General features: G+C 41.3%; 37 protein-coding genes and 1 tRNA gene (1 of these 38 running past the window's edge). 16 read left to right on the forward strand and 22 right to left on the reverse strand.

The window, feature by feature from the left end:
- From ACSZOX_RS15740 to ACSZOX_RS15750, 3 genes are all read left to right on the forward strand, one after another.
- Positions 1-74: transfer RNA gene (locus ACSZOX_RS15740), tRNA-Asp, on the forward strand.
- 228 nt (positions 75-302) lie between these two features.
- Positions 303-1,046, forward strand: coding sequence for a UDP-2,3-diacylglucosamine diphosphatase (locus tag ACSZOX_RS15745; RefSeq protein ID WP_437921027.1), 744 nt, complete (start codon positions 303-305; stop codon positions 1,044-1,046).
- The gene (locus tag ACSZOX_RS15750) at positions 1,034-1,600 is read left to right on the forward strand and encodes a Crp/Fnr family transcriptional regulator (RefSeq protein ID WP_437921028.1); all 567 of its coding nucleotides are present in this window, start codon (positions 1,034-1,036) and stop codon (positions 1,598-1,600) included. Before ACSZOX_RS15745 ends, ACSZOX_RS15750 begins: the two co-directional genes overlap by 13 nt.
- 947 nt (positions 1,601-2,547) lie before the next feature.
- Here the strand turns inward: ACSZOX_RS15750 and ACSZOX_RS15755 are convergent.
- Positions 2,548-3,375 carry a glycogen/starch synthase gene (locus tag ACSZOX_RS15755; protein WP_437921029.1) on the reverse strand — a complete coding sequence of 276 codons (828 nt, stop codon included), beginning with the start codon at positions 3,373-3,375 and terminating at the stop codon, positions 2,548-2,550.
- 144 nt (positions 3,376-3,519) lie between these two features.
- On the opposite strand from ACSZOX_RS15755, the gene panC reads away from it, so the two are divergent.
- The 7 genes from panC to ACSZOX_RS15790 all read left to right on the forward strand — a co-directional run bounded on the left by panC (position 3,520) and on the right by ACSZOX_RS15790 (position 9,935).
- A complete protein-coding gene (gene panC / locus ACSZOX_RS15760) occupies positions 3,520-4,365 on the forward strand; it encodes a pantoate--beta-alanine ligase (protein ID WP_437921030.1) in 846 nt (281 codons plus the stop codon).
- A 58-nt stretch (positions 4,366-4,423) separates the two neighbouring features.
- Entirely contained in the window at positions 4,424-4,774 is a 351-nt protein-coding gene (gene panD / locus ACSZOX_RS15765) for an aspartate 1-decarboxylase (protein ID WP_437921031.1), read from the forward strand.
- Positions 4,775-4,828: 54 nt separating this feature from the next.
- Positions 4,829-5,194: a hypothetical protein gene (locus tag ACSZOX_RS15770; protein ID WP_437921032.1), complete on the forward strand. Its 366-nt coding sequence runs from the start codon at positions 4,829-4,831 to the stop codon at positions 5,192-5,194.
- A 225-nt stretch (positions 5,195-5,419) separates the two neighbouring features.
- Positions 5,420-7,765 carry a TonB-dependent receptor gene (locus ACSZOX_RS15775; RefSeq protein ID WP_437921033.1) on the forward strand — a complete coding sequence of 782 codons (2,346 nt, stop codon included), beginning with the start codon at positions 5,420-5,422 and terminating at the stop codon, positions 7,763-7,765.
- Between the two features lie 90 nt (positions 7,766-7,855).
- Entirely contained in the window at positions 7,856-8,329 is a 474-nt protein-coding gene (locus ACSZOX_RS15780) for a thioredoxin family protein (RefSeq protein WP_437921034.1), read from the forward strand.
- Positions 8,330-8,528: 199 nt separating this feature from the next.
- Entirely contained in the window at positions 8,529-9,143 is a 615-nt protein-coding gene (locus ACSZOX_RS15785; protein ID WP_437921035.1) for an FKBP-type peptidyl-prolyl cis-trans isomerase, read from the forward strand.
- Positions 9,144-9,275: 132 nt separating this feature from the next.
- A complete protein-coding gene (locus ACSZOX_RS15790) occupies positions 9,276-9,935 on the forward strand; it encodes an FKBP-type peptidyl-prolyl cis-trans isomerase (RefSeq protein ID WP_437921036.1) in 660 nt (219 codons plus the stop codon).
- Between the two features lie 164 nt (positions 9,936-10,099).
- On the opposite strand, the gene ACSZOX_RS15795 is transcribed toward ACSZOX_RS15790, so the two are convergent.
- Entirely contained in the window at positions 10,100-11,134 is a 1,035-nt protein-coding gene (locus ACSZOX_RS15795) for a gliding motility lipoprotein GldB (protein WP_437921037.1), read from the reverse strand.
- A 63-nt stretch (positions 11,135-11,197) separates the two neighbouring features.
- Between ACSZOX_RS15795 and ACSZOX_RS15800 the strand changes: the two genes are divergently transcribed.
- Genes ACSZOX_RS15800 through ACSZOX_RS15810 form a run of 3 tightly spaced genes read left to right on the forward strand, consistent with a single transcriptional unit; the run spans position 11,198 to position 14,128 of the window.
- Positions 11,198-11,842 carry a porin family protein gene (locus tag ACSZOX_RS15800; RefSeq protein ID WP_437921038.1) on the forward strand — a complete coding sequence of 215 codons (645 nt, stop codon included), beginning with the start codon at positions 11,198-11,200 and terminating at the stop codon, positions 11,840-11,842.
- 18 nt (positions 11,843-11,860) lie between these two features.
- Positions 11,861-13,489: an NAD+ synthase gene (locus ACSZOX_RS15805; protein ID WP_437921039.1), complete on the forward strand. Its 1,629-nt coding sequence runs from the start codon at positions 11,861-11,863 to the stop codon at positions 13,487-13,489.
- Positions 13,490-13,543: 54 nt separating this feature from the next.
- Positions 13,544-14,128, forward strand: a complete 585-nt coding sequence (locus ACSZOX_RS15810; protein ID WP_437921040.1) for a DUF4136 domain-containing protein — start codon at positions 13,544-13,546, stop codon at positions 14,126-14,128.
- Between the two features lie 71 nt (positions 14,129-14,199).
- Here ACSZOX_RS15810 and ACSZOX_RS15815 read toward each other — a convergent pair whose 3' ends face one another.
- Genes ACSZOX_RS15815 through ACSZOX_RS15830 form a run of 4 tightly spaced genes read right to left on the reverse strand, consistent with a single transcriptional unit; the run spans position 14,200 to position 19,955 of the window.
- Positions 14,200-16,221: a DUF2264 domain-containing protein gene (locus ACSZOX_RS15815; protein WP_437921041.1), complete on the reverse strand. Its 2,022-nt coding sequence runs from the start codon at positions 16,219-16,221 to the stop codon at positions 14,200-14,202.
- An 11-nt stretch (positions 16,222-16,232) separates the two neighbouring features.
- Positions 16,233-17,552 (reverse strand): BNR repeat-containing protein, encoded by a 1,320-nt coding sequence (locus ACSZOX_RS15820; RefSeq protein WP_437921042.1) that lies wholly within the window; start codon positions 17,550-17,552, stop codon positions 16,233-16,235.
- A 24-nt stretch (positions 17,553-17,576) separates the two neighbouring features.
- On the reverse strand, positions 17,577-18,791 hold the full coding sequence (locus ACSZOX_RS15825; RefSeq protein WP_437921043.1) for a DUF2264 domain-containing protein: 1,215 nt from the start codon (positions 18,789-18,791) through the stop codon (positions 17,577-17,579).
- Positions 18,792-18,800: 9 nt separating this feature from the next.
- Complete coding sequence (locus ACSZOX_RS15830; RefSeq protein ID WP_437921044.1) at positions 18,801-19,955, reverse strand: glycoside hydrolase family 88/105 protein; 1,155 nt, start codon at positions 19,953-19,955, stop codon at positions 18,801-18,803.
- Positions 19,956-20,502: 547 nt separating this feature from the next.
- On the opposite strand from ACSZOX_RS15830, the gene ACSZOX_RS15835 reads away from it, so the two are divergent.
- Together ACSZOX_RS15835 and ACSZOX_RS15840 are read left to right on the forward strand one after the other, a co-directional pair.
- A complete protein-coding gene (locus ACSZOX_RS15835) occupies positions 20,503-22,869 on the forward strand; it encodes a beta-L-arabinofuranosidase domain-containing protein (RefSeq protein ID WP_437921045.1) in 2,367 nt (788 codons plus the stop codon).
- Positions 22,870-23,023: 154 nt separating this feature from the next.
- Complete coding sequence (locus ACSZOX_RS15840; RefSeq protein ID WP_437921046.1) at positions 23,024-27,085, forward strand: hybrid sensor histidine kinase/response regulator transcription factor; 4,062 nt, start codon at positions 23,024-23,026, stop codon at positions 27,083-27,085.
- A gap of 88 nt (positions 27,086-27,173) precedes the next feature.
- Here ACSZOX_RS15840 and ACSZOX_RS15845 read toward each other — a convergent pair whose 3' ends face one another.
- From ACSZOX_RS15845 to ACSZOX_RS15870, 6 genes are all read right to left on the reverse strand, one after another.
- A complete protein-coding gene (locus tag ACSZOX_RS15845) occupies positions 27,174-29,135 on the reverse strand; it encodes an alpha-L-arabinofuranosidase C-terminal domain-containing protein (RefSeq protein ID WP_437921047.1) in 1,962 nt (653 codons plus the stop codon).
- 12 nt (positions 29,136-29,147) lie between these two features.
- A complete protein-coding gene (locus ACSZOX_RS15850; RefSeq protein WP_437921048.1) occupies positions 29,148-30,296 on the reverse strand; it encodes an aldose epimerase family protein in 1,149 nt (382 codons plus the stop codon).
- A gap of 333 nt (positions 30,297-30,629) precedes the next feature.
- Complete coding sequence (locus ACSZOX_RS15855) at positions 30,630-32,330, reverse strand: sodium:solute symporter family transporter (RefSeq protein ID WP_437921049.1); 1,701 nt, start codon at positions 32,328-32,330, stop codon at positions 30,630-30,632.
- A 74-nt stretch (positions 32,331-32,404) separates the two neighbouring features.
- Positions 32,405-33,907, reverse strand: coding sequence for an L-arabinose isomerase (gene araA, locus ACSZOX_RS15860; protein WP_437921050.1), 1,503 nt, complete (start codon positions 33,905-33,907; stop codon positions 32,405-32,407).
- A gap of 109 nt (positions 33,908-34,016) precedes the next feature.
- Positions 34,017-34,712: an L-ribulose-5-phosphate 4-epimerase gene (locus ACSZOX_RS15865; RefSeq protein ID WP_437921051.1), complete on the reverse strand. Its 696-nt coding sequence runs from the start codon at positions 34,710-34,712 to the stop codon at positions 34,017-34,019.
- A 43-nt stretch (positions 34,713-34,755) separates the two neighbouring features.
- Positions 34,756-36,429, reverse strand: a complete 1,674-nt coding sequence (locus tag ACSZOX_RS15870; protein WP_437921052.1) for a ribulokinase — start codon at positions 36,427-36,429, stop codon at positions 34,756-34,758.
- A 363-nt stretch (positions 36,430-36,792) separates the two neighbouring features.
- Between ACSZOX_RS15870 and ACSZOX_RS15875 the strand changes: the two genes are divergently transcribed.
- A complete protein-coding gene (locus tag ACSZOX_RS15875) occupies positions 36,793-37,497 on the forward strand; it encodes an NUDIX hydrolase (protein WP_437921053.1) in 705 nt (234 codons plus the stop codon).
- A gap of 60 nt (positions 37,498-37,557) precedes the next feature.
- On the opposite strand, the gene ACSZOX_RS15880 is transcribed toward ACSZOX_RS15875, so the two are convergent.
- The 10 genes from ACSZOX_RS15880 to ACSZOX_RS15925 all read right to left on the reverse strand — a co-directional run.
- Entirely contained in the window at positions 37,558-39,267 is a 1,710-nt protein-coding gene (locus tag ACSZOX_RS15880; protein ID WP_437921054.1) for a RagB/SusD family nutrient uptake outer membrane protein, read from the reverse strand.
- A gap of 8 nt (positions 39,268-39,275) precedes the next feature.
- Positions 39,276-42,287: a SusC/RagA family TonB-linked outer membrane protein gene (locus tag ACSZOX_RS15885; RefSeq protein WP_437921055.1), complete on the reverse strand. Its 3,012-nt coding sequence runs from the start codon at positions 42,285-42,287 to the stop codon at positions 39,276-39,278.
- A gap of 671 nt (positions 42,288-42,958) precedes the next feature.
- Positions 42,959-44,107, reverse strand: coding sequence for a glycoside hydrolase family 88/105 protein (locus tag ACSZOX_RS15890; protein WP_437921056.1), 1,149 nt, complete (start codon positions 44,105-44,107; stop codon positions 42,959-42,961).
- A 58-nt stretch (positions 44,108-44,165) separates the two neighbouring features.
- Positions 44,166-45,686, reverse strand: a complete 1,521-nt coding sequence (locus ACSZOX_RS15895) for a sialate O-acetylesterase (protein ID WP_437921057.1) — start codon at positions 45,684-45,686, stop codon at positions 44,166-44,168.
- Positions 45,687-45,935: 249 nt separating this feature from the next.
- Positions 45,936-47,567 carry a RagB/SusD family nutrient uptake outer membrane protein gene (locus tag ACSZOX_RS15900; RefSeq protein WP_437921058.1) on the reverse strand — a complete coding sequence of 544 codons (1,632 nt, stop codon included), beginning with the start codon at positions 47,565-47,567 and terminating at the stop codon, positions 45,936-45,938.
- A gap of 10 nt (positions 47,568-47,577) precedes the next feature.
- A complete protein-coding gene (locus ACSZOX_RS15905) occupies positions 47,578-50,670 on the reverse strand; it encodes a SusC/RagA family TonB-linked outer membrane protein (protein ID WP_437921059.1) in 3,093 nt (1,030 codons plus the stop codon).
- A gap of 23 nt (positions 50,671-50,693) precedes the next feature.
- Complete coding sequence (locus ACSZOX_RS15910; protein ID WP_437921060.1) at positions 50,694-52,262, reverse strand: fasciclin domain-containing protein; 1,569 nt, start codon at positions 52,260-52,262, stop codon at positions 50,694-50,696.
- A 19-nt stretch (positions 52,263-52,281) separates the two neighbouring features.
- Complete coding sequence (locus tag ACSZOX_RS15915) at positions 52,282-53,898, reverse strand: fasciclin domain-containing protein (RefSeq protein ID WP_437921061.1); 1,617 nt, start codon at positions 53,896-53,898, stop codon at positions 52,282-52,284.
- 7 nt (positions 53,899-53,905) lie between these two features.
- Entirely contained in the window at positions 53,906-55,372 is a 1,467-nt protein-coding gene (locus ACSZOX_RS15920) for a RagB/SusD family nutrient uptake outer membrane protein (protein ID WP_437921062.1), read from the reverse strand.
- A gap of 10 nt (positions 55,373-55,382) precedes the next feature.
- Positions 55,383-57,671: the 3' portion of a SusC/RagA family TonB-linked outer membrane protein gene (locus ACSZOX_RS15925; protein ID WP_437921063.1), read on the reverse strand. 960 nt of this gene lie beyond the right edge of the window; only the last 2,289 of its 3,249 coding nucleotides appear in the window; the start codon falls outside the window, past its right edge; its stop codon occupies positions 55,383-55,385.

The following is a 57,671-nucleotide window of genomic DNA, read 5'->3' on the forward strand; positions in this document are numbered from 1 at the left end:
GGTCTGGTAGTTCAGCTGGTTAGAATACATGCCTGTCACGCATGGGGTCGCGGGTTCGAGTCCCGTCCAGACCGCTAAGCGGGAGATTTAAAAAATCTTCCGCTTTTTTTTTGCTATTTAATCGCATAAATACCTCTCTGTTCTGTAAACGCTGTGATAAAAATGTCAGCATTGTCGGGTTTCGATACATTCCCCTTATTTCTAAAACCAGTAGAGACTCCATACCAAGGCTTTCTCCAGTTCAGTCAGGCTTCTACAGGCTTGTATATACGTTAATATTTATCTAGCTTTGAACGTACAGCATGAGAGATAAAATATACTTTGCTTCAGATTTCCATTTAGGGGTATTTCCTAAAGCAACATCCAGAGAAAGAGAGCGGCGGATCATCAGTTGGTTAGATGAAATAAAAAAAGATGCAAAAGAACTGTATCTGGTTGGTGACGTCTTCGATTTTTGGTTTGAGTATAACACGGTAGTACCTCGGGGGTTTATTCGCTTCTTAGGAAAACTCGCTGAACTAGCCGATTTGGGCATTAAGCTGACCTTTTTTAAAGGTAATCACGATATGTGGATGTTCGGATACCTCAAAGAAGAACTCGGAGCAACAATCATCGACAATGAGCTCGTGCTTACCCTATCCGAGAAGCGTTTCTTTATTCACCATGGTGATGGACTAGGCCCAGGAGACCGCAAGTATAAGTTTCTGAAAAAATTTTTCCGCAGTGCGCTCTGCCAATGGCTATTTGCACGCCTACATCCCAATTTAGGCATCGGCATTGCCCAGCGCTGGTCTCAGCACAGCCGTGCGTCCAATAACGAAGAAGAACGTTTCTTGGGCGAAGACCGGGAATGGTTGATACACTACGCCAAGGAACAATTACAGCACACACATTACGACTATTTTATTTTTGGACACCGTCATGTCCCCTACGATATAACACTAGGGGAACATAGCCGTATTGTCAATTTAGGAGAGTGGATTAACCATTTCACCTATGCCGTATGGGATGGAGAGCAACTTGCACTGAAGACATGGACGCACTAGCTATTATCCAGCGCATTGCCGATGTTCCTCCCAGCGAACAACATGAATTGCTCCCCCTTTTTGAGGAGATTACCGTAAACAAAAATGAAAACATTATCGAAGGAGGTAAGAATTCCCGGTTTATCTACTTCATTAAAGAAGGAACCTGCCGCATTTTTTACCATAAAGAAGAACGCGAGATTATTCTAGATTTCGCCTTCCCCGGGGATGCCTTAATCGCACTGAATAGCTATGTCTATGGAAAATCAGGCTATGAAACCATCCAGACGCTCGAAAAAACAACGCTATTCCGAATAGAAACAGCAGCATTACAACACCTATTTACACGCTCCATCAGTATAGCAAATTGGGGCCGAAAGCTTGCTGAAATAGAGACGTTAAAGATTGAATACCGCCTAATGTCTAAACTATTCAACACGGCAAGTGAGAGCTACCAAGAATTGCTGAATCGGGCACCGGAATGGATCAATCAGATTAAATTAGGATACATCGCCTCCTATTTGGGAATCTCTCAGGTTACATTAAGCCGGATTCGAGCGAAGCTGCGAACGTAATCTTCTTCTTAAAAACGGACAAAATGACTCCTTTCCTATGCGTAGATTCTCCTTATGCTTAAAAATATCCAAACCTTCATCCAAAACCTAAAAATTAATCCACTTTATAAAAAATTTCAAATAAAACACATTTAAATCACCTAGAGAAATCAAACAAAATGCTATAAGAAACATTTCAGAAAAAGCTCCATTTTGTACTTATACATTGAGCCAGTGTATAAGTACATTAAAGCAGACGCAGTATACTTGTTGCCAACCAACTTATAGTTTATAACAAACTATATGTACTTGCAAGCAATGTACTTATACATTAAACCAATGTACCTATACAAAACACCAAACTATACAGCCATTACGAAAAACTACAAGTAGTTCAACGCTATGTATATATACATAGCGTCAGTGTACTTATACATTGAACCCATGTACTTATAGTTTATAACAAACTACAGGTAGTTTATGAAGAACTACAGGTAGTCTACAATAAACAGAATGTCGTTGCGTACAATGTATATATACATCGTAACAGTGTACATATACATTATCGTCTTCTACTCATACACTGGAGAAAAGTATGATGACAAAGAGACAGTCTCATCTTACAGAATCACCCCTTATGGTTAAGGCAAAAGAAATACAAAGCTGCACCTTCTTTTGTACAGCGTGACCAGAACAAAGTCAAGATACAATACGAGTAGGGCGGAGAAGATTGATACGTTGTCGATAAAGGAGAAAAACATGCTGCATTACATCATAAACCATACAATATACTTCGTTAACCTGTAAGAATACAGGAACGCCAAGTTATCATCCTGACACAAAAAGATCACGTAAAATATAAGGGTCTGCATTTGTCAGCATGACCAGGGAATGGCTGAAGTTGTATTGCTGATCTTTTGCAAAAAAAAGGCGCCTAACGGCGCCTCTATGTAATTTCTATTAAAACATTATGCGGACTCAGCCTCTACATCGACTGTCGAGAACTCGTCAAATACTTCCGAAAATCCTTCATAGTCATCATAACCATTCGGAGAGAAGCTACGAATACCCTTTTCTTCGACATAAGCCTTAAGCTCTGGATGTATGTCTTCGTCTGCGAAAACAGCAATGTCAGTAAAAGATAATGCTCCTTTATACGTATCTACATACGAACCAGTACCATACGGAGCAGCTTCTTCTGCACTCATATCATCCTGCGAAGCCATCTCACCATACTTAGCACCCAGAGAATCAAAATCCTCATTAGCATACAAAGAATACATCACTTTAGCATCCTTAAACGCCGGGTCGTCTTTGTACGCTGTTTTCAGGTAAGCAGGCACCATTGCAGCGAACCAACCGTGACAATGTACCACATCAGGCGACCACCCGAGTTTTTTTACCGTTTCTAATGCCCCTTTACAGAAGAATAACGACCGCTCGTTATTGTCTGCAAAGAATTCTCCTTTTTCGTCACGAAAGATCTTTTTCCGCTGAAAATACTCTTCATTGTCCAAAAAGTAAACCTGCATACGTGCAGCAGGCAATGAAGCCACTTTAATAATTAGCGGATTATCATTGTTATCCACCACGATGTTCATTCCCGACAACCTTATCACTTCATGAAGACGATTTCTGCGCTCATTGATGTTACCAAAACGCGGCATAAGGATACGGATCTCGAATCCTTTTTCTTGCATAGCTTGTGGTAACTGGCGAGTAATTTCAGAAATTTTACTTATTTCAAGGAAAGGCGACATCTCATGGGTTACAAACAATATTTTCGTTTTTGCCATCTCCAACTGTTTTTTATTTATCGAATAGTAAAATCGGTATACAAAGGTACAAAAATTTTATGGATTCTCCAATTAGTTCGTTTTCACATCTTTATATTTTCGATTTATTTATGCAATTTTGTCGCCTTATTCAATGTACTGAAGGTGAAAATAGTTCATACAAAACAAGCGCTAGAAAGCTCTCTAGAAGGCGTTCGAGCGAACGGAAGAAAAATAGCACTTGTTCCTACTATGGGAGCGTTGCATGCTGGACATTTATCGTTAATTCAAGAAGCACAGCAGATCGCAGATCTTGTTGTCTGTAGCATTTTTGTCAACCCTACTCAATTTAACGACCCGAAAGATCTTGAAAAATATCCTCGCCCGGTAGAAAATGATCTACAATTGCTCCAGCAAGCTGCTTGCGATGTTGTATTCATGCCCACTGTCGAAGAGATGTACCCCAAAAATGACAGCCCTTGGCATATCGATCTCGGAGATCTGGATCAAATATGGGAAGGAGAAAAACGTCCAGGTCATTTCCAAGGAGTTACACAGGTGGTCTACAAACTATTTAAATTGGTTTTACCGGATGTCGCTTGCTTTGGCCAGAAAGATTTTCAACAAGTCATGGTCATCCAACGCCTGATAGATCTGAAAGAATTGCCCGTAAAGATCCACATATGCCCGACTATCCGCAGTGAAGAAGGCCTAGCCTTAAGTTCAAGAAACGTAAGATTGTCGGCAGCAGGCAAACAAAAGGCCTTGGTTCTATTTCGCACATTGAGCTACCTAAAGAAGCACTTTACAACAAAATCCCCTCTTAGCTTAAAAGAAGAGGGCTTGCAGCTTTTACAGGACGAACAAGAAGTAGAGGTAGAATACCTTGCAATCTGTGAAAGCCGTACATTGGCAGAAGCTAAACAGATCGATCCTGACAAAAAATATGTCGCTTTACTCGTCGCCTGGATCGAAGGGGTGCGTCTTATCGATAATATGATTTTAAACTAAATGTCATTTTCTAGGTGCGTATTTCGCGTTTATCTAGGAAATAAGGTAATTTTGTAATATGTTAATTGAAGTAATGAAATCAAAGATTCACCGCGTGCGTGTGACTCAGGCTGAATTGAACTATGTGGGAAGTATCACAATTGATGAAGATTTGATGGATGCGGCGAATATAGTAGCCAACGAAAAAGTGCAGATTGTAAACAACAATAATGGTGCACGATTGGAAACATACGTTATCCCTGGCGAGCGTGGAACAGGTACCATCTGTTTAAATGGAGCTGCTGCAAGGTTGGTACAAGTCGGAGATATTGTCATTATTATCTCTTACGGAAGTATGACTCCCGATGAGGCCCGAGCACATAAGCCTACACTTGTCTTTCCCGATGATAATAATAAATTAATACAGTAAATTTAATATTAATCCTTATTTTTGTAGCACTGTTGCATTTACAGTGCTTTTTTTATGCATAAACTTACCGCTAAATACCGTTCTCTTCTCGCTTATCTACTAAGCGCATGGATGATTACAATCATCATCAGCGGTGTTGTTTTTATGCACAAGGAAGTAACCTCGACCGGTGAAATCATCACACACATTCACCCCTACGATTTTACAAAAAAAGGCGAACCGCACCACCATAAGTCTGATGCGGAGATACAATACCTCAATGTAGTTTTTGCAGGCGCCTTTTTAGCATCGGATCTATTTATCTTTGAAATGGTGCTACCACCATTTTCTTTTCCGATTCATTATGCAGAAATCGCAGCACATCCTATCTTCGAGGTCGTTACCCATTACAACCTACGCGGTCCCCCCTCTTTAGCTTAACTATCTTTTTATTCTTTTACCCGTACATTATTCGTTTAAGATTGCCAGACTTCAAAACTTGACAATCAATATATCATTTTGGTATAGATGTGTCGACTTTGCTCAGCAAGACATAAAGGCTATGCTCAAACGTACATATAATGGACCCCCGTTCTTTTTTTCGCATTCCATTTTGGCTCTTGCCGAATTGTGTATGCTGTTTATTTAAGCTTTACATTTATTTACATGTCAAAAACATACTTTAGGCTTATCATAGCCCTTATATATTTATTTCCTACACTATTATTTGCACAAATTCAATTCAAAGGGAAGGTATCGACTATTGCTGGCGAGCCTATAGGACAAGCCACCGTTGCAGTGGAAGGGACCGCGATAGGGACTTCTACCGGTGACGATGGTACATTTTCTATTCAAAAAATGCCACAAGGAAAATTTACATTGGTGGTTCGAGCAGTAGGTTACCAAACCAAAAAGCAGCAGCTAAATAACGAAGAACAGCACGTTCCCATTCAGATAGTCCTTAACGAAGACAACCTCAACTTAAATGAAGTTGTTGTGAGTGCGACCCGTTACGGACTTGATCGACGGGAGGCACCAGTGGTTGTGAACGTTTTAGGCCCAAAACTATTCAACGCCACCCAATCAGTCGCCATGTCCGAAACCTTAGCGTATCAACCCGGTGTACGTGTGGAAAACAACTGTCAAAATTGTGGATTCTCCCAAGTCCGCCTCAATGGCTTGGAGGGCGCTTACTCCCAGATACTAATCAACAGCCGCTCTGTATTTAGCGCTTTAAATAGCGTCTACGGCTTAGATCAGATTCCTACCAGTATGATCGATCGAATTGAAGTTGTGCGCAGTGGAGGTTCGGCACTCTTTGGCGCCAATGCTATTGCAGGAACCATCAACATTATTACAAAAGATCCCATTGAAAATGACTGGCAAATTAAGTCAACCAACTCGCTTACCGATGGTAAATCCTGGGACAACACCATAGATTTCAACACTTCATTTGTAGCTGACGATCTGATGAATGGCGTCACGTTCTACGGTATGCACCGCGACCGCCAACCCTGGGATGCTAATGATGATGGTTTCTCAGAAATCACCAAACTACGTAACACCACATTCGGTGCAAAAACATTTTTTAAGCCTTCCGAATTCAATAAAATAACAGTTGATTTAAGTGTACTTAATGAGTTTCGTCGCGGAGGTGATCGTCTAGATTTAGCGCCACACTTTACCGACATCACAGAGCAACTGCAAACCAGTTCTTTTATCGGAGGCATTACTTACGACCATTATTCTAAAGACTGGAAACAAAAGTTCTCCCTATATGCTTCTGCCCAAAAAAGCAAACGGGACAGCTATTATGGGGGGCTTGGTGGATCAAGAGAAACCCAAGATAGCGTGATTGCATCAAATTCATACGGCACCACAGATGATCTTGCCATGGTTGCGGGAGGGCAATACACCTACAATTTTGAGCGCGACGTATTTACAGCAGGCGTAGAATATAATGCAAATCGAACTGAAGATGATATTCCTGCCTATAAAAGACGTATTGATCAGAAAACACATGCGTTAGGAACTTACGCCCAATACGAATGGAAAGTATTGGATAATCTGAAGGCATTACTTGGAGCTAGATACGACTACACCTATGTCGATGGCAGCTACAGCCTACTTAACAACCAACGCAATTCGGATCAAAGCTTTGGAACATTGAGCCCCCGTTTGACAATCCTCTACGATATCAACAGCGAACTTCAATTTCGTGGTGGTTATGCCCGAGGCTTCCGTGCTCCGCAAGCATTCAACGAAGACATGCATGTCACTTCTATAGGAGGCCAACAGATGTTCGTCCTGATGGGGGATAACCTCAAAACCGAATACTCAAATGCCTACACAGGTTCATTCAACTATACAAGAAATTTTGGATCGACACAGACGAGCTTGCTTGCCGAAGGCTTTTATACCGATCTACGAAATCCTTTTACGACCGTGATGACTTCAGAAGAGGAAGACCTTATTCTACAAGAGATGCGAAATGGCTCCAATTCACGCGTTTACGGAAGTAATATCGAACTGAGTGTAGCACCATCCAGTATGTTGAGTATACAAGCTGGAGGAACTATTCAACGATCGACTTACAGCGAGCCACAAGTGATCTTTGAGGGCGAGACCTCGGCGGACGACATCAGTACAACCCGTTATGTGCGTACGCCCAATATGTACGGTTACCTCAACACCAATATCAAAGCAACCAAACAATTTGCGGTAGATTTGACGGGTGTCTATACCGGTGAGATGTTGGTGCCACATTATCAGGAAGACGGTACCATGCTTATTAAAAATGCACCAGATTTCATGGAACTAAATATACGTTTAGGATACACCTTTGCGGTGAAAAAGGATTTCAATGTTGAAATTTTTGGCGGGGTACAGAATATGTTCAATTCTTTTCAAAAAGATTTCGATAAGGGTGCCTTACGCGATTCAAACTATATTTATGGTCCCACAAAACCTCGAACCTTCACTTTCGGGGTAAAAATAGGCCATTTCCACTAACAAAAATTCGTGTTATGCTAAAAAAAATCTAGCATAACACGAATTTTTAATAATAGATCTTCCCTCTGTTGGAAAACACATCCTTCATCTATGAAAAAGTTATTCACCTTATCCATCCTGCTCTATCTAGCTTTTCATGCGGAAGCACAAAAAAAAGAAAGCATTCAATGGTTGAGCTTTGAACAGCTATCCGATTCCCTTGCTAGCAAACCGAAAGATGTCTTACTCTTCTTTCATACCGATTGGTGTGTATACTGTCGAAAGATGCAACAGGATGTTTTCACCAACAGCACCGTTATAGACAAGATCAACAGGGAATATTACGCCGTCCATTTTGATGCAGAATCTGTTGACACAGTATCGTTCGATGGACAACACCTGACCAATACCACAACCGTAAAGCGTAGGGGATCCTACCACTCTTTGGCAAAAATACTCGCTTCGCGCAATGGTAGCCTTAGTTTTCCAACAACCCTCATCCTGAATGCCGATTTCACGGTGCACCAACGGCATTTCCAATACCTTTCTCCGAAAACATTACTGAAAGCCTTAGAAAAGCAGTAGGTTTTATTTCGAACAGCATATCGATAGCCGCGATAACTTCTTCCTAAGCTTGTAAAAACCGCCCATGAAGCTATGCTCAAGGAAGGAAAGCCTGCGATTGGTTCCAGATCGGCCACGATAAAAAACTTTTATGTATGTTTGTTGTAGCAAACGATAGGAAATGATCGTTCTAACCTCTGATATGTGCTTAAAAAACGATATGAAAAAACTACTTAAATTTTTATTTGTATTTGCTATTGCTCTAGCAGGATTCGCTTCTTGCTCAAAAACAGATGATTTTGACTATGAAAAAGCGGTGGAAGAGGAACGAATTAAAGATTCCCTCAACAATGTCCGCATCAAAAAATTAATTGCGGAACAGGCTCCTGAACTGAAAGCTTTTGCCGACGAGCATTTAACAAATGGCATTTTGCATGACTCTACCGGGATCTGGTATGAAGTGATTGCCGCAGGAGATGATGCGTCTTACGATTATTCTGTATCCAATGGATATGTTGTCGCGCCAACACTTTCTGTGAAATACAAAGGAACACTATTGAATGGAAATATTTTTGATGAAAAGACCGAAGATGTAAAGTTATCTTTGGCCAATGTCATCAGATCTTGGCAACTTTTGATCTTGCCAAAAACATTGCGATTCAATGGCTATAACTACCAACTGGGAGGACTTACAACAAACGGATTTAAAAAAGGAGCCAAACTAAAACTGGTAACTCCATCTCCTTATGCCTACGACACTTCCGCATCTACCGATGGAAAAATTCCAGCGAACTCTCCGCTCTATTTTGAAATTGAAATTTCGGAGATCAAGTAGCCTGTTTAATTTTATAAACAGATTTTAAATAATTTTGTAGCGCTTCATTATAAAATAGCGTTATATGCTTAAAAAACGATTAACAGATATGGAATAGAAGTTCCATATAACCATTAAAAAAATAAGTTATTTATGAAAAAACTAATTCAACCATTATTTGCTCTTGCAATCACTGCGTTAACATTCACTTCTTGTATGGATAAAGACACCACGGATTATACCGCAGACTATATCGCACAAGAAAAGGCAATTGACTCGCTCTTGAACGTGCAAAAAACACAGATAAGTTCCTATGCACTTTCTAATTTTGAAAACCCTAAACTGGATACCGTAAAATTTACGTACAACTATTACGAAAAAACAACAACGCGAGGTATCTACTATGAAATCCTAGCAGAACCTACAGCAGAGAATGACGCGAAATACGAGTACTCATTAACGACTAATTCAGGTTATACACAGTTGGTTCCAGCGACAATAAAATTAAAGTATACCGCAAAACTCCTTAACGGTACCGAGGTACAGAATGACGCAGGCAGTAACTATATCGTTGGAGGAAGCAGCTCAAGTACACTTGCAAACAATACTTGGATATACTCATTTTTTCCATATTCGCTAAAATTAGATGGTAAAACCTTTACTGTCGGTGGGTTTACAGAGAAAGGATTAAAAACAGGAAGCAAGATTCGTGTGATTACACCATCATTATGGGCATATGGTTCACAAAGCTCCGATAAAATCCCTGCAAATTCGATATTGATTTATGAGTTTGAAGTACTTGATATCAAGTAAGAAAAAATAACAAAATACCATCTCCAGCTTCATATCGGAAGCTATAGAAAGGCGGTAAAAAAAGGATCAAGCAAAGAGGTATTTTGCTTGATCCTTTTTTATGTTGGTCATGTATGGTGCAGCGAACGTTACTTTTGCTCATATCCCCAGAAAGTCAGCCTGTCCTATCGCCCCTTAAACTTCGACTCCTCTAATATTTCTTGGGCGTTATTCATAGCCAAAAGTTGCTGCAGAGTCACTGTGGGATGGCGTTCCATATATCGCCTCAGCATTTGCCAACCTATATAGCTGCCCAATTTCGGTGCCGATTCATTGTTCTCACCCAATTCGGCCGTAAAAGGAGCTTCCGTAAAATATTTTTGAATACGTAAATAATCTGTGTTGTAAAGCAAATTCTCTTGAAGAAACCAAGACCAGATGTCTTCCTGATAAGCATTGGCCCATGCAAGCTGAGATGTCGTATAACCTATTTTTAACGAATCCGGGAATGCAGGAAGAATAGAGTCCAAAGCCAATAGCACCTTTCCTTGATAAAGCATATGCTGTAATGTATTGCGGTCTTGATCCCCCTGCGGAATGAGTTCCTGTCTCAACACACTCTCCACAACCCGAGGCACAATATTCTCGGGTGTAAATCGGCGCGACATATAACGTGGTATTGTCCGCACCAATGCAGGGTAAAACTCCGAATCGGCTCCTAAGAACATATCCAAACCAATCCCTACATATCCTTCTCCAAGAGGTACCTGAACCGAAAATCCAGAGAAAAAGGAAAAAAAACGCGGAACTTCATAGGTTGGAAAATAATACTTCACATATTGGAAAGCCTTTTCAAGCGCTCGCTCTTGCGCACTCAAGTCTGTAAATTTCATCTCCACGGCTTTAGATAATGCTTTGAAATCCTGCTGGTTTAAAATGATGGAAAGCAATTGCTGCATTTGAATGGAATCTTTCGGATCACCAACTTCCAACATGTATTGCATATAGTCACTGTAGAAGTTTCCGTAGGCCTTTTGCCATTCCTTGTTGCTTTGCCCGATCTCATTTGGCTGTAGCTGGGCTAACGCTTGATCGAATCGTTCAATCTTTATCGAAACCGGAATGGCGCTCACATCGGGGAGTTTCTTACTTCGCGAACAAGAACCGATCAAAAGCAAATAGGGAATTAACAACAGCACAGCTGTCTTTTTTATGTTCATGGTTATTTTTTTGTGCCTACGACAAAAGTAATTATTAATTTTACATATATAAATCCCGCAACGATGACGACAATCTTTAAGAAGTTTATATTTTTTGCTCTTACCTTCCTTTTTTTCACATCCGCAGCAAACGCTCAATATTATTCAGCGGAAAGAAACATGTCTTTAGGTTTTACGTTCAGCCCCACAGCAAGCTGGTTGTCTTATAGCGATAGCGATACCTATAAGCCGAGCAGCAAAGTCGGTTACCTCTATGGGCTTATCGCTGATTTGGGTTTTGCACGGAACTATTTTTTCTCTACTGGATTTCAGATTAACACACAATACGGCGGGGCTTTCGGTTCGGGAAGCAATACGGATGGACTAGTAGACAAGACTTATCGGCTTCAATATGCAGAGGTACCTCTCACCATCAAGTTAAAAACCAATGAAAATCGTACAGGTCGGTTTTATGGACAATTCGGGTTCACGGCCGGTGTAAAAGTGTCAGGAAAAGAACGCGTCAACACCCAAAGCAATTATACACCTATAGACGGCGAGGATCTATTTCGATTAGGCCTTCAAATGGGGCTTGGGGCAGAATGGAACCTCACACGTAGTCTTTCTGCAGTGGCGGGTCTATCCTACAACAATGGCTTTACAAGAACGATGAAAGACGGCGCTCCAAAACTGTCTTATGTGGCCTTAAACATAGGCTTATTATTTTAATACGATTAAAGATACACTATGAATATTGCATTAGCCCAGCTTAACTATCATATCGGAAACTTCGAGGAGAACAGCAAAAAGATCATTGACAGCATCGAAAAAGCAAAGGCTGCCGGTGCCGACCTTATCGTCTTTGCCGAACTAGCTATCGGTGGCTACCCCGCTAAAGATCTGTTACGAAACCAACGGTACCTAGCTTTATGTACCGATAGTATCGCCGAAATAGCGAAAGTATGTCAAGGTATAAGCTGTATTTTAGGTGCTCCTATACAGAATACGGATCCGGAAGGAAAACCTTTATACAATGCAGCGCTTCTCTTGGAAGATGGCCGCATTAAAGAGGTCTGTAAAAAGAGCCTATTACCGGATTACGATGTATTCGACGAATACCGATACTTCGAGCCGAATAGACAGGTTTCCTGTATCGATATACGGGGGGAGAAAGTAGCCTTAACAATTTGTGAAGATTTATGGGACGATGATGCGTCGAACTCCTATGTTGGCGATCTTATGGCTGAACTCCGCAAAGAATCCCCTACCTTAATCATCAATATCGCGGCATCCCCGTTTTCCTACATACATTTTGAAAATAGAATCAAGGTATTACAACGAAACGTAATCAAAGCAGGATGTCCTTTGGTATATGTCAACCAAGTTGGAGCCCATACGGACATCATCTTTGATGGACGATCTTTAGCTTTAGATCGCAACGGGAATCCATTGGCACAGTTAAAGGGCTTTGAAGAAGACTTCCAAATCGTGGACATCTATAACAGCACAGCTATAGCTGTAGAAAACAAAAAATCCGAGATCGCGCTTATCCACGATGCGCTCCTTTTAGGGCTCCGCGACTATTTCCGCAAATCGGGTTTTAAAAAGGCCGTAATCGGTTTATCCGGAGGTTTAGATTCTGCTGTTGTCGCTGCCCTCGCTTGTGAAGCCTTAGGTGCAGAGAATGTACTAGCGGTATTAATGCCATCGATCTATTCTAGTGACCACAGTATTCAAGACGCCTTAGATCTTGTCGCGAACACAGGCTGCCAGCATCAAATTGTTCCAATCAAAGAAATTGCGTTAGCATTCGACGATACATTGGCTGACACGTTCACAGGCAGAAATCCCGATCTCACGGAAGAAAATATACAGGCTCGTATCCGAGGAACCTTACTCATGGCCATCTCTAACAAGTTTGGAAATATTCTACTGAATACATCCAACAAGAGTGAAGCCGCAGTAGGCTACGGCACACTCTATGGCGATATGGCTGGTTCACTCAGTGTGATTGGTGATGTCTATAAAACACAAGCTTATGCACTCGCGAATTACATCAACAGGGAACGTGAAATCATCCCTGTAAATACTATCGTCAAAGCACCATCTGCAGAACTTCGTCCTGATCAAAAGGATGCAGACTCTCTGCCCCCTTACGACATACTGGATAGTGTACTCTTCCAACTCATTGAATTGGAAAAATCAGGTACCGAAGTGCTCCATGCTGGTTTCGACGAAACATTGGTGCAGCGCATCTCGAAAATGCTCCAAAATGCGGAATTCAAACGTTTTCAGGCTCCCCCAATTTTAAGGGTAAGTCAAAAAGCTTTCGGCAGTGGAAGAACAATGCCTTTAGTTGCAAAATATCCATTTTAAGATTAAACCTTTCGCACCACAAGCAAGTCTAAAATATACTAATACAAGTTTTTTATGAGAAAGTTAACATATATCTTCACTTTAGGCTTAATTGCTTTATTGGCGTCCTGTGCCTCTGTACAGTACAATACCACAAAAGTAGAAAGTCAGGACTTTCGGCAGTACCGTACTTACGGATGGTTACCCCCCGTCGATTCATTGTCAAAAAATTACTTCAACAATGACATCGCAAAAAGTAATATCTTAAGTTCTGCGAACCGCGAACTCGAAGCATTAGGGATGCAGTATTCCAAAGAAAATCCGGATGTGCTATTTCGTTACATTACCGTTGTAAACAACAAAAGTCGTCCTGTTTACTCCTCCATGTACGGCTGGGGTGGCTGGGGACCTATGGGTTTCTATAGACCTTGGGGCGGCTGGGGCTGGGGAATGGGCTGGGGCGGAGGATATAGCTATCCTGTAGGCAGCGAGAAGTTCCGTTACGCTCACCTCATTATCGAAGCAATAGACCGCAAAACGAATGCTGTAGTATGGCAAGCTCGCGGATCATCTGAAATCGATGCTCCTGAGAAATCAATCAATAAACTACCGAAAGTAGTAACAGGTATTTTCAAACAATATCCTGTAAAAGCAAAATAACTCTTGGTGAAAATAGGTCTGGAAAAAAATGCATAAGCTGTTATTTCCAGACCTTATTTTTTTAGCTTACGCTAGTTGAACCGGACAGTATCTCTCCGTCCATCATTCCAGATAACAACAATCTCCTTTCCTGCGTTTAGGCTTTCAACGCGTGAAATGGCAAACAATTCAGATTTCGGCCAACTCTCGCCCGATTTTTTCCATAACATCAACGTAACCAACGGCATATCTTTACGACTTCCTACTGTTGCCGAAACATTCAATACCGTACTATTTGTCGACACCGGATTTAACCCCACGCAACCTACAGCTTCGGGCGCTTGCCAACCTTGAATAGAAACCATAGCCAGCTGATACTCTCCGTTGTCAATAATCTTCGCGTACTGCACTCCTTTTTTCACGGCCGTTTCCCGAATCTTTTTCCCCGCAATTTCGGGCAGTGCATAATGTCCCAAATGAACAGGACGTGCGGTTTCACTCTGATCGAGGTCCACTCGTAATATTCCATTTTTTTGTGGTATGTCCGCCAAATTCATCTTTATCCTTTCATCCGAAGCCAACACGACATTTCGGTAATAGACGCCCGATTCAAATCGATCAAATGTATACCTGCGGAAAGATTCCCATCCTTTATCGGTTTGAACCGCATAGTTCATCGAAATTTCGCCATTTTTACCATCAGCTTGCCACGGAAAGGCGCTATTATAGGCTAACTTATTATAATTTTCTGTTCCCTGATAGTACCCCACATTTTTACTATCACACCAAGCCCGAATCTCGGACGCGCCAATAGCTTTATAATCTGTTATCAGAATATTGGAGCCTGCAGCAAACTTATTGTAGGGCTTCTCATCGTTAATATCTTTTTCCCAGGCACCGTTATTCTCCTTTTCTTTCCAAAAGGGATTGTCTGCAGGAATCAACAAACCTAAAAAGAATTTACCCAGCCAATAAGCACTTCCTCGGCAGCTGTATTCTTGTACAGCCGGCTCAAAAGCACCATAAAAACCCAAAGTAGGTACGCGCTCAGAGAGAAAATCAGGATGTTGCAAAAATTGCAGCAATGTACCTGAAGCAATCCGCCGCATCCATCCATAGTTCAGATGTTCATCGGCTAAAAGCCCGGTAAGCGGAAAAGGGACCGCCGCCCCCATCCTATAGGCTATACTTCTCCCCCACATAATCATCTCTCCATTTTCACTAAACATATACGGATAATGGGTGGTCATTTCCCGCAAGTGCGCTTTAAACTTTGCTGCGTAATCTGGATACAAGCTATCTCCATAAAACATCGTCCACAACGCACCGTACATTTGAAAAGCCCACATGCTGTAATAATCATAATAAGGGCTATCATTGTACCAGCCTTCACCTTTATAGTCGTCCAAACATTTCCCTAAGAGTTCGCGCAAATACGCCTCTTTCACCTCATAGCCCTGCTTCTTAAAGAAACTCATGATCATAACGTTAAAGAAACGCCAGTTCATAGCTATCGTAGGACCATTTCCATAACTCAGTAACGTAAAAGCCAACGAATCTTTCGCAGATTTAGGAAGAGGATCCCAAAGTACTTCAGGTGCTGCTGCCAATGAAACTGCAAGACCTCCGAATTCCACCAATTTTTGACTTGGACCTCCTTTCGCATCCAAGGGTTCTATATAACCTACTGCCGAGGGATTGACCAACTGACAAATGTGATAACGGTAGTAATCGGCGACCCCAATCCCATTGATCTGCAGGTCTGGATCCTCTTTCAATAAGGGTAACGCAATAAAAAGTGTCCTACACAATCCTTCTAACTTTTCCGTAGCCGTATGTACGCCATCTCGAGGATAACTGCGACCTGCTTGTTTCGGAAATTGCATAGGGCTCTCCCGTGTAGTAATATGACTAAAAGCACCTTCCAATAGATAGCGCGCGGCGTCTTTCCAATGCTCCCTTGTCACCCCTGTATATGGACTCAGCGTGTAGTCCGGCTTTTTCACATTAAAAACATCCTCGCCCCTTTCCTGAGCAAATAAATATGCTGCAGGAATCAACAGTAGCCACAAAAAAAGCGTAGCTAATGTATATTTATATAACTTCCTTTTCATGGAGATTCAAGTTAAAATTTAGCCTTCCAATCCACAACCTGTACAGCAGACGGCGTTGCGTCCAATACCCCCTCGCCATCTTTTTGATCTGTCTGTTGTAAAAACAGCGATAACTGCCGCTTTTTACGCCAAAGTTCCGTATCATAGGTAGGCTCCCATGCTCCTAATGACAGCGTGTCCACGTCTAAAATCTCAAAGGTCTCCTTGTCTAAACGATTGACTTTCAATAGCGATGCACGACTAGACCGCTCTTTATCCCGAAATAGCATGAGTAGAGAAACCTTATCTCCTTTTCCTTTCACCAAAAGCTGTGGTCTCGAAATAGGAATTTCCTTCGTTCCATGCCCACTAAGCGAAAAGGCTGTTTTCCTAAAATCAAACGATCGGCAATTCCATTTTTGCGCACCGTAGTAAATAAGCTTATACTGCGGAATATCCGTATCGGCATTACGCCAATACGTTGCAATGAAAGGATTACCATCCTCATCGGCTGACATCGCTGTTTGATTAATCAACTCGCTTTTTTCGGGAATACGGAATGCGTACTCGGCAGAAAAAGCAGTAATGGGTATCCGGTATTTCGAGCCATAAGTTGTTTCCCAGGTTAGGCCACCGTCTTTCGAACATGCGTAGGCCATATCATGGTTACTTGCCACATCGGGTGTCTCTCGCCAAACCCACGAAACATGTATAGTTCCGTGATTGTCGACATAGGCTTGCCAATAAGCATTTCGTTGCCCTTCACCATCGATTAGATTCGTATGGAGACGTTGCCACTTCGACGTCTTCGTATCGTAGCTGTTAATAACTAAATTACCCGATCCCGATCCCCCGTCGCGATAAAAGAAAAGAAGATTTCCATTCGGCATCTTAAAAAATTCCGGATAAGTAACATTTTTCTCTTCCGAACCTATCATTTCTTGCTCAGGCCCCAATTCGAGAGATGCAGGAGCGATTGATTTGGCATAGCGTAAACGCGTATTATGGTGATCCCATGCAACATGTAGATACCCTGCTCCATCAACCATAATGCTAATGACATTATGTGCATCCTTTGCATTTCCTTGATAGACAGTTCTCGTTGTTATCCATTTTTCACTGCCTAAACGACGTTTTCCCAAAACAAGGAAGCCGTCGCCATCGTAATAGGCAACAAACTGAAAGGAATCGTTGCTAACCAGCGAATTTTTTCTGAAGACCGCCGTATTTACGGTATTCTTCGCCCATCCGTGTCCCACCGTAACCATAGAAGCCCCTTTCAACTGCGCATGCAAGAGCGTTGGAAAAAGTAATAGGCTACCCACAAAAAACAACATTATTTTTTTCATCATTATACTCTTTATGACATTCATTTTCTATTCAGCAATACTGTAATCCTTCTTTCCATCCTCACCACTCCACAAACGTTTTGCAGTCCAAGGCTGCTCTTCTGCTGTCCAAAAGTCATCCTGCGCGGACAGTCCCAATGGCAAAAAAACAACACTAGTCAAGTATGGACTTCCTTGGTTATTGTAAAAATCGCCTAGGCCAGGCTGCTCACCATACAAACCTATAGTAAGCCATCCGTTCTCATAGGTACGGGGATGCTTGAGTGTTTTTTTCAATACTGCTGTGAGCGCCCCTCTGACCTGTCCCACGGATAGCTCGTCAGGAAGTCGTTTTTTCAACGACATATCTGCTAAATGATGAAATGCCGCAGCCCTGTAAATAATAGACCGACCAGAAGGAGGATAAGTACCATCTGCGTGAATCAACCGCTCCTGGATAATAGCATATCGTATGTTTCGTTTTTTTATCTTCGCAAACATCGCATCATAAGCCTTCGTCTTCTGCTCAATAACATCCATAATACCCGCTAAAAATGGATGAATTACAAAGCTATTGTAGTAATCATATGCATAGTGTTGACCATCCATATACATACCATCGCCCACATACCATTGTTCAAGTTGCTGTAATGCATAATCCACCCGCATCACGTCCCAATCGTAGCCAAAACGTGCGAGAAAGGCCTCATTCATCGCTGAAAAAAGTAACCAATTGGAGAAAACCGGTTTAAATTGCCGCGTTGTCCGTATCGAATTTACTAAATTTACTTTAGTCTTTTCGTCCAAATTATCCCAAAGCCAAGGACAGCGGATGAAAGCCACTGCAATAAAAGAGGCATCAACCAACTGCTGCCCGCCCAGATCAAATCGCATAAAGTCACGTGCATTACTATCTAACGCATGCTTCATTCCCTGCAATACCCATTCTCTATATTGCGTCCGCAAAGCCCGCTCTTTTTTGCTTCCGTCTTCCAATGCCAACCAAGGAGAGATACCGCATAATACCCTTCCCAATACCTCGACATATTGTACCTGAATACGATGTGCTTTATTATCTACATTTTTGGAGGTAACCTGCGGCATAAGAATACGTAAGCTATCGTGCGCCAAGCTTCGAATAACAGGCCGGGCCATTTTATCCATCTCCTGTAACCAAAAGTCTCGATCATTTTTTTCGTTGGCGTTGACGTTTCCTTTGGAAAACATAAAGAAACAAAGCAATGCAATTGATAATATTTTCATACGTCTTGTCTACTTATGCTGCTCTAAAAATCTATACATCTCTACACCAGCCAATAAAAAAGCCCCCACGCCGAAACTGGTTGTCGAATGGGTATCGACCACTTGTCCGGGTATCGCTTTCTCACCTATAGGTTGTACATACCCTACGCGACCATCAGGCTGTAATGCGATCTCGCTCAAATACTTCCATCCTAGTTGAGCTGCACGTTCATATTTCGGTCCTTTAATCAGCCCATTATTCATTCCCCAAAGCAAACCATAGGTAAAGAATGCCGTGCCACTTGTTTCTCTTCCCGGCGCATGTGCAGAGTCAAGTAAGCTTCTTGTCCAATATCCTTCAGCTTGCTGACAACGTACGATAGCTTTCGCCATTTCTTGAAAACGCTTTGTATAGGCTTTATAGTGTATATGATCTTTGGGCAGATCCTGAATGATTTTCGCTAAACCTGCAAATACCCAACCGTCGCCCCGCGCCCAAAAATCCTTTTTCCCATTGGCACTTTTGTGTTTTGGAAAAATATATTTTGCATCCCGGTAGTAAAGCGCCTCTTTCGAATCGTACATAATGCTATCAGCGTACATCAAATAACTATGCAACTTATCCAGGTATTGCGTATTACCTGTGAGATTATACATCTTCGTCATCACCGGCATAACCATGTATAATCCGTCGGCCCACCACCAATAATCATTTTGAGGCGTGCTCATCTGGTATTCCATGACTTCCTTTGCTCGTGCAATCTTATATTCCTTTGGATCGAGCTCATAGAGATCGATATAGGTTTGGAAACAGATTTGCCAATCGCCAAATAAGACATAATCGTCGGTCTCCCCATACGAATATTTCCAACGTGATTTATCATTCGACTTCGCGCCTTTCCAGTCATTGTAAACGGCCCAAGCTTCTGAATATCGCACATAATCTGGATTTTTGGTTAGTTTATACAATTCCATATTTCCGGTATGGTAAGCTGCTTGGTCCCAGAAAGCCCAGACTTCTGGTTTATGTTCGCGTTGCCAATAGCTATTGGCTGACGTGACATCGGACAACACTTTTTCTTTGGTCAGCGATTGTCCGAAAACAGAACTCGCACATAATAAAAAGCAGACAACTAGGTTTACGTACATCTTCATTTGGTTATTTAAATAGATCATTAATTTCATTCGGTTATTTATTTGTAATTGATGCGTTTTTTATCATCCTATCGAATACTCAAGAAATTCGGCCCATATTATTTCTCATTTTGATGGCATTTTAGGCTTCTTTGTAAGCAATTCGTATGTCGGCTAAACTGACAATTCATACCATGAGGCAAAACAATTGTGAAGACGAAATGACATGCTTCTCCTCCACAACATCATAAAATATTTACCTGGTCTATCTCACTGGTTATTGCTAAACCTTATCTCACAAAAATAGAGAATGAAAGTAAATCAGATGTTTAAATACAGATTATTTTGGGTATAAAATTGATTCAAAAAAGTCCAAAACATGCTTCAAATCGCTTACTGAACAGATAGATCTTTAAACACAGGAAACAAACACATTACCCACCAAGTTTACTTTCAGGCTACGCTCCTCTCACCATTGTGTACTAAATTCGTAAAAAAACTGTGAAGTATTACGAATAAATGTAAAAAAAACATTTATTTACAATATTGATTTTTTATCTTTAAATCTCGACTCACAATTACATAACAATAAGAACCTATGTATCTAAAGAAAAAGATAAGTTTGATTTTATTTGCTGTCCTTGCATATACCAATGGCAATGCGCAAACAACCAAACAGCTGGAATATTTTCCGCTACAAGACGTACACCTTCTTCCTAGCCCATTCAAACACGCAGAAGAAAAAGACCTTAATTATCTCTTAGAAATGGATGCAGATAGGCTTTTAGCCCCATTTCTCCGCGAAGCAGGCCTCCCGACGAAAAAACCTAGTTATACAAATTGGGAGAATACTGGCCTCGATGGACATATCGGCGGGCACTATCTCTCGGCTTTGTCGCTCATGCTGGCGTCGACCGGAGATAAACGCATACAAGAAAGGCTGGAGTACATGTTAGCGAACCTCAAGAGCTGTCAAGATACAAACGCAGATGGTTATATTGGAGGCGTACCTGGTGGAAAAGAGATTTGGAAAGAAATCAAAAACGGACAAATTAAAGCTGGAAGTTTTAGTTTAAACGATAAATGGGTTCCGCTGTACAACATTCACAAAACGTATGCTGGTTTACGAGATGCTTACTTATATACGGGCAACAAAACAGCTAAAGCGATGTTGATCAAAATGACAGACTGGGCTGTCACATTGGTCGCACAATTATCGGAGACACAAATCCAAGATATGCTCCGTAGCGAGCACGGAGGCCTCAATGAGACCTTTGCTGATGTCGCCGAAATCACGCAAAACCCGGTTTATCTGGAGCTGGCAAAAAAATTCAGCCAACGCAGCATCCTGACGCCTCTTTTGCATCATGAAGATAAGCTTACAGGTATGCATGCCAACACGCAAATTCCAAAAGTATTAGGTTTTAAACGTGTAGCCGACATTGCCAAAGATAATGGGTGGGCAGATGCTGCGAGTTATTTCTGGGATAATGTCGTAGAAAAAAGATCCATCGCCTTTGGAGGAAATAGTGTGAGCGAGCATTTCAATCCTATAAATGATTTTTCGAAAATGGTACATAGCGTTGAAGGTCCAGAGACCTGCAATACCTATAATATGTTACGTCTAACAAAAATGCTCTATCAAACTGATCCTCAATCCAAATACTTAGATTTTTACGAGCGCGGCCTTTACAACCATATTTTATCGACACAACATCCGGAAACGGGTGGTTTCGTTTATTTCACACAGATAAGACCCGGTCATTACCGTGTGTATTCTCAACCACACACCAGCATGTGGTGCTGTGTTGGTTCTGGCATGGAAAACCACGCTAAATATGGTGAAATGATTTATGCACACAGGGATCAGGATTTATTCGTGAATCTATTTATCCCTTCGGTATTAAACTGGAAAGAAAAACAGACTCAGATTACACAAGTCAATCATTTCCCAGAAGAAGCTTGGACCACCATACATGTAGATCCGAAGAAAAAAACAGATTTTACGTTACATATCCGTAAACCGTCTTGGTTGGTCGGCGAGGCTGTCGTTACCATTAACGGCAAGCCTCACAACACACTAAGCACCCAGGAATCCACTTTATCCATAAGTAGAACATGGAAAAAAGGCGATGTCGTGCGGGTAGAATTACCTATGGGAATTCATACCGAACAAATCCCGGATCAGAGCAACTACTATAGCATTTTATATGGACCTATTGTCTTGGGAGCGCGGACCGAAAGTAAAGATCTGCCAGGATTACGTGCTGATGACAGCCGCATGGGACACGTAGCCCAAGGACAGCAAATCCCATTACGCAATCTTCCTATTTTGACCAGCAATCCGGAAAATATTCCCACATTGGTTACCAACAAACAAAATAAGCCTTTACACTTTACCTTATCCGGCTTATATCTAGGGCGAGAGAAGATGCAAATGGAACTGGAGCCTTTCTATCAAATACACGATGCCCGTTATATTATGTATTGGCCACAGGCGACAGAAGCAGAACTTCATCAGATTCAAGAAAAAATGGATAAGGAAGAACGTGAAAGCTTAGCACTTGCATCGTTGACGATAGACAAGGTTGTATGTGGCGAGCAACAGCCTGAATCGGATCATTTTATCAAAGAAGAAAATAGCCATGCAGGTGCTTTTGACGATGTACGTTGGCGCGAAGCAAAAGGCTGGTTCAGTTACTTGCTGAGAAGAGGAGGTGATCAAGACGCAGAAATTTACATCAAATATCTAGCGCAAGATCATGATCGGAGTACAACAGTTTACATAAACGATCAGATCGTCGGAAACATTCCAGAAGATACAAGCTCTACGGACCCGATACAGATCCTGAAATTTAAACTTCCCGCAAACACCAGCAAAAAAGAAACTGTTCAGATTAAAATATCCGGAGAAAATCAGCTCTCCACGCATAAATTACTTGAGATCCGCATACTAAAAAAATAAAGAAGCTCTCCTTCGCCCTCCAGTCCTCTTGCCTCGATGTTGAACATCGAGGCAAGAGGACTGTTGTATCATTTTTATAATCCATGTAGCGCCGGATACTAACTTTTAAAATTGCTTTTTTGTATCTTTAAAAAAGATATTAGTTAAAACAATTGTGAGTCGCGCTTTTCCATATTACTTTGTCAGCTGTATATATTTCTTTTACTTCCAGTTCGCTTCTTCCCAACAATTAGGCATCACCCCTATTAAGATTGAACAACAACTTCCTTCACTTACGGTCAACCGGATTTTTCAGGATCGAGAAGGTTTTATATGGTTTGGTACTGCACAAGGAATCAGCCGATTTGATGCTTTTAATGTACTCACATTCAAGCTAAAAAATCGAGAGAATAAAATCGTTACTGATCAAAATATTACGGCTATTGAAGAAGCGTCCCAGAACTTATTGGTAGGTACCGACAATGGCCTGTATGTCTTCAATAAAAAAACGTACAGTGCGCAGCCTTTTCCCGACAGCCTACTTGACGGGAAGCGAATCACATCGATCTTTATTGATAAGCAATCTGCCATCTGGATTGGGACAAGTAACGCAATATATGTTTATCGTTCGGACTTCAGCCGAATGAAACAGTATATACACAATCCAAAGGATGCACGGACATTACCAAAAGGAACCATCAATACTATTTTTGAAGATAGCAAGGGTAATATGTGGGTAAGTGTATGGTGCGCCGGTCTCTTCAAACTGGATAAAGCAAAGAATAAATTCTCTTCTTATCCCTCGTTAGGTTCTCGCAATAATCCATTCAAAATCCTAGAGGATGATCATGGTCAACTTTGGATTGCGACCTGGGGAGACGGACTTTATCTCTTTAATCCTGGAGACTCTAAGCAGATGTACCGAGAAGTCGCCATCAAAAATAAAAGAAGAGGGGAAGGCAAAGAAGAGCTATTTTACAATTTACTACAAGACCACAAAAAGAAATATATTTGGGTACTATCCTTTTCCGGGATTTCCACCTTTTCCTATGATCAGCAAAATAACATTCGGGAGCTAGACTTCTCTCCGCTCTTTGACAATACATCGAACATTTTTAACGATATCTATGAGGACCGATCGGGCTCTATCTGGTTATCTATCGGAGGAAAGGGCATTTCAACTATCAATTTCGACAAACCCGCTATCCGGAATTATACCCTAGAGGAAATCAAAAAACGATACAGTATATTACCTAATTTAAACATGTTGTACCGTGATCGTGAGGGCTATCTTTGGTTTAATTTGGAACGTATAGGGCTCGGAAAGTACAATCCAAGGGATAATAAGATCGTTACCTATAGTAACACAAGCTATAAATCGCTCATGGCTATCCGCGCTGTGAATTGCATATTGGAAGTTGGGAACCAGCTTTGGGTTGGCTCTTCCTATGAACCAACTATCAATATCTTTGAAAAAGCAAAAGAAGAAATCATACTTCGTAAACAGATAAATTTAGTCGCCGCAAATCCAGACGCTACTCCACCGTTATTTTTCTATGCCGATCGGGAAAAAAATCTTTGGATAGCAACTTCGCGAGGCTTGACGCTACTAGAGCCGTCTAATAATAAACTGACCTCCATTACTGAGATAACAGATTATGTTGTTGCAATCACAGAAGATAACCGAGGTAATATTTGGATAGCAACAAGAGGAAAAGGAATATACCAAATTCTTCCTACCAATCTCAAGAAAGTAGCCCAACGCATAGGAAAAGATACCCCAGGACTACAGACGGATCAAATCGAAGCATTAGATGCCGACCAACAGGGAAAACTTTGGATTGGGACAAAAGATAGTCGTCTATTATCGTACGATGTGTATCAACAGAAAGCGGAAGAATTCGCAAACATGCAACTCTTTTCCAAGAATCAACTGCTGGATATTGTATGTTTGAATCATACGGTATGGCTATCAAGCTCCCGAAATATTTATAAAATACAACCAAACGACCATAGCATCTACGAATATACTATGGAAGATGGTTTTCAGGTCAACATGTTTTCAAAACGGGCCTACACCACTGATAAACAAGATGGCTCCATTTTCTTTGCAGGTTATAACGGTATTGTGAAATTTGAGGAATCCACTTTTTTCCCAAAACACAACGCTTCCGTTTTGGTCTCCGATATCAAGGTAAATAACCAATCCGTTATTCTTCATTCGGAAAAGCAGAAATACGATATCGAGGCACATCGATTGAATCTGGAACCTGAAGATCAAAATTTAGAAATTGACTTTACGTCATTAGAATTTGCCCATGCGAATAAAATAAGGTATGCTTACAAACTCGAAGGTGTAGACAAAGATTGGGTATATGCTCCACGAGAGCGGCTTTTTGCAACTTATAATAACCTCGGAAAAGGGAGATACCGTTTTTTAGTGAAAGCTACAGCATTGAACAATAAATGGAGCTCGACTGTCACAGAAATCATCATCCGTAAAAAACCGGCTTTTTACGAAAGTAACCTCGCTTATCTCGTTTATTTTATTATCGTAGGTACACTAATTTATTACGGCATAGCATTCGCAATGTATAGATTAAAGCTTCGTAGTGATTTGCGGATTGCCCAAATAGAAAAAGATAAGGCCAACGAGCTGATACAAACCAAGCTCAGTTATTTTACAAATATTTCACACGATCTGCTTACACCATTAACAATCATATCTTGTTTAGTTGACGACATTCAGATAACGACTAAGAAGAACCTCTCTCAATTTGAGAAAATGCGTTTTAACTTAACGCGATTAAAACGTCTTTTACAACAGATTCTTGATTTCCGGAGAATCGAAAACCAGCAGATGGAACTTCGTGTAAGTAAAAATCCAATACATCCTTTTATTGAAGAAATATGCCATTCGTATTTTAATCCGCTTGCTAAGCGAAAAAGCATCACATTTGATATCGAACTGAATGAAATGATAGAAGAAGTTTATTTCGATGTTGATAAGCTCGACAAGATCATCTTTAATCTTCTTTCAAATGCTTTTAAGTATACGCCGCATGGAGGCCACATCGTATTATCGTATCTAACCACTAAAATAGAGCAGCATGACCACCTTGTTTTACAGATCAAAGACAACGGAATAGGCATTGCCCAAGAAGAAATAGAGAAAATATTTATTCCTTTCTACAATAACAAACGAACAAAACAAACAGAAAGCAATGGGATTGGCTTAGCGTTAACAAAAGAACTCGTTGAATTGCACCACGGCAATATCCGCGTACAAAGTAGCATGGGAAAAGGAACTTGTTTTACGGTCACGATTCCTATTGACCAGGCTTCTTATTCGATCAAAGAGCAACAAGAATTCAATCATGACTTGGTAGAGCCTGCCTACGAAACGACAAGCGACCTCCCTATCGTCGATTCAACATTGGCGGATACACCAACACATAACCTCCATCTGTTACTCGTGGAAGACAATACAGATTTAAGGCAAACCATCCAAAATATTCTATCAAAGAATTACCACGTATACACCGCCATACATGGAAGAGAAGCCCTGTCCATACTTGCTCAACAGGACATCGACATCATCATCAGCGATCTGATGATGCCAGAAATGGATGGACTTACCCTTTGTCGTACCATTAAATCGAATGCCGACTTTAGCCATATCCCCGTTATTTTACTCACCGCAAAAAGTAGCATCGAGGATCGGGTTGCTTGTTATCAGGCTGGTGCAGATAGTTACGTGAGTAAGCCTTTTGAGTTAAAGGTCTTGGAAGCAAGGATACATAGTTTTATCATAAACAAACGAACCAAACAGCTCCATTTCAAAGCAAATCCAGAAATTAATATTTCCACGCTAGAATACACCCCTTTGGACGAGCAGTTTCTACATAAGATGTTGCACATTATTGAAGAACATTTGTCGGATGATCAATTTGATGTCATTGCTCTGGGCGATAAACTGGGTTTATCAAAATCTACATTGTATAGAAAAACAAAGGTATTATTGGATTTATCGCCAAGCGAATTTATCAAGAATATACGTTTGAAGCATGCTTGTCAACTGATGGATAAGGACAAATCTATCTCGGTAAGCGAAGTAGCGTTTGCGACGGGTTTTGCTGATCCGAGATATTTCTCCACTTGCTTTAAAGCAGCATTTCAATTAACGCCATCAGAATATCAGCGAAAAGGTATTACTGAATCGACCGAAGGTCAGTAACATGAGCCTGTAACCTGTAAAACTGCTTCAAAAAAATAGAGGCCTTGTAAACAAAGCCTCTATAAAAACCTTCTTTCAAAGGCCATTTTTATTTCACGGGTAGTTTGATCACAGTAAAAGAATAAGGAGCAAATGTATCCTTAACCGACTTACCTTTATAATTTACCTTTTCGTCCCTCGGTTTAATCTGCAACGGTTCTTCAATGCTGTTCGCTATATTCAAATCGGCATTTGCCAACGTGATTTTTGTAGCTGCACCACTGATTTTCCGCTTGGAATCGATTTTGAAATCTGCTACAACAGCTGTGCTGTTGTAGTTGATAAATTTAATGATAAGCTCTTTATTCGTTTCATCGTACACAGACGAAGCATACAGACTATCTTGTCCAGTTGCATTCTGTCCGTTTCGTTTAAGTGGTATAATCGTGGTTCCCTTGTTTAACGAATACAGCTTTTGTACCTGATAGCTAGGTGTACCATAGACGTTCAGATTGTCTACCCAGATCAAATCTGGAGACCACTGCCAACCGTCCACATGCCCAAACAAAGGTGCGTAAGAAGCCATACGAACAACATCCGCATTACGTTCCAACCCTGTTAAAAACGCCGCCTCAGAAAGGGCTGCCTCCCAAGTACTACGACCTGGTCCATTCGGACGTGTGGTATGTGAAGCATATTCTCCGGCAAAGATTTTGGATCCATTGCGCTCGTAATTATCATAGCGCGCCGCCCCCGACAAAAACCAAGAAGGTGGCCGATAATAATGTTCATCAATAATATCGATCTTCATATCCCGCAAGCGCTCGTCAAGAAAGGAGAAACGTTCACCTTCGGGATCAGTTCCCGAGCTAGCGATAATTTCGATTTCCGGGTGTTTATCTTTAAGAACTTTCTTAAATGCGGCCAATCTTTCAATATATTGTGGCCCCCAATTCTCGTTTCCTACACCTAACATCTTCAGATTAAAAGGTGCAGGATGTCCCATCTCCGCTCTCAATTTACCCCAAGCAGTATGCACATCTCCGTTTGCAAACTCGATCAAGTCTAAAGCATCTTGGATGTACGTATCCAGCTCGTCAAGTGGCACAACTTCTCCTGTATTAAACTGACAAGCCATTCCGCAATTCAAGATCGGCACGGGTTCAGCTCCTATATCCTCCGAAAGCAGGAAGTATTCATAGAACCCTAAACCAAAAGTCTGAAAGTAATCGGGGGTTAAACGATGTTTAAATTCTGTATTCCAACGATTGATAATCAGTTCGCGTTCTTCAATTGGACCAACTGTTTTTTTCCATTGGAAACGATTGGCAAGATCTCTTCCCTCGACAATACAGCCCCCGGGAAAACGAATGAAGCCAGGCTTCATATCCGCCAATATTTGTACCATGTCTTTCCGTAATCCTTTTGGACGATTTTTCCATGTTTCTGTCGGAAATAGCGATAGCATATCCAATTCTGCTTCGCCGGCTCCTTCAAACCAAACATTTAATTTAGCCTTTGCAGATGTTTGGGAAGAAGTGAACTTCACCGCCGCATTCTGCCAACCAGCACCATTGCCTAAGGCTAAGGTTGACTCCCCAAGCACCTTATTCTCTTCATCCAACAATTCTATACGCAAACGCAGTCCTGGTTTCAGCTGTTTATATAAAAGTGAAAATTCATAGCTTTCTCCCTTTCGGACGCCCATTCCACGAAATCCTTCATTTTGTAATCCCAACTTTACATCCGTCGGTTTAAATACCTTGAGCGCACGTGGATTTCCTTTGCGCTTAGCATCATTCACAATCAAGAAAGTACCTTCTACAGATTGTTCAAGTTTATTCCAACCCATCCACGGATTATCGAATTCAAAAGAACGATTTTTCACCAATTCGGCATAAATACCGCCATCGGCTCCCATGTTAATATCTTCAAAAAATACACCCCACATATGTGATGATATATTACCGGAAGATTGGTCCAATTGTATATTGAATGTTGCTGAACTTTGGGCAACTACGTCGGCAGTTCCCATCGTCAGTAACAGCGCAGCTGCTAATATACTTCTCATACTCTTATACCTTTAGCGCTGAACAAATCTATACTCTGTTTTAGAGGTATATGTTTGACCAGGTTTCAAAACTGTAGATTGGAAAGTTGGATGATTAGGTGCATCTGGATAATGTTGTGTTTCTAAGCAGAACGCTGCACGAAAAGCATAAGTATTTCCCCCTTTTCCTTTTGGATCACCATCTTTCATAAAGTTGCCGCTGTAAAACTGCAAGCCTGGCTCTGTCGTGAAAATCTGCATCTCTATTCCCGTCACCGGAGCATAAACAGAAGCAACTTTTTGAAAACCTTCTTTTTTATTTAACTCGAAGTTATGATCATAACCTTTTCCAATTTTCAACTGCGCATCTTCAGCTTCAATACGCTCACCTATCACATGTGGCTGACGGAAGTCAAAAGGTGTCCCCGCAACCTTCAAACTTTTTCCAGTCGGGATAAGCGTTGCATCTACTTCTGTTATTGCATCTGCATCTACCTGCAACTCATGATCAAGGATTGTTGAAGCACCTTCACCATTCAGGTTGAAGTAAGCATGATTTGTCAGGTTCAACACGGTCTCTTTATCTGTAGTGGCGCTATAATCGATCGCTAAGCCCCCTTGACTATTCAAGGTATACGTAACGTTCATCGTTACTGTCCCAGGATAACCTGCTTCTTTATCCGGAGATGTGTAGGCTAAAGTAATGGAACTATCGGAGCTACTTGTCACATCCCAAACTTTATTATATACACCATTTGTGCCGCCATGAAGAGAATTTTTTCCGTCATTTTTTTCCAATGAATAGGTTTCTCCGTTTAGCGAAAATGATGCATTACCGATACGATTTCCATAACGACCGACAATGGCTCCATAGAAGTTGCTTGCATTCTGTTTGAATTCGTCTGCGGTTTCGTAGCCTAAGATAATATCTTTCGAACTACCGTCTTTACCTTGTACATTCAACGTTACTAGCCGTGCGCCATAATTGGCTAATGAGGCACTTAGTTTTCCGTTTTCAATTTTATACAATTTTACCTCTTTGCCATCAATAGTTGCATCAAAAGCGTTTTTCGCTGTATCAGCAACAGCACTTTCATTTGTTTGCTTATTTGCATTTTGCTGGCAAGCATAAGTCAACGAACTGGCAAGAAGAACTGCCGTAAAAAATTTCTTGTTCATCATATTTTTTGGAGTTTATAATTTTAGAAGCTGTTGTGTATTATTATTTAAAACTGCCATCCCGACTTTAGGAAGAATCTATGATACCTACTTCAACTTCCTCAGCTGGACAAAAAAAGACGGATATATGATCCTTTTATAACAGTAATCCTGAAGTGAAGAAAACCTAAATATAGATGCTTCTAATTCACGCAACATAACAAAAAAACGTGTGCATTATTATTTTAAGCTGTTATCTTAACCTAGAAGTACGACACTTCGAGTTCGTTAAACATAACATTAAAAACGGCTTTCAAACCTTAATAATGCACACGAATTTTTAGAACAAATTTCTATTTACCAAAACCTTACATAAATCGCCGTTACCAATAAAAGAGTAACAACAATAAGGACTAAAACTGAAGGTTCCACTTTGAACATTTTTTTATCCAATTCGAAAGCCTTTGGATTTTCTTTCGGGCCGAATAAACTAACAATGATCATCGCTAGCAACGTGAATGCGAAAGCCAAGCCCATACAAATCTGGAATGGAATTTCATATACGCCAGCCTTATTCAAATATGCGGTATAGATCCATGTTTCTGGACCAAATACTTTCGTTGCGAACTCATTAAAAAAGACAGACAATCCAAAACCTGTAATCAAACCAGTGATGGCAGCAGGTCCTGTTGTACGTTTCCAGAACATCCCCAAAAGGAACATCGCAAAAACCCCTGGACTAATGAAGCCTGTATATTTTTGGATAAAGGTAAAACCACCTGCGCCTCCGATTCCAAGTGTATCATCCCACGTGAATAAAACAGCGACAACAATAGAAGCTATGATCGTTAATTTACCGACCCATACCATCTTCGCTTCACTAGCATCTTTACTGATGTACTTCTTGTAGATATCCAAAGTGAAAATTGTAGCAATACTATTCGCCTTTCCAGCAAGACCTGCTACTATCGCCGCGGTAAGAGCTGCAAGCGCCAAACCTTTCATTCCATTTGGAAGATAACCTAAAATCGCAGAATAAGCATTATCAGCGTGGAATACCCCACCTGGAGCCATTTCATTTTGTAACGCACCGTTTTTGTACAAAACATAGGCAGCAATACCAGGAAGCATCACTATAATAGGCATGAAAAGCTTCAATAGACCGGCAAATAATATACCTGTACGCGCTGTTTTCAAGTCTGCACCCAAAGCACGTTGTGTGATATATTGGTTACAACCCCAATAATTTAAATTAACGATCCAAATACCGGCTAAATACATTCCAATACCCGGCAACATAAGGTACTTGTTGATTTCCTCTTGCGTTGCTCCTGGTCCTGGTTTTTCAACGATCATTTTGAAATGTTCTGGCGAATCCTCCATCAATTTGTTGAATCCTGCCAACACATCTTTACCTAATCCAAAATGCTCACTTACCAATGTCAATGCGACATAGGTCGTAGCCACACCACCGATAACCAATACAACAACCTGTATCACATCGGTAAAACCAATTACACGCATTCCACCTAAGGTGATAATCACAGAGAACACTGCCAAAGCAATGACAATCATGTGAAAGCTATCTGCTCCACCAGACATACTGGAAATAGCAATAGCGCCTAAGTAAAGAATAGATGTTAGATTAACGAATACATACAAGAACAACCAAAAAACAGCCATAATTAAACTGGTTGTCTCGTTGTAACGGTTGTTCAAGAACTGCGGCATGGTAAAGATCTTGTTCTTTAAGTAAACAGGAATAAACCATACGGCGACAATAATCAGTGCCACCGCTGCGATAAGCTCATAGGCCGCAACAGCAATACCGACCTCAAAGCCGTTACCGCTCATACCAATAAATTGCTCTGCAGAGATATTCGAGGCGATCAGAGAAGCTCCGATAGCCCACCAAGTTAAGGATCCCTCGGCAAGAAAATAATCTTTACTACTACCTTGTCCGTTCGTTTTCTTCCGATAAATCCAATAGCCGTAACCGGCTACTACGAAAAAGTAGATTACAAAAATAATGTAGTCTACCATTGCAAATTTTTCCATGTTTTTGTGTGCTGGTTTATAATAATGACGGCATGCTAAGTTTGTCTCACGACGGGTTTAGCATGCCTTACGGTTTATTTTTTTAACAAATAATAGAGTTCATTCCACTTCAGCTGATTTTCGAGTTGCGTTAATGTCGTTGTTTCGTCGATTGCGACATACTCTAAACCGGCAATTCTTGCAAAATCTTCTAGGTATTCAGGTGTTAAACTTAAACTATACGCTGTATGGTGTGCTCCTCCAGCCAAAATCCAAGCACTGCATCCTGTTTTCATATCTGGAAGTGGCTTCCATAAAACGCGCGCAACTGGTAATTTTGGCAATTTCTCTACCACAGGAACGCCCTCTACCTTATTTACGATAAGGCGGAAGCGTGTGCCCATATCAACCAATGACGCATTCAATGCAGGTCCGCTGATACCATTAAATACCAAACGTGCAGGGTCAGCTTTTCCACCGATTCCAAGCGGGTGTACCTCAATGCTTGGCTTATCTGCTGCTAATGCCGCATCAACCTCTAGCATGTGTGATCCCAAAACCATCGCATTATTTGGGTCGAAATTATAGGTATAATCTTCCATAAATGCGGTCGTTCCAGCTAAGCCCGCGCCCATCACTTTACAAGCACGAACCAAAGCCGGTGTTTTCCAGTCGCCTTCGCCAGCAAAACCATAACCGTCTGCCATCAAACGTTGCACAGCTAAGCCCGGCAACTGTACCATTCCATGTAAATCTTCAAAAGTATCGGTGAATCCTTTGTAATTTCCTGCTTCCAAGAATTTACGTAGCCCCAACTCAATACGTGCAGCTTCCACAAGGCTTTGGCGATGTTCGGCTCCCTCAAGTACATTATCTGCTAAGGTATAAGTAGCTTCATACTCTTTAATTAAGCGCTCAATTTCTTGATCAGTAACCGCGTTGATCACAGCAACTAAGTCACCGATAGCGTATGTATTTACAGAAAACCCAAATTGCGTCTCAGCAGAAACCTTGTCACCGTCCGTTACAGCAACATAGCGCATATTGTCACCAAAACGCACAAATTTAGCACCTTGCCAATCTTGCCAAGCAGCAGCAGCACGCGCCCAAACTTGGATACGTTCGATAACCTCTTCGTCTTTCCAGTGGCCAGTAACAACTTTTCTACCGATGTTTAGACGTGTAACAATATGTCCAAATTCTCTATCTCCATGTGCACTTTGGTTAAGGTTCATGAAGTCCATATCCATACTATCCCAAGGAATGTCACGGTTATATTGCGTGTGTAGGTGGAGCAATGGCTTTTGTAATGCTTTCAATCCTCTGATCCACATCTTAGCTGGAGAAAATGTGTGCATCCAAGTTACCACACCAACACAATTTGTTGCTGTATTTGCCGCTACAATAGTATTATAAATTTCTTCGCTATTTTTAACGATTGGCTTATAAACAACGTTCACAGGAATTTTCTCGTGAGCGGAAAGATATTGCGCTATTTCTTCCGCATGGACAGCAACTTCACGCAAAGTTTCTTCTCCATATAAATCCTGGCTGCCTGTAACAAACCAAATCTCTAAACTTCTTAAATCAATATTCATTTGTATATTTTATTGCTTTGATAATACGACGTAAAGGTCCATTAGGCATTTGAGGCGGAAATTTACGCACTTTTATATTTAATTCTTACTTTTTTATACTATTTTTTATTTATTCTTGCCCGTAATAAGCTTCACCTCCATGTTTGCGTTCATAATGTTTCTTTATCAACGCATCTTTTAGACGAGGAGCCTTTGGATTGATCTGTTCAGTCAATGTTGCCATCTGTGCAACAGTTTCGAGCACAGCACTATTATAAACAGACTTGATACCGGTCTTACCCCAGGCAAAAGGAGCATGGTTACCGACCAAAATCATCTCAACTTCTTTATAATCTAATTTCTGTTGTTCGAAATGATTGATAATCTGGAAACCCGTTTCATATTCATAATTGCCAAGAATCATTTCATCACTCATTGGTGGCGCACAAGGAATATCTGTTGTCAAGTGATCCGCATGAGTCGTTCCATAAATAGGAATATCGCGCTGACTTTGTGCCCAAGCGGTGCCATAGGTGGAGTGTGTATGGGTAATGCCACCTACACCTTCCCAATGCTTATAAAGAACAGCATGTGTTTTCGTATCAGAAGAAGGTCTTAATTTACCCTCCACAATATTTCCATCAAAATCGACGATCACCATACTCTCTGGCGTAAGTTCTTCGTAGGGAACACCACTAGGCTTAATCGCAAAAACACCTTTTGAGCGATCCGCTACGCTCACATTTCCAAATGTAAAAAGAACCAACCCTAGTTTGGGCAATTGCATGTTACAGTGATAAGCTTCTTCTTTTATTGCTGCGTACATAGTATACTAATATTAAAAGTCAAAATATAAATAAGATAGGCGATTATGCTTTGCTCGATTCGATAAAACCTCCAACCTCTTTATAACGGTTGTACCGTGTTGCATATATCTGCACCATTTCTGGTCGAGGTTCATATGTTTTTTCAAACCCCTGCCCCATAGCATGCATTGCATCCTCTACCTTCTCGTAAAGCCTAGCTGCTGTAGCGGCGAACATAGCAGCGCCGATAGCACATGTTTGTTCAGATTTATGTATACGGATAGGCATATTCATCACATCAGCCATCGTCTGCATAATGTACGGTGATTTCTTTGCGACCCCACCTAATCCAATAAGTCCTTTGACCGGAATTCCTTGTTCGACGAAACGATCGACAATACTTTTAGCTCCAAAACAAGTCGCTTCAACAATTGCTCTGAAAATACGCGGGGCGTCTGTTCCTAAATGCAAACCTAAAAGTGCGCCTTTCAACGTTTGATCTGCGTCTGGTGTACGACGTCCATTGAACCAATCGATAGCAAGCTCCGAGGATGCTGTCACAGGTAGCGCTTCAGCTTTTTTACTCAAGGCTGGGATTAACTGTCCATCGATCAAATCCGTTATTTTCGCAATATCATCTTCGGCAATCCCCTGCGCTTCAGCCAACAGATTCGCTACTGGCCACATGAGGATTTGCTTAAACCAAGCGTAAGCATCGCCAAAGGCCGATTGTCCAGCCTCCATACCGATCATACCGGGAATAATCGATCCGTCTACTTGTCCACAGATCCCACGAACAAGCGTTTCAGCAACCTCTTCTTTTGGCGCAACAAGCATATCGCAAGTCGATGTCCCCATTACTTTGCTGAGGTAATAAGGTTCTATTTGGCCCCCAACAGCCCCCATATGACAGTCAAATGCACCTACACCCACCACAACATCTGTAGAAAGCCCTAAACGCGTAGCCCATTCTTCCGACAAATTACCAGCAGCTTCTGCGGAAGTGTAAGCATCTGTAAATAAGCGATCTGTTAAACCATCCAACAAAGGATCAAGATCGCTAAAGAATGTATTTGGAGGTAAGCCTCCAAATTCGGCAGCCCACAAGGATTTATGTCCCGCAGCGCACACACTACGTCTTATCGCCGAAGCATCTGTTCCTCCTGTAAGCAAAAATGGAATATAATCACAGTGTTCAACCCAGGTATACAATGCCTGACGAACTTTCTCATCCGCACGAAGCACATGCAGTAACTTCGCCCAGAACCATTCTGAAGAGTAAATACCACCTACATATTGCAGATAATCTACGTCAAATTTCTTAGCGTGATCATTAATCTCCTGTGCCTCTTTAACAGAGGTATGGTCTTTCCAAAGAACAAACATCGCATTCGGATTGTCAGCAAATTCTTCCAAAAGAGACAAAGGTACTCCTGCTGCATTCACAGCCACCGGCGTAGATCCCGTTGTATCTACAGAAATAGCCTTTACCGCCTTTCCTATAGTTTGATCTCCCGCCTTTTGCAAGCAGTCTTTAATCGTGGTTTCCAATCCTTCGATATAATCCAAAGGATGTTGCCGGAATTGGCTCGACGCAGCATCACAAAATTCACCCTTTTTCCACCTTGGATAATAGAATACAGAAGAAGAAATTTCATTTCCATTTTCGGCATCCACCAGAACCGAACGAACGGAGTCACTTCCGTAATCTACTCCGATCACATAAGATTTATTCATTACTTAATACCTTTTATTTGGTTGCTAACACTGATTTATAATACGTTTTAAATGATAAGAATTGCACCTGTGTATCTTTAAGATACAAGGATGACAACTCATTATTAGTGTCAAATTAACATTTATTTTTTAATAAAAAGAAATTTTTGTTTATTTTTTCGACAAATCATCTTGCTTATCAGAAAATTGCAATTGAATAGGCGGATCACAATTGGGATAAGAAGAGAGAAAAAAGTTTTTATTTTTTTAACAGGACGGTGAATAATCAGAAATTTCGTATTTTCCGCCGTCTATTTAATCGAATAGGTTGGAAACATCGGAATATTTTGTCTTCCAACATTTTATAATGAAGAGGAATCAATTATGAATTTTTATAACAATGAGCCCGGCATATTGATTGCAGTCGATTGCATCATATTTGGATTTAATGGGGAATCATTAGAAATATTATTAATAAAAAGAGGCATAGAACCAGAGCGCAACAAATGGAGTCTTATGGGGGGATTTGTACAATCCGATGAAAGTCCCGAAGGAGCCGCATCCCGTGTACTCAACAAATTGACTGGCTTAGAAAATGTCTACATGGAAGACTGTGGCATTTTTGGAGATCCGGGACGGGAAAGTCATCGGCGCGTAATCAGTATCACTTATTTTGCTTTAATTGACACCCTACAATATCAACACATCATCAGTGATGAATATGAGGCAAAATGGTTTCCCTTAGATGAACATCCTACTTTAATTTTTGACCACGAGGAGATGATTACTGCCGCAAAAAGGAAATTACGATCAAAAGCAGCGCTTTATCCTATTCTATTCGAACTTCTACCGGAAAAATTCACCATTCCTCAGATTGCCTCATTATATGAATGCGTCTATAATATTGAGCTTGACAAGCGTAATTTCAGTCGCAAGTTACTTTCCTCCGGACTCATTATTAAACTAAAAGAAAAAGATAAAGAAAACTCCAAAAAAGGAGCTTTTTTCTATCGTTTAAACACAGAAATTTACAAAGAAAAAATCATGTCTTTCCTACGGTATTTACCAAGTTGGTCGATGGAGGGATAAGATAAATTTAGAAAAAAAGCCTATTTGGAAAACTCCAAATAGGCTTTTGTAAAAAAGGGGCTACTTCGAATAACCTGGATTTTGCTCAAGGCCATCCCCCACTTTATTATTTAGCTGAATTTCACTCAGCGGAATAGGTAACAAGGCATTATAGTCCTGAAAACCAGTTGTTACTTTATTCGACGGAGAAGCATCACCATTTAATGCAATCCGTTCTTTTAGGGTTCCTGTACGCACAAGCGTCATTCTTCTATTTTCCTCCGCAATCAACTCTCTTGCTCGTTCGTCGAGAATGAAATCGATTGTGATATCTGAAGCAGATACTGTTCCTAGATCCGCATCTCCATTGGTTGTTCTTGCGGTCTTAAAAGCCCTATCGCGTAAAACATTGATATCCTGAGCTGCTCCCGATGTATTTCCCTGGCGAAATCTAGCCTCAGCTCTTAGCAGATACGTTTCGCCAAGACGCATTACCGGCCAATCCTTTACAAGCGCATAACCAAAATCATCTAAAGGATCGTATCCTCCCCACTTGGTCGGATAAGGATACCAAACCTCCAAACTATCTGTTACGTAAGGAATAATTTTATCACCTGTTTTTATCGTTACGTTACGTACCCCAGCATCTTTTGCTACACGGTAACCGTTCGCATCAACCCCGATCTCCGCGCTAAAATTAGTCCGATTATAGTTGGTTGTTCGACGAATATTGTAATTGCTATTTCTGATATCACCTGCTAAATCTTTCCAAACCGTATATTTCATGAAATTACTTAGGCGAAGGCGACCATTTCCTCTTCCACCTAACGAATCCGCATTGACCATCCCATCATACTTATGATACGCGGGTTGCCATACACGTCGATGTTGAGGGTTATCGATTGTACCACCGGTCACTTCGCGGCTATATTCTACTTCAAAGGTCCAGATCGCTTCTGTGTTTCCTTCCGAGCGACGCATATTACCTTGCCTAAACATATCCCGGTAATAATCTCCTCCCTCCGTCAAATACTCACCATAGCGCGTATCAATCAACTTATACTCTCCTCCATCAATGATTTCACTCGCCACAACCTCTGCTTTCGCATAATACGATTGATCGCGCATTCCTATTCTCAAATAAGCTTCCGCAGCAAGCTGTCGAGCCATATCTTTATTAATACGGCTTTCTGCAGCAGCGGCATCAACAGCTGGCAAATTTGCTATAGCATAAGTCAAATCCTCGTCGATAACTGCATCAATAGCTGTCACGGCCGTTCTTTTATAATTGAACGTCGGTGTTGTCACCGGTTCAGTCAATAACGGAACGTCTCCCCACAGAGTAACCAAGGTATTATAGGCGTAAGCCCGAAAGAAGCGTGCTTCTGCTGCTGCAGCAGGGTTTGTTTCCCCGACAGCTTCTATGATACTGTTTGCATTGTTGATAAATTCATAGGCTTTTGTCCACAAATGGCTTACGCCCGCATTTTCTGAATTTAAGTCTGCATATTGGTAAAAGGGGTTTTCCACACCTTGCGTAGAACCTGCACTTGTAATGTCCATACCAATCTGCCAACAGGAAAGAAAACCTTGTTGACTGCTCATACCCCACAAAGTCGCATAGATATAATGCAGACCGATGAGTCTATTCTCTATTGTAGAAGCATCAGCGCTTCCTGACTCGTAACTGGAATAAGGATTCTCTTCTAAAAAATCTTTACTACAAGAGGTCATCCCTACCGAAAGACCTGATAGGATGAGTGCATAACGGATAAATTTATTCTTTTTCATCGCTTAAGTTAAAATGTAAGGTTAACACCAACAACATAGGTACGGGTCATTGGATAATTGAGTTCATCGTTATCCGATCCTCTGCTCGCATCACGAGCTTCGGGGTCCCACCCAAACCAGTTCGTCCAGGTGTATAAATTCCGACCACTTGCATAGACTGTCAGTCCGCCTATCCCTACTTTGCTAGCAAATGTTTTGGGAAGATTGTAACTCAGTGTCACATCTTTTAGCCGCGTATAGCTGGAATTCATCGGAAATCCGTACCCGTGACTATTGGAATGATTGCCGAGTGAACGCCATTCATTACTTTTGTTTTCCGGCGTCCAATAACCAAGCGCAGCTGGTGTACTTCTACGCCCCATTTCATCAGACGCTCCTCCAATCTGCACATTGTTTCGCAATGCTCCTTGGACGGTATTGATGAAGATATTAAGAGAGAAATCTTTATAGGTAAAGGTATTGGTAAGACCACCTGTCCACTTTGGAGCAGTTTGCCCTAAAATCGAACGGTCATCGTCATCTATTTTGCCATCCCCACTTAAATCGGCCAATTTCAAATCTCCCGCAAGAGCAGCATCGTCCCAACCAATATTTGCGCCAGAAGCAATCTCGTCTTCCTGCCAAATACCGACTTTCGTATAATCGTAGATAACACCAATAGGCTGTCCAAGAAACCAGCGGTTGCCCAGATCTTCCAGTCCATCACCATACACCTCTACGAACTTATTTTTGTTGCGCGAGAAAACAAGGGTTGTAGACCATGAAAAATCATTTTTAACAATATTCTTTGTATTCAATGTCACTTCAAAACCTGTGTTCGACACCTTCCCTAAATTCGTATACACTTGGTCATAGCCTGTCAAAGTCGGTAAGTTCTGTAACATTAACATGCCTGAGGTATTGGATTTATAAAATTCCACTGTACCGTTTACCCGATTGTTCCACAAACCAAAGTCGACCCCTGTATTAAATCCTCTCGTTTTTTCCCATTCCAAATCACTATTTCCTAATAATTTTTTGATGGTTAAAGCCGTATTTGAGGCTCCTTCCATAGTTAAACTGTTGGAATTCATTAGCGACAGGGTTTGGTAAATGCCTATGGCCTCGTTACCAGACACCCCATAAGACAAACGCCATTTCAAATTACTGATGATATGCTTGGTTTGCTCCATAAAAGATTCGTTATGGATATTCCAGGCTATTGCTGCAGAAGGAAAGGTTCCATATTTATTGTTCGCACCAAATACTGAAGCCCCATCTCTTCGCACCGTAACAGTTGCCATATAACGACTATCATAACCGTAATTCAACCTCCCCATCTGCGAAATGGAACGGTAAAGATCTGCTTCAGAGCTGACTTTCTGCGTTGTTGCAGACTCTAAATTACCCCATGTCAACTCATCGTTTGGAAAGATCTCTCCTGTAGCAATCGCTTGTTGCCAGTATTTACTTTTTGAAGCGTATAAACCGGTAAAATCAATATGATGTTTTCCAAAGTTCTTTGTATAAGTCAGGATATTCTCTAAGGTATAGGACTGCGATTCTTCGTTCGTTATCCTGCCTAAGCCTGAAAAATTATAAACAGACTCGCCTTCGTATTCATTCATACGCTTTGGCACATACGAAAAACCGCCGTTAAACTTATACTTTAATCCGGACAGTCCACTCCATATATTTCCGAAATCCACCTCAGCATAGCCGTTTAACGACATATTAAACTGTCTTCGCTCAGGGTTGGTTGTTGTCGCCAATAAAGGATTCGCCCAAAGCTGCTCCGAGTACATTGGATACTGTGTCAGCGAACCATCCTCATTGTACATTCTTGCATAGGGGCTCATTGCAGTGGCTTGCATGAAATTTGCTCTTCCACCATCTCTGTTATGCGCTACGATAAAAGCCGAAGTTCCTACAGAAAGGTACTTGGTCGCCTTAAAATCAGTATTTGTACGAAATGAATAGCGTTTATAATTGTAGCCGAGCACAATTCCCTTCTGATCAAGATAATCGCCGGAAACGAAATACCGGGCATTTTCACTTCCGCCAGAAATGCTAACGTTATGGTTTTGGATAGTCCCGGTTTGCATCACCGCATCCAACCAATCGGTCGTTACGCCATTCACATAGTTATCATATTCATATTCATTGCGTACAGGTCCGCCATTGTATAAGCTCGTGTTCGTAATCCGTGAGTATTCCGCATATCGATTCAGCAATTCCTCACCCGATACAGGGTCTAACATATGCGCTGCACCTTCCACTCCTCCATAACCACTATAGCGAATGGTTGGTGTACCCGATGTACCGCGTTTCGTTGTAATCAAAATAACACCGTTAGAGCCGTTCACTCCATAAATCGCTACCGCAGAAGGATCTTTCAAAATCTCTACCGATTCGATATCATTCGGGTTAATGTCATTGATAGAACCATCCGTTTTCGAAAGCGGAATACCGTCAACCACGACATAAGGCTCAGACGACGCATTTGGAGAATTTTGTCCGCGAACCAAGGAAGACGGTGAATCTCCAGGAATAGAAGAAGATTGAGTAATGTTGACGTTAGCCACGGCACCCTGAATTGCTTGCATCACGTTATTCACAGGCAACTTCGACAAACGGTCTTTCGGCACCGATGCCACCGATCCTGTAATATCGGAGCGTTTTTGCGATCCATATCCGACAACAACAAGCTCTTCTAAAAGATTATCCGCTGGATCCAAAGAAACACTCACTGTTGCGCCTGTTCCCACAACGACCTCTTTCTCGGCAAAGCCTATATAAGTAAAAACAAGCGTAGCTCCTTGTGTCGCTTTAATCGTAAAGGAGCCATCCGCAGCCGTCTGCGTCCTAACGGACGTTCCTTTCACGGATACAGAAACTCCACCGAGTGCCGTTTTCGTAGAAGCATCCTCCACTTGGCCTCGACGTTCTAGTTCTTGTGCCATACCATATCCCGTGTATAGTAGAGCAAATAAAAGCATAGCAATAGCTTTTAAATAAGGTTTAGTAATTTGTATTAACATCGTATTGTTGGTTTTTGTTGTTTGGTTAACATTTTACGCTTTTCACAATAATTGCTTATGCAATTTTGCTTTTAAAGCCATCATTCTTTAGCTTGTTAGGTTCTTATCATAATCGTACTTTATTTTTGTTTACAAATCGTCAACGCCGACCAATAGCCGTAATCAACCTGTTATCACTTAGCGATGGTAAATTCACACCAAGGCTTTTTTTACTGTTTGTATTGTATTGGGTTTATATCAAGTTCTTTCATGTGTATCGCTAGGCGACACATGTTAGCTGCACAAATATAGGCTTAGGCACCCCAACAGCATGTTGAATTTTGATTCAAAAACGTCTAAAATCGCTTCAAAAACCGCTTTAAAAGCAGTTTCTTAGTTTTTAAAGAAAAAATAGATGAAAATAGGTGAGGTTAAATATCTGCAGTTGCAACAGTAGAAAACAAAAATTCACGGGACTGCTCTAAATCATTTGAAGATCTAGCAATCGACTTAAATACACCTCGACCTCAAGCAGCGAGACATGAAAAATTCTTTCCATTTCGACGAACGTACAACAAAAAGTGCTGGGAGTTACCCCAGCACTTTATGAATGCCTAACTAAATCGTCAGTAGTCTAGCCCGACGTCGCTGTTCAATCAGTTTATTCTCCTGATATTAGCTCTGGTTCCCCATCACCGGTCTAGCTCTAAAAGTCCTAAAATAAAGGGACCAGTGGCCTTGCTGTCGTTCTCGCGGATGCGTTCGTTCACATAGTAATCAAAGCTCCCGTCCCGGTAGGGTTCACCGCCCAACCCTGCTACCGCATTGCATTGCATCAATGTTAAAGTTCCATCCGGTTCCTGCTTCAGCAGCTTATTTTCTATACCTTCCAATGTTTTTTCGGCAATGGAACGATAACTTTTCTTTATATAGCCTTTATTAGCAGCCTTAGCGTAAGCATACATAAACATGGCATTTACAGACGCTTCTTGATAATTCTTTCCAACCCTCGCTTTGTCAACAACCTGCCACCATAAACCATCTTCATCCTGATACTTCGGAAGACTATCTGCCAAACCTGCGATCAAGTGAACAATCTTATCCCTATTGGGATACTTTTCAGGAATATAGTCCAACACGTCAACAAGTGCCATGAACCACCAACCGATACTCCTGCCCCAAAAATTAGGCGATTGTCCAGTCACCTTATTCGCCCATTGCTGTTTTTTACTTTCATCCCATGCATGAAAATATAAACCTGTTTTAGCATCATAGGTATGTTTCGCTGCCACCAAAATCTGCTGGATCACGTCGTCAAAATAAGTCGTATCACCGACAAACTGCCCATAAGCAGCCACAAAAGGATCTGCCATGTAGATTCCATCCAACCATATTTGATGCGGATAAATCAATTTATGCCAGTAGACACCCTCCAACGTTCGCGGATGGTGTTTCAGTTGTGCCATCAAACGCTCTATGGCCAACTTATACTTTTCCTTTCCTGTTACGTTGAATAACGTAAAAAGAATCTTCCCCGGATTGATGTAATCGATGTTATAGGTCTCCATTTTATACAAATGAATTTCACCTTCATCATTGATAATAGTATCTGCCCAAGCCTCTACATAATCAAAGTATTGCTGATCACCTGTCTTCTCCCATATCTTCAACATGGCCAAACATCCCAAGCCCTGGGCATAGCCAAAATACAATCTTTTCCCATGATCAAGTTGCCAAGCTTCGGGAAAACGTTTTATTTCAGATTGAGCAAACTGCTTGTAGCGTTTATCCTGCTGTGCCCACACAGTACCTATGAAAGTCAACAGCAAGACGATTGCCATATTTATTTTAAGGGTTGTCTCCGTCCTTTTAAAGATCATCTTTTATTTTTTTGTTCGCTTATTGTTGATCGGTCCGAAAAGGACTCGCTGGTAAACCTGCACTATTGGCTAAATTCGCCCGAAAGAATTTCCCCCAACCATACCGAATATATACTGGATTTTGCACCTTATCGGTATGCAACATGACCAATTTTCGATCAATACTTGCCTTTGCAGGAAAAAAAACGCCATCTTTTCCGGCCAACTCAAATCCCACTAATGCTCCACCTTCAGCAGCCTGCAAACCATCCGCAACCTGGTCGAAATATAATGTTGCGTCCCCCTTGCCGAAAGTCGCTTTTTGAAAAACAGGTCCCGAGTACAGCACCTTCTTTCCATAAGATTTACCCAGAGCAAGATCGGCGAGCCTTTCACCGGGAACTTTTTTATTTCGCGGATGAATATCCGTTGAATCTCCCACATCTGTAATAACTACCATGCCTGTATGTTGAATCGTTTGGCTGGCTTTCAACTGCGCCTCTCTAATTTCTGGAGGTTGCTTATAATGTGGGGCTATCTGCACGAAATAGAAGGGAAAATCGCCTTGCTTCCATTCGTTTCTCCAACTTTTGATCATATTTTCAAAAACTTGTCGGTAGTCACCTGCCCGTACAGCATTTGACTCCCCTTGATACCATAGTACCCCTTTTATCGTGTAAGGAACCAACGGGTAAATCATACCATTCCATAGGGTTGACAATGTCTTGTTATTATTAGGATCCTGCGGTTTACTGGGCGCTTTCAACGTCGGATCTTTTAATTTCGCTTGTTCAAATTTTACCAGTTGCTGTTCGTAAGCCAACAAAGCAGTTGGGTATTCTTCTTTCGCTTGCTGCTGCGCTTGAAGTAGATCTTTATACAATGGATTTTCTTGCATCACCGCCATCTTTGTCCAAGATTCGGCATGCGTGCCTCCCCAAGTCGATTGGATAAGCCCTACAGGAAGACGCAAATTTTGATACAGTTTTCGTCCATAAAAAAAAGCGATAGCGGAAAAATCTGTTAGATTCGTCGGAGAGACAATCTTCCATTCCCCGCTACAATCCTCCAATTCCTTGTCAGCAGACAGACGTTGCGCCACATGAAAAAAACGAATTTCAGGATAGTTAGCATCTTTCATTTCCGATTCTTCATCCAAAATACCCGTTCGCCATCCTGTGGACTTCGCTACTGGAAAATCCATATTCGACTGTCCTGAACATAACCACACTTCACCTACCAATACATGCGCTACTGTTTTTGATTCCGCCGCTGTAGCAAATAAAATCTCCATTTCTGTACCGCTACCCTTCGGCGTACGGATCTGCACCATCCATCGCCCATCCTTATTCGTACGAGTGGCATAAGCCTTTTTACTCCAAGAAGGAGTCACTTCAATTTGTTCGTTGGGTAATGCCCATCCCCATAAAGTAATCTTCGCATCCGATTGTATAACCATATTATCAGAGATAATAGCAGGCAGACGTAGCGTAGCTTGAACCTCCATACCGAACAAGGTATGGAGTATACAAGCCAGAACACACAAAAACAATTTTTTCATAGACTTTATATCGAGGCTTCTTTGCCTTTTTGGCACAAGTTCTTTCGAACAAACACCTTTTTTTACTTTATAGTAACTTGAACATATCCAATACGACACGTATCTTCCAAAGACAGTTTATTATGACGAGAACGTTAGCAGGCTCTAATTTAGAAATTATAGGTAACCTAATCATCCTGCACTATACTGCCTCTAAAAATAAAAAGGTACGAAGGGATGTTCGTACCTTTTTGTTAGAAGACTTGCCTCTTATTGCAAATTATATTTTACATACCAATTGGCGCCTGTCATTAAGTATTGTTGCATTTGCGACCGTTGTCCTTCGGGATACTTCGCTGCTACAATATCCGCGAGGATAGCGGGATCATTCCATCGCTTGGCGATACGCATCATCGCAAAGTACGCTTTGGCCTCTCCGGCACTTTCCATAAGCGTCTCTTGAACAACCAGTTCATCCAAAGCTTTCATGTAAGCCCTCTTTTTATCTTCATCGGTTTTAGCCTCCTCCTTGGTTACACCTGATGGATAGACCGGATATAAATTAACCCGACGACGCACACCCCAGTTTCTAGAAAGGCTAGTATTCATTACCTGGTCATTGAATGGATATTGCAAATTGCCCGCATTTCTCGATAAATAAAGCTCTATACCGTCATTCAATAAGGCTTCCGCCTCGTTAAAACTTCCCAGGTTATTCAGCGCTTCAATCATAAAGAAATGTACGTCAGCATCCCGATAGATAACGATATGCACATTATTTTTATAGATTTCCGATGCACTCTCTCTATCTCTAGAAAATTTGCGGATTACCCAATCTCCATTTTGGTAGTAGTACGTATAGTTTTCTCCACGGTACAAATCACCAAGCGTATGCCCATCGTAGCGAAGCTGTCGTTGATAGCGCTCCATGGCTACAGTGGTTGGTTTCAAATAATAAACCGAAGGCGCTGTATTCGAAAAGTACTTGATTAAGCGATTGGTCTGATTGCGTTCAAAATCGTAAGGAACGATATTAATCAGTCCTCTTGTTTTTGTAACAGGGTCTCGAGTGAAAAACTGTATCCATTCTGCATTATAATCGTCGTTACCAATTTTATACCGACCACTAGCGGCATCATAAATAAATTGGATACCAACAGATACCACTTTCGCATATTCCTTATTCCAGAGGTACAGCTCCATTAACAAGGGTTCGGGCGAAGGACAGATCATATTCCACACCAAATCTTGTGCGCTTGTATTTACGCCTGGGAACAAAATGTTTCCCCAATTGGTTACGTAGCGACCATTTACACCATCCACTCCACTTTCCATCAACACAATCAATTTAGGGAGCAGTTCGTCAAAGGAAATCACGGGAATTTCCCCCAGTTTCTCCAACGTGATTTTTGCATCATCAAAATAGGCAACTTCACCGTATAATTTCCCTAGGGTAAAATAAGTCCATACCTTAAATCGGATCACCCCCGAAATGAGGGCTTGATAATGTGAGTCTTCAATCGCAGTAGGATACTTCTTTCTGTAGCTAACGACTTTATCTAAATAGACATTAGCGTTGACAATTAAATCGTAATACGCTCTGGGATTAGCAAAACTATTCCCTGTCTTCTCTTTGTAATTGTATAAATCCCACAAATCTTGAGGTGCGTTCACCGTAGGCTCCAAGAGGTCCGTACGCAAATCGCTAAGAAACACGGTCTGATCCGCCAGCGCTTGCATCTTCGCAGCAACCCCCATATACCCCGAATACAGCTCGTTCGACTCACTGACATAGTCTTCCTCCAACAACGTGTCGTTTGTATCCACCTCAAAATAGCTTGAACAACCGGCCGCAACAAAACAAGAAAGAACCAAACTATATATTAAATATTTCTTTTTCATTACCAATTTCTTAGAGTTTAATGTTGACACCTAATTTGAACGTACGTGGCAGCGGAATCTTTCCATAATCTGCTCCCATATAGGTTATTGAATTACTATAAGACGTTACAGGATCTAACCCGAGATAGTCAGACCAAGTAAAAAGATTCTCGCCTGCAACATACCATTCGGAATTAGCCAAGACCTTAAGTCGGTGTCCCCCAAACTTGTACGACAAGGTGACGCTCTCCAGACGAAGGAAAGAAGCATCTTCCATCCAACGGCTTGAAAAACGCGCATTTTCCATAGGGTCGCCGTATGCTGCCTGTGGGATATCAGTCACCTGTCCATCCGCCTGCCACCTACGTAAGGCTGCTTCGGATTGATTCGCGTAACCATCCAAACTTTCCAGACTACGTCTTACGCCATTGTACATCTGACTACCTTTACTAAAACTGAGCAAGCCCTGTAAATGAAGATTCTTATAACGTACACTTAAGGAGGTTCCTCCGAAGAGATTAGGCAGGCTAGTTCCCAACAATGTTTGATCCGCATTATCAATAATTCCGTCTCCATTGACATCTTGAAAATGAGCATCACCTGCAGCAAAACTTCTGTTTTTGTAATCCTGCAGTCCTAAAGAATTGGCTTGCTCTTCGCTAGATATAACGCCCAAATAACGGTAGCCATAGAACGAATTTGGAGCCTCTCCAACCCTGTTCAGTCGGGTTACGCCATCTTCCTGTGCAATCAGCATGTCTGTATTTCCCACCAGTTTCTTCACTTTACTATCTAGCGTCGATAAGTTTCCACCTAAGGTAAGAGACCAGTCTTTCGTATATAAAACGGTGAAATTAACATCCAATTCAAGTCCCTGATTGTTAATCTGTCCGCCATTCACAAACACTTTATCAATACCCGCAATCGGCGATACGGCAAAGGCATTCAGCAAATTGCTTGCTTGGTTAAAATAATAACCCACATTTACATTCAAGCGCTGGTCGATAGCAGAAAATATCAAATTCGCCTGCCAATTTTGATTGTCTTCCCAACGTATGCCCTCATTCGGTATATTGCCCAACACAATACCTGCTAATTGTCGATACAACTGACTACTGTAATACGATTTACCGATTTTAGACGAAAAGCGACTATTTCCAGTCTTCGCATAACCAAGTTTCAATACCAGATTGTTTACCGAATTAACCTCTTTTAAGAACGACATATTAGACAACAGAAAAGATAAATCGGCTGCCGGAAAGAAACCAAATCTATTGGCTTTTGCGCCTGATACCGAAGTTCCATCCAGACTTAAACTAACATCTAACTTTGCCAAACTACGCCAATTGTATTCCGTATAACCATAGATATTCATCCAGTTCCATTTTTCATTATATCCCCAAAACTGACGTCCGTCATTGCTCACGTAGTCCAATGTTCTATAGAAATCCGAACTTGTATTGCGCCCCGCACCTGCATCGTGTTCCTGGGAGTTTAACAAACCCTGTACACCTCCACGTACAAGCGCCTCATCCCGTTCCCAGGTTTTTTGGTAGGTTCCGTAGACGTTCCAAGAAATGTTAGCGGTTTTACCTTCTCCAGTCCGTGCCGTATTCAGCGCAATCCCATCGTTTAAAGGAACGATGGATTTACTTGGAATATAGGTAGTTTGTCTGTTATAGTTGCTAAAGAGGCCTAATTGTCCGTTAAAACTAAGATTTTGGGATGCTTTAAAGCCTAGATTTGCCTGTACAAATACATCATAGATATCCGATGTAAAATCCGCTGTCTGTAAGAGCGCAACAGGATTCGAAATACCAAATTGACGCACACCATCCAAATCGGGCAGCAGGTTGTTATTGACATCTTTAAGGTGCGTGCTCAAAATTGGAGCTCGATATAAGGCTGCTAACAGCGGATTCGTCCCCTTCAACATTCCTTGTTCCTGCAACTTGCTTGTATTATAGGTTACGCCCATAATCGCCTTTAAATCGAATTTTTGCCCCAAGGCAATAGTGGAGTTCAGGCGCGTACTGTATCTTGTGTTACTGGTTTGATCCAAAGCGCCCTGTTGGTTCAACACCCCCAGCGACAAATCATACTTAGCGATCGCATCTCCCCCTTTAATACGTAAATGATTGTCGGTGACAAACGCATTTCTATAGATAACATCCTGCCAATCCGTTTCATTGTTGTACAGGTAATTGTAGTAGTAATCCGGGTCTTCCCGAAGAAAGGGAAATTTCGTCAGTAACTCGCCCATATCTTCATATTGTGTCATTCCTACAGAACCCAACAAACTTTTATAGCCGCTGCCATTAAGCACTGGAATAGTTTGGTAATTGTGGGCAATACCATAATTCCCTCGAAACTCAATGACAGTCTCCATATCATCCGAAGAAGAGGTCTCCAACCAGAGCACCCCATTAGAGCCCAAGGAGCCAAAACGTGCCGTTTCCGCCCCCTTAAGCAAACGAATACTGCGTATATCCTTCAAATTAAACGGAGCAAACAAGCTTCTTGAATAACCTCCAATAATTGGAGAGTTCTCGTCATCTGGTAAATAAGGAATTCCATCCACAACAATTAACGGAGTATTAACACCTTCAAACGATCGCATACCGCGAAAATTAAGCAAACTTCCTTCGGTAACCATGCCGCTCTTATTCAGCACCTGTAGACCAACCATCTCGCCTGTCATCACTTCTTCAACCGAAAATGCGCCCTGTCTAAAATCATCCGAGGTCAATAAACTTGCATTTTTATTCGAGAATGCACCTTGCAATATATTTTGGTAATTATCCCGACCTTCACCGATCAGGATGATTTCAAACTCTGTTCTTCCCAATATATCGATCTTCGACTCATAATATCCCGGACTCCATACCCGGATGATATTTGCTCCATCCTCTACATCGTCAAGCACAAAAGAGCCATCCTTTTTCGTCTTTACATTGTTTGTTGTATTCAATACGGTTACCACGGCATCCGCGACAGGTTTCTTATCATACGCACTCAGAACCTTTCCCTTAATGGTTGTTTGCGCCATGCCGGGAAGCGTGACAAAAGCAAAAGAAGCCAGCAACAACGCCTTCCACCTATCCCTCTTCGTTATATTTATCATATAATTCCTAAAAATTCGGTTAGTTAATAATTATTTGCAGTCGGTATCAATGCCCAGTGATAAAGCTCTAAAGTTTCTACGGTCCCTTTTCCAAGACCTGCATATTCAACTTTGATCTTAAATGGCCTTACCGATGTCCCTGTAATCGTTACAGGCCCCACTAAGCCTCCCCAGCCGTTATACTTTGTTCCCGAAACAGTATTGGTACTACGGTCGTAATTCCAGGGAGTTGATGGCTCAACGTTTAATGTTTTGGCCACCACTTGATCATCAACATAAACATTGATAAATGGATGTGTTGTAGACCGGAAACCCATATATAAATTATATTCACCTGGAGGTACTTCAACAACCTTGTACCCTGTAGATCCATCCTGTTTTCGTTCCAGCATAATAGGCGTACATTCCATTGTTGCCGGTAGGTTATCGGCTAAATTACCTTGGATCAATAAGGTGCGATAAGTCAATTCAACACCTATCGTCGGAAAAGTCACTTTATCTTGATCCTTCGGTTGAACGTTAGTCACGTTCGTAAACTTAAACAATGCATCACGCTCGGATTCAGGAATATACTCCCAATAGTGAAACAATTGCTTGATCATTGAAATATGCACGTTATTCGGAATCTTCAGTTTTGTTATTTCATAAATACGGCCATTACTCATTCGTTTATAGTCCAAATTAACAAGCTGAACATTCGTTTTCCAAAGCTTACCAAATGCCGATGTTAGGTCTGTGGAACCATAATCTTCAATTAATGTATTGTAAAAAATAGCCTCTTTGATCCATTTATACGCAATCAGGGAATCCTCTCTCAGAAAAGATTTTCCAAATTGACTGTAAAGCTCCGCCAAATCATCGAAACAACCTTTAATAACCTGGTTACTTGGAAGAAACATCGTCACGTTCGAAAACTCCGAACGAATATTTGCTTTTTCAAAAATTGGATTGCTAATAACGTAAACCGAATCATATACCGTGTTTCCGGTAGCATCTACGCCTATCGGAATACTACTTTCTTTATCGAACAGGGTATCGTTCATCGCCAATACAGAATCCCGAATGATCGAGTAGTCAGCGTCCAACCCTTTAAGATAGTCGTAAATACTAACATCAGGCTTCAACAACTGGCTGATTTCATGGACGACGCCATTTTTACACAGCTGATTACCTTTCACAATGGATGCATCTCCAACCTGAACAACACTGCCTTCTTTTCGCACGGTCAGATATTTCCCATTAAAGGTCATCAACCGAAGTCCATCTTTCAACTTCGTGTTATCGTACACCAAACTATTGATATGATAACTTAAAATAAATTTCAAATCATCACCCAAGCTGCTTAAAGCAGCCATTTTATCGTTAGAAACAGCCCAAATCGTCAAATTTTGATCCCGTTGCAATTCCTCAGCGAGTCCATATTCTTCCAACTTCGCCACGAATTCCGAATACTCGGGTTGCGTCTTCAGATAAGACAAGAGATCCAAGTTAGATACTGTACCTTCATCGCCGTAGTGAGCGTCCCAGTTCTTTTTGCAACCTGTAAACAATACCGCTGTAAACAAGATTGCTAGGCAAAAAATATTTTTCATAATTTTCGATTTTATTGAATCATTCTACTGGATCAAATTGTATGTAATCAAGCGTCAGCAACTTCCCATCCAAGGAAAGGATACGTAACGTGTGGTCAGTCGTTTCAGGAAACTCAATGGTGCCAAACTCTTGCGTCATTACTTTATCGGCACTTGTATTTGACATAATCAGGCGCGGATAGATCATCACATTATCTAATACAAATGCACAAATTCCTGTACTTGATGTGTACTTTGTACTCGGCCAAACGAGCTTCACTTTATACTTTCCACGTACAATCGTCGGACTTTTCATTTGTATCCAACCCGATTCACCCAATTCCACGCGTAGGTGATCATAGTTTAATGTTCCTGTATAAAAAATCCCATCAGCGCTCCTGTTATTCCTATAAATCAACACATTAGACTTAGATTCAGGTTGCGACAACCAAGTTATACTGGTCAAATCGGTCGCTAGGAAAGTTTTATTATACTGACTTCCCAAGGACTTGTTGCGATATTGTGTGACATTCGCCGCTATATCGGGGTAATCTGTAAATTCCCAAACCACAGAAACCTGTTCCGGTAGAAACAACGGCATCCAGTTATCAACTTCATGTACAACACCGTTTTTACAGGCAATATTGGTTTCCAAAAAGCCAATTGCCGCATTCGTCTTTACATCTTCGTTGATGATTAAACCTGTACCATCTTCAGAAATTTTAACGAGCTCATTTTGGGCCATAGTTGCTAGATTCATTTTCTTGGTACCGGTGGGGAATTGTCCCAAATCCGCAAAAGAGCGCTGTTGATCCATCAGGTGATAAGCGACATACTTATTCAGTCCGTTGTTCACATTGGTGTAATCGCTGCCTGAAGAGACATTCAATTTGACCAATAGGTCATTTAATGAATTTATTCCTTCCGACGCGTATACATCATCGCTCACCACAAATGCCGTATATTTAAACCGTTGTTGTATTGGATTTCCCAATGCATCAGTACCTTCTGTATAAACTGTGGCTAAACGTTGTTCGTATCCTGTTAGCGACACAATCTCTTTAAACAAGCTATATTTCTGTACAGCGATACGATCGGCTACAGTAGCCGTCAATGGCGTCAAGACATCGTCAATTCCGTGAATGATTCCATTCGTTGCTTTGATATCAAACGCATTAAAACGAGATTCACCATTTAGGTAGATCGATTCCAGCCCTCCTTCACGAAATTCGACAAATAAGTTATCGTCGGTTGCTGTCAGGTCATTGATAGAACCCGCCTGAAATTGACCAAGATCTATTGCATAGGCTGGAATCAAGTGGTAGCGAACCAAATAGTTTGCATCCTCCTTACTCAATTCCGCCACTGAGCTCAAATTCATCTTTTTTAAATAGCGCTCTACACCTTCGTTACTTGGCACAAAATGCGTGTAGACTGTACTTAGATTTAACGTGTTAAACAAATCAGCCTTTTCGAGAATTTCAACCCATAAGGCATACTTTTCAGGATTGCTTTTCAAGTAGGTTGCTATGGGAGTCTCCTCATAGGCCGTAAATGTCTCTCCTTCGAAATCGTCTCTACAAGCCGAGATCAAAGAGACTAGAAGACTTAGAAAAAACAAGAAGAACCTATTGCATGCAGTTTTTTTCGTTTTCATATTTCTACTAATTTAAATTTTCATAATAAGGGTTCTGTACCAGCAATTTGTTATACCGGAGTTCGTCTGAATGGATAGGTAGATAATGCGAGTTGACATTCATCAACTGCGACCGTATCACCGGTGTAGATGCTCCCGCTACGCCCAACAATATTTGCTCGATAAAATAATCCTTGTATTTATAATCGTTGCGTTTTGCTATCCGAAGAAGGTCAAACCAACATTTGCCCTCCCCCAACAATTCTCTTGACCGTTCTTTTAGCAATGCATCAAGCATTTCCAATTCGGTTGTTCCAGCATCCAATGGTCGGGATATTCCTGCGCGGATCCGAATAGTAGAGATCAACTCAAGTGCAGAAGAGTAAAAAGATTCTCCTTTCATAATCAACGCTTCAGCCTTCATCAAATACACGTCCGCCAATCGGTAAACAATCCAATTTTGGTCACTATAGCTTCGTGCGATGGTCGTATTTGCTTCGGCACCCAAATATTTCCATAATTTCAGATCAGAAGCTTGATACGTTGCTCCAGCAGCACGGATATCTTCTGTATTTTCTTGGAAAAGCGAAATAGCATAAGGTGATATGATCCAATTATATTCGCTACCAAATATGGCTGTGAGCTTATTCGTTTGTGCTTTCGTATTATCGAATTGAACTTCGAAAATACTCTCATTGCTATTGCCCAAACTAAATATGTTAAACCAATTATTTTTGTTGTTTACAACGCCTTGTAGCAGGCCAAATTTTCCCGATTCTAGAATAGCATTGCAAGACACAATCGCATTATCATAATCCTCGATCCAGAGATACACATCCGCAAGAAGTGCATGGATAGACCATTTGGTCGATCGACCTTTACTTTCCCATACCGTAGGCCACACTTCTTTACCGCTCTCCAAAGCTGTTGTCAAATCGAAAACGATTTGTTCGAAGATCTTTTCTTTAGGCGATTTTGCCAGTTCGTAGGCCTGTTCATCGTTCATATAGGGCTCCAAAATAAGCGGAGCCTCGCCGAAAGTGCGTACGACATAGAAATAGCTCAAAGCACGTAAATAATACGCTTCCGAAAGAAAAGACTGCATCATCGCTTGATTAAAGGAAGGATCTTTATCCATAACCGCCGGTGCATATTTGATCACCATATTGGCGTAATTGATAATCTGGTAAAAGCTACTCCACTTCACGTACTCATTGCTCGGAAGTACCGAGAAGTTCTTAATTCGCGTCAGATCAGCTTTTAAGTAACCACCTAGACTCAGCGTATTTCCGCGTGCCTCTCCCCAGATCAACATCGTTTCCAAGGTTCCTTGTAACTTAACATATGCGGCACCAAGGACTGCTTCAACTTCTTCTTTGTTCGACCAGTACAGATCACTTACTTGCTCATTCTGCGGTTTCACATCGAGCCATTTTTGACAAGACGATGCTGTTAAAAGAAAAACGAACGCTATTATTTTACAGAAAACTCTCATAACTAAACAATTAAAAATTAACGTTTACACCCAATGCAAACCGACGCGGTCTAGGCGTATTGGCATTATCTACACTGAGCATGTAAATGTTACTGCTCAAGTTCACCTCAGGATCTTGTCCCGAATAGTTGGTCCAAGTGAACACGTCTTGGATGGTCGTAAAAACATCGAAGCGATTGATGCCAAAGCGTTCAATAAAAGATTTAGGGAGCGAATACTTCAAAGAAATCATTTTTAGACGAACAAAAGAAGCATCTTCCACAAAGCGATCGGACCCCAAATAGTTGAACCCTTCACCATACAATGCACGTGGAATATCTGTATCATCGCCTTCGTTTCGCCATCGGCCCAAGACTGCCGTACTCTGGTTGGAAGTGCCAAACATATTTTCGGTATTAATACGGACATTATTAACCACCTTTTGACCAAAACGTCCGTGTAAAAAGGTGCTTAAAGTAAAGGCCTTGTAGCGCACATTAAAACCTCCCCCCGAAGTAAATAGCGGCATTGCATTTCCCAAGTACACGATATCGTATTGATTAATAACCCCATTTCCATCGATATCTTGGTATTTCGCATCCCCGGCGAAAACTTTGCGATTACCATTGCTCATGACAATAGGTTCTCCTTCCAGGTTATAAATCAAATTTCCGTTCAGATCTTTGGCATAGGTCTCCTGTTCATTCTGGTAGACGCCTAAATAACGGTAACCATAGAAAGAACCCAAAGGATTACCTTCTACTATTTTATGTGCATATGATCCATTCTTGAATGTATAATTCTCAAATTGCAAATTGTCAGGTAACTCCAACACCTCATTTCTGTTTTTCGAGAAATTTAAATTAAAAGAAAGGTTAAAATCCTTTTGTCTTACAGCTTCCACATTAAGAATCAATTCCCAGCCCTTGTTTTCCATCTTTCCAGAATTGTAATACTTCATCTTCGCAAAACCCGTAGAAGCAGGGAGTTCTATATCTTTTTGCAGTAAATCCGTTGTAACACGTTTGTACAGCTCTCCGGTAATTGTCAAACGATTTTTGAAAAAGGCCAAGTCAATACCATAATCCGTTTGGGTAACAGTTTCCCATTTCAAATTATCCAATTGAATAGATGCCGGTCCTATCGCCGTCATATCGATATAGCCCGGTGTTATTGGCTGAAATACACCTAGGTATGTAAAGGCTCCTGAGGGAGCATTACCCGTACGTCCCCAACTCGCACGCAACTTTCCTATATCCAGAAAACCAAGTTCTTTGATAAATTTCTCATCACCAAAATGCCAGGCGGCTCCCAATGAAGGAAATCCTTTCCAACGATGTTCAGCAGATAAACTTGTATTGGCTTCCCAACGATAAGTTCCACTTAGAATATATTTATCTCTAAATGCATAATGCAAACTCGATATTGCGCCGATGCTTCTAACCAATGAATTACCCGATCCCATAGACACTACCGCTGCCCCCGAAGTAGGGTCACTTAAGGACGATGAGGCATTTCCTGAAGTCTCACTCGCATAACTAAATTTACGTGATTCATTCGTCTGCAATAAAGCTGTGGCAATGATATTATGATGTGTAGCAAATCTCTTATTGAATATGAATTTATTCTCCGTATTCAAATGCAGTTCGTCCGACAACATATCGGAGCCTCTATTGAAGTAAGGATCGGTCCAAATAACGCCAGTAACGGATTGAGGCAAATATTTTCTATTTTTTGTCGATCGGGTATCAAAACCAACTGTACCGGTGTACTGCAAAGACGGAAGTACCTGATAAACGGCTCTGAAAATAACCCGAGCCTGCTCCCCCAACGTTTTATTGATGGACTCATTAACCATAGCCACCGGATTATACATACTGCCTTTATCATCGCCTAAAAAGGATCCTTGAAAATTAAGTCTTGGTGTAAAATATTCATCCGTATAGTATCCATAGTCATCGATCACATAAGGGCTCATGTTGGGCATCTTATTCATCGCCATCTCCCGAGGAGTAGCTACCTTTCCTGTCCAATAGTTATTTCTGTTACTCACCGAATAGGACATATCCGCGTTGATATTGAATTTATTGGAGAATTTATAATTCACACTGATCAACGAATTATAGCGGTTTAATTTAGTGCCTTTAGTCGTTCCGATATCGTTCAGAAAGCCGAGAGAAACCCGATATGTTGCCTTATCACCACCACCACTTATGGACAGTGAATTATCCTCGAAATGGCCAATCTGCGTTACCTCATCCAACCAGTTAGTATTACGGTTGTATTCATCAAAATAAACCCAGGACGGATCATAGTTTAT

The organism is Sphingobacterium sp. LRF_L2, from assembly GCF_965644235.1.
GTDB lineage: Bacteria > Bacteroidota > Bacteroidia > Sphingobacteriales > Sphingobacteriaceae > Sphingobacterium.

What these genes read in the sequence shown, in the direction of transcription:
- ACSZOX_RS15830 (WP_437921044.1), bottom strand. Translation starts at nt 19,955, where the DNA reads ATGAAATTAATGATCTATTTAAATAACCAAATGAAGATGTACGTAAAC.
- ACSZOX_RS15915 (WP_437921061.1), bottom strand. Translation starts at nt 53,898, where the DNA reads ATGAAAACGAAAAAAACTGCATGCAATAGGTTCTTCTTGTTTTTTCTA.
- ACSZOX_RS15785 (WP_437921035.1), top strand. Translation starts at nt 8,529, where the DNA reads ATGAAAAAACTACTTAAATTTTTATTTGTATTTGCTATTGCTCTAGCA.
- ACSZOX_RS15905 (WP_437921059.1), bottom strand. Translation starts at nt 50,670, where the DNA reads ATGATAAATATAACGAAGAGGGATAGGTGGAAGGCGTTGTTGCTGGCT.
- ACSZOX_RS15865 (WP_437921051.1), bottom strand. Translation starts at nt 34,712, where the DNA reads ATGTACGCAGCAATAAAAGAAGAAGCTTATCACTGTAACATGCAATTG.
- ACSZOX_RS15850 (WP_437921048.1), bottom strand. Translation starts at nt 30,296, where the DNA reads ATGATGAACAAGAAATTTTTTACGGCAGTTCTTCTTGCCAGTTCGTTG.
- ACSZOX_RS15805 (WP_437921039.1), top strand. Translation starts at nt 11,861, where the DNA reads ATGAATATTGCATTAGCCCAGCTTAACTATCATATCGGAAACTTCGAG.
- ACSZOX_RS15895 (WP_437921057.1), bottom strand. Translation starts at nt 45,686, where the DNA reads ATGAAAAAATTGTTTTTGTGTGTTCTGGCTTGTATACTCCATACCTTG.
- ACSZOX_RS15770 (WP_437921032.1), top strand. Translation starts at nt 4,829, where the DNA reads ATGCATAAACTTACCGCTAAATACCGTTCTCTTCTCGCTTATCTACTA.
- ACSZOX_RS15825 (WP_437921043.1), bottom strand. Translation starts at nt 18,791, where the DNA reads ATGAAAATATTATCAATTGCATTGCTTTGTTTCTTTATGTTTTCCAAA.
- ACSZOX_RS15835 (WP_437921045.1), top strand. Translation starts at nt 20,503, where the DNA reads ATGTATCTAAAGAAAAAGATAAGTTTGATTTTATTTGCTGTCCTTGCA.
- panD (WP_437921031.1), top strand. Translation starts at nt 4,424, where the DNA reads ATGTTAATTGAAGTAATGAAATCAAAGATTCACCGCGTGCGTGTGACT.
- ACSZOX_RS15815 (WP_437921041.1), bottom strand. Translation starts at nt 16,221, where the DNA reads ATGAAAAGGAAGTTATATAAATATACATTAGCTACGCTTTTTTTGTGG.
- ACSZOX_RS15855 (WP_437921049.1), bottom strand. Translation starts at nt 32,330, where the DNA reads ATGGAAAAATTTGCAATGGTAGACTACATTATTTTTGTAATCTACTTT.
- ACSZOX_RS15875 (WP_437921053.1), top strand. Translation starts at nt 36,793, where the DNA reads ATGAATTTTTATAACAATGAGCCCGGCATATTGATTGCAGTCGATTGC.
- ACSZOX_RS15880 (WP_437921054.1), bottom strand. Translation starts at nt 39,267, where the DNA reads ATGAAAAAGAATAAATTTATCCGTTATGCACTCATCCTATCAGGTCTT.
- ACSZOX_RS15900 (WP_437921058.1), bottom strand. Translation starts at nt 47,567, where the DNA reads ATGAAAAAGAAATATTTAATATATAGTTTGGTTCTTTCTTGTTTTGTT.
- ACSZOX_RS15845 (WP_437921047.1), bottom strand. Translation starts at nt 29,135, where the DNA reads ATGAGAAGTATATTAGCAGCTGCGCTGTTACTGACGATGGGAACTGCC.
- ACSZOX_RS15755 (WP_437921029.1), bottom strand. Translation starts at nt 3,375, where the DNA reads ATGGCAAAAACGAAAATATTGTTTGTAACCCATGAGATGTCGCCTTTC.
- ACSZOX_RS15870 (WP_437921052.1), bottom strand. Translation starts at nt 36,429, where the DNA reads ATGAATAAATCTTATGTGATCGGAGTAGATTACGGAAGTGACTCCGTT.
- ACSZOX_RS15810 (WP_437921040.1), top strand. Translation starts at nt 13,544, where the DNA reads ATGAGAAAGTTAACATATATCTTCACTTTAGGCTTAATTGCTTTATTG.
- ACSZOX_RS15890 (WP_437921056.1), bottom strand. Translation starts at nt 44,107, where the DNA reads ATGGCAATCGTCTTGCTGTTGACTTTCATAGGTACTGTGTGGGCACAG.
- ACSZOX_RS15775 (WP_437921033.1), top strand. Translation starts at nt 5,420, where the DNA reads ATGTCAAAAACATACTTTAGGCTTATCATAGCCCTTATATATTTATTT.
- ACSZOX_RS15910 (WP_437921060.1), bottom strand. Translation starts at nt 52,262, where the DNA reads ATGAAAAATATTTTTTGCCTAGCAATCTTGTTTACAGCGGTATTGTTT.
- ACSZOX_RS15820 (WP_437921042.1), bottom strand. Translation starts at nt 17,552, where the DNA reads ATGATGAAAAAAATAATGTTGTTTTTTGTGGGTAGCCTATTACTTTTT.
- araA (WP_437921050.1), bottom strand. Translation starts at nt 33,907, where the DNA reads ATGAATATTGATTTAAGAAGTTTAGAGATTTGGTTTGTTACAGGCAGC.
- ACSZOX_RS15800 (WP_437921038.1), top strand. Translation starts at nt 11,198, where the DNA reads ATGACGACAATCTTTAAGAAGTTTATATTTTTTGCTCTTACCTTCCTT.
- ACSZOX_RS15920 (WP_437921062.1), bottom strand. Translation starts at nt 55,372, where the DNA reads ATGAGAGTTTTCTGTAAAATAATAGCGTTCGTTTTTCTTTTAACAGCA.
- ACSZOX_RS15745 (WP_437921027.1), top strand. Translation starts at nt 303, where the DNA reads ATGAGAGATAAAATATACTTTGCTTCAGATTTCCATTTAGGGGTATTT.
- ACSZOX_RS15885 (WP_437921055.1), bottom strand. Translation starts at nt 42,287, where the DNA reads ATGTTAATACAAATTACTAAACCTTATTTAAAAGCTATTGCTATGCTT.
- ACSZOX_RS15795 (WP_437921037.1), bottom strand. Translation starts at nt 11,134, where the DNA reads ATGAACATAAAAAAGACAGCTGTGCTGTTGTTAATTCCCTATTTGCTT.
- ACSZOX_RS15790 (WP_437921036.1), top strand. Translation starts at nt 9,276, where the DNA reads ATGAAAAAACTAATTCAACCATTATTTGCTCTTGCAATCACTGCGTTA.
- ACSZOX_RS15780 (WP_437921034.1), top strand. Translation starts at nt 7,856, where the DNA reads ATGAAAAAGTTATTCACCTTATCCATCCTGCTCTATCTAGCTTTTCAT.
- ACSZOX_RS15750 (WP_437921028.1), top strand. Translation starts at nt 1,034, where the DNA reads ATGGACGCACTAGCTATTATCCAGCGCATTGCCGATGTTCCTCCCAGC.